The following is a 57671-nucleotide window of genomic DNA, read 5'->3' as shown; positions in this document are numbered from 1 at the left end:
TATTTCATAAACTGTAATTCTCAAATACTAATCGGTTAGTAACAACGATACGTTAAGTTTCCTTATAATATTAGTTAAATTGGAAGATGATAACTTATTTTTTTTAGAAGCTTCTATTTCTCTGTTAATACATAATAAATCTATATTATTTTTTAACACATAATTAGATAGACTATCAATGGCATTATCATTTGATTGAAAAATATATTCAACTGTATCATTTAAAGCAGTATCACTTTTATCTTGATTGGTGACTTCTGGATTTTTTTGAATTTTAAATGATTTTATAGGCTTTTGAGTATAAGCCATTAAACTTTTTGCTAAATTTTCATTGGTTGAATGTTCAAAATCATTAAAAACTCCTAAGGATAAATTTTTGCTAGGCTCTAAAACACTGTCATTGGAAGCAATAAGAACAATACCCTTGTATTTTTTAAGAACAAACTTTGTAATTCTATCACCAGTAAGTTTTAAGGCATTAAATCGCTTTTTACCTAAAACTATAATGTCTGGATTCGTATTATGTATATGCTCTTTTATTTCTTGCTTCACATTACCATAAATCAAACTGTATTTTATATTTAATGCTTTGTCAATAGATTTTATAATACTTTCAATATGATCTTTACTAGCAATATAATCTCTATTAATGGTACGCATAGAAGATAACTGGTTGTCACTTTCAACAATGTCAACAGGTTTTCTTACATGTAAAAGGTCAATATCACCACCAATCATTTTAGCTAGATTGGCAGTAGTTTTTATAATATTATCAGAGCTGTCTTTTAAATCTGAAAGCACTAATAGCTTATATTTATTGCTTTTCATAAGGCCTTTATTTTAACTTAAACTTAATTTAGACTTTGGTCTTGTTTTAAAGAATTCTACAAAACTATTGGGGTTTTCAACAGTTCCTCTTTTAGAAACCAGTTTTATATCGATATTTCGTTCTTTTGCTTTAAATGCAAAGTCGTCTAATATCTCAATAATATCATTATCTAAGTACCTAGTTTTAATAAGGTCTAACTCTAAATAAGTATCTTTTGGTAAGCTGTCAAGTTCTTTTAAAATAGCTCCTTTATTAAAGAACGTAACTTCTTCTGCTAAAGACATTTTAATTTTGTGCTTACCATTACTTTTGTCTTCAATATGAAGGAAGTGCGAGTTTTGATAGCTTTTTAATAATATTACTATAATACCAACACCTAGCCCTAATCCGATACCGTATAACAAATCTATAAATACAATACCCAAAACAGTTACTGTAAAGGGAATAAACTGTTTCCAGCCTAAATCATACATCTTTTTAAACAAAGCTGGTTTTGCTAATTTGTAACCCACTATTAATAAAACAGCTGCTAGTACAGATAATGGAATAAGGTTTAATAATTTTGGTATAGCGATTACTGAAATAATTAAAAGGAATCCATGAATAATAGCCGAAAGTTTTGATTTACCTCCAGATTGAATATTTGCAGAACTTCTAACAATTACTTGTGTAATTGGTAGCCCTCCTATTAAACCAGAAAGAATATTACCTGTTCCTTGAGCTAATAATTCCCTGTTAGTTGGAGTTACTCTTTTAAGAGGGTCTATTTTATCTGTAGCTTCAACACACAACAATGTTTCTAAACTTGCTACTAGTGCAATTGTAAATGCCGTAATCCATACATCCCCTTGAGTAATCACGCCAAAATTAGGAAATGTGAATTGCCCTAAAAAAGAAGATACATCTGATGGAATAGGCACTTTTACTAAACTTTCTTTTTGAATAGCTAAAGTGTCTGAAGTTCCAAAAATTGAGTAAAAAACAATACCAACAATAACTGCAACTAACGGGCCTTGTATTAGCTGAAAAATCTTCCCTTTTTTGCTTAACACGTTATTCCAGAGAATTAGGATTCCTAATCCGATAGCAGCAATGATAGTACTTCCCAAGTTAATACTGGTAAATGAATTAAAAATCTGTTCAAAAGTACCCTCACCTTTTTCTGAAACATATCCCAAAAAGTAGGGTATTTGTTTAAGAATGATTATGATACCAATACCTGTTAACATGCCTTTAATTACAGAGGATGGAAAGTAATAACCAATAACACCAGCCTTGAGTATTCCGAATAATATTTGAATGACACCACCTAGTACAACTGCTACTAAAAAGTTTTCAAAGCCACCAAGTGCTCCAATAGATGTTAATACTATGGCTGCCAACCCTGCTGCTGGTCCGCTTACCCCAATTTGGGAACCACTTAAAATACCCACAACAACACCTCCTATAATTCCTGCTATTAATCCTGAAAAAAGAGGAGCCCCACTTGCTAATGCAATACCTAAACAAAGCGGTAATGCTACGAAAAAAACGACAATACTTGCCGGTAAATCATTTTTAATTGTTTTAAACATAAAAAATAAGTTTTTTACTCCTTAAATAAAGATTAAAGAGCGGTTAAGTTGAAAATAATGGCTAAAAAGCCTATATATAAATAAAATATTTAGAATTACTATAAATGTAATTCTGGAGGGGGGGAGATAAGGTTTAGATGAGGCTTAGGGTAGTTGTTTTTAAAGTAATACTCTAAGTCATCTTCTGTTTCATTTGAAGCGAAATCTATTTCATTGACGTTGAGGTTAAAAAATAGAAGTTCGACATCTTTATCTTTTTTACTGCCTTTTTCTTCTTCTTCAGATGAAGCGAAAAAGAAAGAGATATCAACAGAATCATCTGCAAAAGCAATAATTGTGGGAGCCGTTAAAAACGCCACAAAAATTATTGAAAAACAAATAGAAATTATGTTTTTAGACATTCTATTGAAAATTTTGAAAAACAAATATATACTATTTTTTGTTAAAGAAAGATTAAATATTGTTCAACAATTTAATATCTTCTGAATTTATCCAGCCCATTTTGCCATCAGAGAGCTTAATTTTTTTCCAATCATTATATGATTCTAAAACTTGTATCTTAGTGCCTTCATGTAATCTAAAGGATTCTTCACTCTTGGAATTTGGGTCACTTCTCACCTTGCTTTCTTGTACAAAAACAATAGCTGGATTGTCTTTTTTATCTATATTATATTTATGAAATGCGAAAGCAAGCGATATACATAATAAAATTAATGACAAGATGCTTCCCATAAATGTTAAACGTTTGTATAAGGTTGAAAAAGCGAAATAATAAACGAGAAATAAAATAACAAAACAAAATACTAAACCAATTGCTGTTTTTGCCCAATTATCAAAACTCATCGTATTAGTCATATTTTTTATGAGTTTAGAGAAACCTGCCTCGGGAATAACATCAATAGCATCAATGGTCATGTTTTGAGCAAATGACAAATTGTTCTTAATGTCAGCATCATTAGGAGCTAATTGTAACGCCTTTTCATAAAAGTAAATACTGGGAGCTATATTGTTCAATTTATAATGCGCATTTGCTAGATTAAAGTACAGATCGGCAGAATGGTTCTTAGTGTCTAAAATGACATTATAAGTATCTATGGCTTCAGCATATTTCCCTTCGTTATATAATGTATTGGCTTTTTCGAATAATGCTTGGTTTTGAGAAAAAACGGTAAAGCTTAACAAAAACGATAATACGTAAAAAACTTTTTTCATCTTAACGTGCCTGTTTATCTATTAAAGAAATTGTTTTTGCTGCTTTATCGTAATCTTCCTGCATGGTAACAATATCTATTGGTGTATATCTCGCTAATTCACAATTTTCTACAATGGCAATAAAATCTTTTATTGTTCCTTCATCAACTTGTTTTTCTTTTAGCAAGTTATTAATTCTATCTTTACTTAAATCGTTCGTTTCAATATGCAATCTCGCTTTTAAATAATTATGTAATGCCTTTTCTAGAGCAATATAAAAAGCTTCTTTTTTGCCGAGTGATTTTTTGGCGTTGCTTAAATATTTTTTTGCCAATTTATCTGCTTTCCTAATTCTATTGCCGTATACATCGGCATCTCTACTTGCTTTTTTCTTACGAATAACAATAGCCAAGGGGATTGCTAAAAACGGTAATAATAGTAAGCTCCAAAATAAATTTGTTTTAAAGAAATAAGTAGCCTTGGTACTAATAAAATTTGTCTTGGTTTTAATAAAAGCAAATTGATCGTTATTTAAAACAACACGCTGCTTGGCATTGTTTACAATATTTCCATTAGAAGTTTCGTTGGCATTGTTTGTAGGTCCACTTAAAACATCAATAACGATTTCCTCTGATGATAATCGTTTATAAGTTTCTGTTTTTAAATCGAAATACGAAAAGGAAATGCTTGGTATTGGATATTTACCTTTGTATTGAGGCACCACGGTATAGCTATCTGAAATACTACCCCTCATTCCCGATAGGTTTGTTTTTACCTGCTCTTTATGTTCGGGCTCATAAACTTCTAAAGAACTTGGCAATGATATTTTGGGTAATTTAAAAAGTTTTAGGTTTCCATTACCTTTAACACCCACTTTTATTTGAAATGATTCTGAAGCATCTAATACTGTTTTAGAAGCTATCACATCTAGTTTAAAATCGCCAACAGCACCAGCAAAATCTACTGGTTTCCCCACCTCTGGTAAAGGTTTTACATTAATGGTTTTGTTTCCTGCAGAAACCGTTTTGTTAACACGTGTCATTAAAAGGCTTCCAAAAATATCTCGTCTATTAGAGGGCACTCGTAAAGCAATATCTAGACTTAAAGGTTCTATATTTAGTTTGCCTGTTTTTTGGGGGTACAATACGGCTTTTCGTAAAATTAAAAAACGATAATCTTTACCATTGTATGTGCCATTTTGTACTTTTTGTCCTTGCGTATTTATATTTTGGCTCCAAAAGTCGTTATATCTCGGAGTATCAATCTCATTCCAATTATCAACGGCTATAGTAGGTGATACGTATAGTTTATAAACAACTGTAATGGCTTCATTTAAATAGGGATTGGTTTTTGAAACCTCTGCAACTAAATGAATATTCTCCGAAGCTATATAATTGGCATCATTCGGGTCTTTAGGCTTATCGACTGCTGCCGTGACCTGAATTTTTAAGGGCAATGTTTTATAAGTTTCGCCATCAATGGTAATGCTTGCTTGTTTTATAGTGAAATTACCGCGTTTTTTCGGTGCTAAAAAATAACTATAGGTCTTCTTGTAAGTTCTTACCCCATTAATCCATGAGTTGCTTACAGATTGATTTGGCCCACCTACTACCGTGAAATTTGAAAAACTTGGAGGATTAAAATTATCTCCATCTTTATTCATTTCGAAATCTATACGTAAGCGCTCATTAATACCCAGTTTTTGTTTACTTGCTTTGGCTACAAATTTTACCTGAGCAGTGACCATACTTGTTGTAAGTACAAATAATAATATTGATATGTTTTTAATAAATCTCATAACAATTAACGATCAACGATTGGCGGTTTTTTGAAGTTTGAACTCCCATTAATCGCTAATCATATTTCTTTTGCTTACCAATCTTTTTCTGTTTTTATTTTTACACCTTTCTCTTTAACGGCATTCATTTTTTCCTGAACTTTTTGTTCCTGATTGTTCATGGCTTCTAATAAGTTCTTTATTTGCTGAGGAGACATTTGTCCAGGCTGAGGTTTAGGCTTTTGTTGTTCTTTCTTCTTGTCGTCTTCCCCTTTGCCTTTATCCTCCTTTTCGTCTTTCGGTTTTCCTTCATCGTCCTTTTCATCGTCTCCCTCTTTTTTATCCTCGTCTCCTTTATCCTTTTTATCTTCTTTATCGTCGCCTTCTTTGTCTTTTTTGTCTTCGTTCTCTTTCTTGTCCTGGTCTTCTTTATTGTCGTCCTTGTTCTTGTCGTCTTTATTTTCGTCCTGTTGATCTTTTTGTTCTTCCGCACAAATCTTTGCCAAGCCTAAATTATAACGTGTTTCATCATCCGTAGGATTATTTCTCAAAGCATTTTTAAAGGCTTCAACTGCTTCTTTGCATTTTTTATTCTGCATTAAGATATTGCCAATATTATGATATGCTTTATGTTTTTCCGATTTTGAAGTAGTTGCTTTTGCTGCTTGTTCATGACGGTATAATGCTTCTTCGTAATTACCTTTTTTATAGTAGGCATTTCCTAAATTGTAAATTCCGGCCACCGTATTAGGCTGCTTAGAAATAGCTTGTCTATATGCCATTTCGCCAGAAATAAAATCATCTTCGTTTATTAAACTATTTCCTTCATAAACATAGCCATTAGCTTTTTTTAGAGCTAACCGTTGTTCCTTATCTTCTTGAGCAAAAGATATGGAAATCATACACGTTAATAGAATTAATATTATATGTTTCATTTTTTATTTCTAAGATATAAAACCTTAAATTTTTGTTCGTTAAAAAATTTATAAAAGTTTTAATTCAAATTATTTTAAAACTCTCGTTAAAGATTTTCATTAAATAAATTTAATTTCTTTAACCAAGCTGTTTTTCGTTCCAATAAGAAAACATCTAAAAGCAAAAAGAAAATCCCAAAGCCTAAAAACCATTGAAATTGGTCCTTAAAATCGGCAAATTGTTTGGCCTCAAACTCTGTTTTGTCCATGCTATTTAAAATGCTGCGAATATTTTCTACAACATCGTTTGTGTTTTTTCCATTTATATAAGCACCATTGGCTTCTTCTGCAATCGCTTTTAGGGTTTCTTCGTTTAAACGTGTAATTACGGTTTCACCTTGGTTATCTTTTTTGTAATTCAGGACAATCCCATTCCGTTTTTCTGGAATAGGCCCACCTTTTATATCACCTACACCTATAGTGAATATACGGATACCTTCTTCATTGGCTTCTTCTGCTATGGCTGCTGCTTCTTCACTATGATCCTCGCCGTCCGATATAATAACGAGCACGCGGTTGGTTTGCTCCTCATCATCAAAATATGTTTTTGCCAGTTTAATAGCTTCGTTTATAGCGGTTCCCTGTGAAGACAACATATCGGTATTCATACTTTGCAAAAACATTTTTGCCGATGCGTAATCTGTTGTTATTGGCAATTGCGGAAATGCTTTTCCTGCATAGGCGATGATGCCAATACGATCACTTGCCAAATTATTAATAATTTGTGTAACAAGTTGTTTCGATTTTTCCAATCTGTTGGGAGCAATATCTTCAGCCAACATACTTTTTGAAACATCAACGGCAAAAACAATATCGACACCTTCCCGTTTAACAGTTTCTAGTTTTGTTCCTATTTTGGGGTTTACCAAGGCAATTGCTAAACAAGCAAAAGCGAGGCTTAAAACACTTATTTTTAAAATTGATTTAAAAAGGGACGTGTTGGGGCTTAATTTTTTGAGTAATTTTTTATCGGCAAATTTGCTTTGTGCTTTATATTTCCAAAACTGAAGCACCAAAAAGAATAGGATTATTACTGGAATAATACCCAATGCCCAAAACCATATTTTCTCTTCTAATTGATACATTTTTTTCTAAACTCAGATATTGAACTAAACAAAACTTCTAAAAACTGTAAAGCGCAAAAGTAATTCTATTAGGAGTAATAACCCTGCAAATAATACTAACGAGCGATACTTCTCCTCGTAATTGTAAAATTTAAATTCCTCTATTTCTGTTTTTTCCAGTTTATTAATTTCGTCGTAAATTTCTTCTAATTTTCTATTGTTGGTTGCTCTAAAATATTTACCCCCGGTAACATCAGCAATTTCTTTCAATAATTCTTCGTCAATCTCTACCTGAATACGTCCATATTGAAATGCACCATTAGATAAAATGCCAACTGGAGACAATGCCATGCCGTTGGTTCCTAAACCGATAGTGTAGGTCTTTATATCATATTCAACTGCCAATTCGCTGGCAATTTTGGGGTCTATAAATCCTGAGTTATTAACCCCATCTGTTAGTAAAATAATGACTTTGCTTTTTGCTTTACTATCCTTTAAACGGTTTACCGCTGTAGCCAAGCCCATCCCTATCGCTGTTCCTCCCTCAATAATATTATTGTATTTTATACTTTTTAAAGAGCGGATTACAATGGCTTTGTCGCTGGTTATGGGTGTTTTTGTGTAACTTTCTCCAGCGTATTCAACCAAGCCGATTCTATCATTTGGTCTGCCTTTAATAAACTCAGCTGCTACCTTTTTTAAGGCTTCTAGTCTATTAGGAGATAAATCTTTTGCTAACATACTTGCCGAGACATCTATGGCCATGACGATGTCTATACCTCTAGTGGTTTTTGTTTTTGTAGAGACATCTACCGTTTGAGGTCTTGCTAAGGCCGTAATTAGTAACCCCAATGCTATTAGGCGTAAAGCAAATAAAAAGTGCTTTAACTTGGGTAACCAGGAGTTAGTAAGTTTAAAACCTTTTAAACTTGATATTTTAAGTTCGGCTGTTTGTTTTTTGTGCTTAAAAATATACCATAATATGGCTAATGGAAGTGCTAATAACAACCAGAAAAAACCTTTATTTAAAAATTCGATTCCCTCAAACATTATTCCTCTGCTTTTTTAAGTTCTACTGAATTTAAAATTCGCTCAACAATTTGATCGGCATAAATATCACTTTCTTTCCAGAAAAGGAGCACCTGTTGTACTACATTTTCTGATGTAAACGCTAAAATAACGTACTTCCCTTTTTCAAATTTTTCAGAATTTGCTACTGGCATATCTAAAGTGCCATGAACTTTTAGTCCTTGGGCACCATTAGGTGTAACAAATTCTTCATTTTTTGTGACAATATTTTTAGCACCAGCAGCTTCAAGTGTTTTAAAATTACCTTCTATAGATTGCTTTATGTCTATTTTATTTTCTCCTAAGTTTTTATATCTGGAAGTGGCAACTACAATATTAAACTTGTCAATTAAACTGCCATAACCAAACATAGTCATATCGACCTGCTGTGCCAATTCTTCTGGCATACCAGCATCCATTCTTTTTAGGACTTTTGGTGTTGAAATGGTTATTGGAGGAAAGCCATATTCACTTGACACCCAATCGCCCTCTAAAAGCTCGATGCTATCGTGGCCTATAATAGTATCCTTTACATAATTAAAACCATATTTTATTGAAAAGCCCACAATGGTGGCTATTAGCAAAAACAAACTAATTGCTATTGTTAGAATAATTTTCTTTCGTGTCTTTTTACGTTCTAATTCTTCCCTATATTTTTCATCTAAAAGCTTCTCTTCCTCTGTTGGTTCTGGTAACACTTCTTTGACATGATCAATTTCGCTGTCAATTGTATTTCGATCCAATTCAGCCAATGCTACATCTGGTGCAGACTTTGCAAACTTCACTAAATCGGCACGTTTTAAAATACTTTCAATATTTTTAATGGTCTCTGGGCTCAAATCAATTTGGTTACCTTCTTTAAGCAACCGGAGCCTGCTAACAAGCTCATCGGTCGTACTTTCTAGAGAATGGTCATATACTTTCTCATCTAAATATTTTCTGATAATGCCTGTTAATTCTGAATAGTATTCTTTTATTTCGGAGTGTTCTAAATAGTGGCTTTCGTCTAATTTTTTAAGTGCTAATTTGGCTCTGTCATATGGAGGAAGCAATGCAATTTCTTCTTCCTCGGTTAGTGGCTTTTTTCTCCAAATAAACCAAAACAATAAAAATGCTATAATACCAATGATTAAAAGCGTAAGCAAAACATATTTCCACCAGTTGCTAGAAGGCTTTTTTACTTCAATTATAGGTTTGATACCGTAAAGTCCTTGTTTTGTAGTGTCTACAACGATATTGTTAACTTCAACTTTTAGAGAATCGGTAAAGAATGTTTTATCTCCAATAATTATTTTTTGCCTTGGAATGGTATAGGCTCCCGAATCAAATTGTGTTAAGCCATATTTTTTGACAAGGTTGTATTTATCGTTCTTTTTTAAGGTATCGACTTCATAAGATTCGATCATTTCTAAAGGCGAAAATGTTTGCCCTTCAGGAAAAACGACCAAACTGGTTGTATCTGTTTCAACTTGAATACGATAGGTTATTTGCTCGCCTATTTTTATAGATGTAGAATCGATGGCTGAAGTAACTTGACCAAAAGAGAAGAGAGAGATGAGAACAAAAACGCAAAACAAGATATGCTTACCAAAAAGATAAGATCGCCTTGATTCTTGACCCTTGATTCCTAATTCCTTAATATTTAAATAAATTTTCTTCATTTTAAAGTAGGTTTCGACTGCACACAATCCAAACATTACATAATTATCCTCTTCTTTTAAAATATCCTAGAAGCTTTTTTACGTAGCTTTCATCAACACGACAATCAATGGCCCCTGCTCCAGATTTTGTAAAGCTCTCTTTATAATAGGCTACTTTTTCATGATAGAATTTACTATAGTTAAGCCTCACTTTTTTTGATGAGGTATTCACTAACATGAGTTCTCTGGTTTCTTCATCTTCCATTTGTACCATGCCCAAGTCGGGTATATTTTCCTCGTGTTTATCATAAACGCGTATGCCCGTAACGTCATGTTTGCCAGAAACAATTTTCATGGTTTGATCATAATCGTCTGCAATAAAATCAGACAATACAAACACAATAGCTTTTTTCTTCATCACGTTTTGCATAAACTTCAAAGCTTCAGCCAAATTTGTTTGTTTACTTTCGGGTTTAAACTCTATAAGCTCACGAATAATGCGAAGTACGTGTGAACGTCCTTTTTTAGGTGGAATATAAAGTTCTACATTATCAGAAAATAGGATAAGCCCAATTTTATCATTGTTTTGGGTTGCCGAAAACGCTAATGTTGCTGCTATTTCTGTAACTACTTCGTTTTTAAACTGTTGTTCTGTTCCAAACAGTTCAGAACCAGAAATATCGACCATGAGCATCATGGTAAGCTCGCGCTCTTCTTCAAAAACTTTTACAAAAGGCTCATTATAGCGTGCCGTTACATTCCAGTCTATATTTCGAACATCGTCTCCAAATTGGTATTGGCGTACTTCACTAAAAGTCATACCACGCCCTTTAAAGGTCGAATGGTATTCGCCTCCAAATATATGATCAGACAAACGACGTGTCTTAATCTCTATTTTTCGTACTTTTTTTAGTAATTCTTTAGTATCCATTTTTTCAGTATGCAGTATGCAGTAACCAGTATTCAGCCGCAATTAATTTAATTGCAAACCGTAGACTGAACACGGAGTTCTGATTAAGGTACTTCTATCTCGTTTACAATTTTGTTGATAATGTCTACCGAAGTTACATTTTCAGCTTCAGCTTCGTAGGTAATGCCTATTCTATGTCTTAATACATCGTAAACAACAGCACGAACGTCTTCTGGAATAACATAACCTCGACGTTTAATAAAGGCATAACATTTAGCAGCTGTTGCTAAATTGATACTTCCACGTGGGGATGCCCCAAAAGAAATGAGAGGCTTTAAATCTGCAAGTTTATATTTTTCTGGATATCGTGTGGCGAATATGATGTCCAGAATGTATTTTTCTATTTTTTCATCCATGTATACTTCACGAACAACCTCTTGAGCTTTTATTATTTGGGAAACAGGAACTACAGGATTTACCTTATCCCAAGCGCCTTTAAGGTTTGCTCTCATAATCATTTGTTCCTCATCAATCTTTGGATAGTCAATAACTGTTTTTAACATAAAACGGTCAACCTGAGCTTCTGGTAACGGATAGGTTCCTTCTTGCTCTACGGGATTTTGTGTGGCCATAACTAAAAATGGCTTGTCTAATACAAAGGTTTCATCACCAATGGTAACTTGCTTTTCCTGCATGGCTTCAAGTAAGGCCGATTGTACTTTAGCCGGGGCCCTATTAATCTCATCTGCTAAAACAAAATTAGCAAATATAGGTCCTTTCTTTATTGAGAAATCATTAACCTTCATATTATATATTAAGGTTCCTGTGACATCTGCGGGGAGTAAATCTGGAGTGAATTGTATTCTACTAAAACTTCCGTCTACCGCTTGTGCTAAAGTGTTTATTGCTAAAGTTTTTGCTAACCCTGGAACACCTTCAAGTAGAATATGCCCACGACCTAATAGTCCGATAAGTAAGCGTTCGACCATATGCTTTTGACCTACGATTACTTTATTCATTTCTAACATCAGTAAATCAACAAAAGCACTTTCCTTTTCAATTTTCTCATTAATTGTCTTAATATCAATTGTACCTGTTTCTTGCATCTTCATTTAATTTTTTAAAGCCCGAATATAATAAGCTTATTTGAGCATTGCAAATTGTTAAAATTTTTCTTCTAAACCTGTTAAGAATAGGTTAAAATATTCTGTCAGCCCAGTTAATAATTGGTTAAAGTAAAAGAGCAGCTCCAAAAGAAACTGCTCTTAAATATTTAAAAATAAAATGTATTTTATGCATCGGGTAAAGTAATAGCTCCTAAATCGTTAGTTTCATCTTCTCTTACTTCTTCATTATTTAATTCTATTATGGCAAGCCCAGACCCTTTAGCAGGTGTTAATGTGATTTTATAAACGCCTATCGGCACATTGTCGAGAAGAAAAACCCCTTCGGTATTGGTATCTGCTCTCATCACGTTACTATCTATTATTGTTGAGGCGGTTACCACCACATTTTTATTAAGTATTTTGCCAGTGATTGTCCCTGTTTTTAAAGCCAATTCTATAGCAGGCTCGATAACTGTAATTTCGCCATTGGTTACTTCTACATCTGCAATAGTTGTTACTTTGTATTTAGAATTTGAATCTATGGGTGTCAATATAACTTCGTATGTTCTGGTAGGAACTCCCCAAAGCGCAAAATCACCTGTATAATTTGTATAAGCTGATATAACCTCGTCATCTTCAGTTCCTGGTGTTTCTTTTGTATTTATAACAGATGCCACAACTGGTTCGTCTGATGGTAATACAGTTCCTTCTATAATTCCAGAACTTACTGCGGTGGTTACCCTCATAACAGGCTTTAGGTTAATATTTCCAGATTTTCCCGCAATGATAACAGATTTATCAACATCGAAATCTATAACAAAATCATAAGTAAAGCCTTCTTCTATTACCGTATCTACTTTTAATTTCAAACCAGACTGTTGGGCACTTGGGGTTTTTAAATCATGAGTTTCTCCAACATCCAAATTATTTTTAACAACAATGGTGTTATGGTCTCCTAACACGAGTCTTATTTGTTTTAAGGTCCCAGTTGGGATAGGAAATTTATCTACTAAAACCTCGTGAACACCACCCGTAAGATCCAGTAAGTTTATAATTTTTTGATTTGAATTAAGCGAGATCCATTCATTTTCGCTATCATGGTTGTTATCCATTTTAATCATAACATCAACAACCTCAATATTTACTTCTTCAAAGTCTCCAGATTCATCCACCAGTTTGATGGTAATTGTTGGGGCTTGTAAATTTGTGTTGTTTGACTCTGAATTATGGCATCCAAAAAAACATAGAAACACCAGAGAAAGGAGGAAGATTTTTATTTTATTTATGACTCTCATGGCAATATCTAATGTGTTAAGTTACTGTTACCGCTTATAAACTTGAACCCAACTAAAAATGGCTATTCTCAGTGATTAGTAACAAACTTATGGTTAGGGATTCACGATAATTTAAAAACAATAATACAATATTAAACCTGTTTTAAGTATTTTTATACGTGAATTGCTAAAAAAGGCATATAACCTGTATAATATATGAAAAAAACTGTCCTAATAACAGGAGCTACAAGTGGTATTGGTGAAGCAACTGCTTACGAATTTGCAAAACAAGGAATCAATTTAATTTTGTGTGGAAGGCGTTTAAGGCGTCTAGATACGATCCAAAAAGCATTAGAACGTTTAACCAATGTTCATACTTTAAATTTTGATGTGCGCGACAAAGCAAAAACGTTAGAGGCTATTGAATCACTACCAGACGCATTTAAAACCATTGATATTTTAATAAATAATGCAGGTAATGCACATGGTTTAGACCCTATCAACGAAGGAAACCTTGATGATTGGGATGCGATGATGGATATTAATGTAAAAGGGTTACTTTATGTAAGTAAAGCGGTTATTCCACAAATGACAGCCCGCCAATCTGGACATATTATTAATATTGGCTCGTCTGCAGGTAAGGAGGTTTACCCCAAAGGAAATGTGTACTGTGCCAGTAAACATGCCGTTTTGGCTATTACAGAAGGGATGCGTATAGACTTAAACCCATTTGGAATTAAGGTAGGGTCTGTAAATCCAGGCTTAGTAGAAACCGAATTTTCACAAGTACGTTTTAAGGGCGATAAAATTGCCGATTCTGTTTATAGGGGATTTAAAGCTTTACAAGCCAAAGACATTGCGGAGATTATTTATTTTGCCATTTCGAGACCTCCTCATGTAAACATTGCAGATTTATTGGTGTTTCCAACTGCTCAGGCCAATAGCGTGACTGTAAAAAAAGAGTTTTAGATGAAGAAGATATTCCTGCTCCTGTGCTACTTGGTAATCTTTAGGTTTTGTGTTGAATCGTTATATGGTCAAGTTTCTAATGACTCAAAGTTTGTTGTCCACACTGTCGATTTAAAACAACAAACCCTTAAGTTTTATTGGAAAAATGATCATGGTATTAATATTGGGAATCATAAAAACTTAAAAACATTTCTTAAAAGTAAAAATCAAGAATTAATTTTTGCTACTAATGGAGGGATGTATATGAAAGATGGTTCGCCCCAAGGATTGTTTATAGAAGATGGGATTACCAAAATTCCGTTGGATACTTCAAAAAAGGATTATGGCAATTTTTATTTACAACCTAATGGTGTTTTTTACATAACAAAAGATAACAAAGGGATTGTATGTAAAACTGAAAACTTTAGACCTGACAAAAAAATAGTTTATGCAACACAGTCGGGGCCCATGTTGGTTATCGATAACAAAATTCACCCTGTATTTAAAAAGGACTCAAAGCATTTACATATAAGAAACGGTGTTGGTGTACTCCCAAACGGTAACCTCTTATTTGCCATGTCTAAAGGTTTAATCACGCTATATGATTTTGCGGAATTTTTCAAAAATAAAGGTTGTAAAAATGCTTTGTATCTCGACGGATTTGTATCAAGAACCTATTTACCTTCTAAAAGATGGGGGCAATTAGATGGTAGTTTTGGAGTAATTATTGCTGAAATTAAAGAAATAAACTAAGACCCTTGTCTTACTTGGAATGATACTATGATTAATAAACGCCTCCTTATAAAACATCTATTAGCTCATAATGATGAGAACAGTTTTTATGATAAAAAGCGAAAAATAGACATTAGTCATAAAGAAGGGAAGGCTAAATTTTTAAAACATATTTGTGCCCTGTCTAATAGCAACCCTAAAAACAATTCTTATATCGTTATTGGTGTTGAAGATGAAGATAACCATGTTATTGGTGTTGATTTTTTTGATGATAGTAAAATACAGAACCTTATCAATGCCTATTTGAGCAATCCACCTATAGTACAATATGAAAACATTCCGTTTCCGCATCTTCCCGATCATAAAGTGGTTGGTTTGGTAACCATTAGGCCTACTGGAAAAATAACATCCCTTCGAAAAAATATCTGGAAATACTACGGAGGCTCTGTGTTTTTTAGAGATGGTAGTATGAGTATGCCCAAGGTATTCGATATTGAAATAAAAGATGTCAATTCTAAAATTGTCGAAGCCATTGAGAACAATGCACAAAACAATATAGAGCATACGCTCGATGGGGTTTTCGACTTTATGAATACCCGTAAAGATTTTAATGCGCAGTACAAAGTTTTTAAAGAGTATTTTGTAGTATGCTGGGCGGGTCAAAAAAAAGCTATAAAGGATGAGGTTTTCTTTTCTAGGGTTGATATTGAGTTGATTAATGAGCAGGTACGTCTATTTTTCTCTGCCTTGGATGAGGTCTCCATCTCATTCAATGATGAAAGCTTTAAGATTATTGAATATGTAAATCTTGGACTCCAAAACTCCAGTAAATATTATCAATTAGAAGAAACAATTATTCGTTTTGAAAATAATGCAAGCTACAGTATTGAAACAAAGTTATTATTTCAACCACCTCAGTTTGACAAAAAGGTATTACACCATATTTATAATGCCAATAATGCTATTTTAGAAAAACTCAAAAAAGGGCTTACGCTTACAAAAAGGGAGGAAGTGGATTTGAAAAATTTACCTGGAACATATCTTATTTGTTTTCTTAATTCTTTTCAGGAAGCAAGAAACAAGCTTAATGAAGCAAGGCCTCATTTAAAAACACATAGTAAAGAGTTATATAGTCTTTACAAGGAATCTTTGCGTATTTTAAGAAAGGTAAAATATAGTTGATTAACATTTGTTAATTATTTAACTATAAATTAACGTACAAATTTTGATAGGCGATAAAAATCACTAATTTTGCAGCGCTATTAATCTTTTTAGATATAACCTTGTTTCTTTCGAGTATTCGGTATGGGGCAAGGTTTTTTTGTGCTTTTTTAAGGCAAAATAATTATCTTTTATATACGTCTATGTCTATCGTATACACTTTAACTAACGTTATTTAAAGAACAATACCCTCCAAAATTGAAAGATATAGACATGTATTCAATGTGTAAAATCCTTGTTTTTTTAAGTGTTTAATCATCTTACTATAACTGAAAATTACGGATTACCCATAACAAAACACCAGTTTTCTCTCAGTTAGGATTGTATAAAATAAACTACATTTATTACTCCTATTAGCACCCCAACCAAATAAATTTGAGCTTATTTATAACAGTAAGCAGTAAAGGATTTCCATAAATCTTTTACAAAGAAGGATTTTATTGTCAAATTTTAAAAACTTACATTAGTATTATAAAGGAAAACTCACATATAACCCAAAATGCTTTGGACACTAAAAAATTAAATTAGAAAAATATTGTTTGGACAATAATTGAGGTGTTAATTTCAACTTCTAATTATTATCTAATACAGTGGGCGTTGAAAAGCACAAAATTTCCTTTTATTGACGATATGATTTTAGGTGTTTTCTTTTTGCTTCTTTCTTTAGGCATAATTTATGGTTTAACCATTAACGGATTTATTAAAGTTGATGAATTTATTACTAAAGAAAAATTAAATAAAAAAAGGTGTTATATATTCCATATTAGGAGTGATTTGTTCTTTAGTTGTTATGAATTTACTTTCTGTATTAAACGTAATTGATTCAGATTTTCCACTGTTATTATTTATTTTGATAGTAATGACCTTGCCTGTAATTTGTTTAAATTATGGGTTGCGCTTAAAATAATGTAACCTTTAATTATTAACCTAAATTGATGGCAGCCGAGCTTTTAAAATGGACTGAATTATTCGTGTGTGACCGTTAACGAAAGGTAATTTATTATTAAATTTGATAAGTCAAAAAAGGAATGTAGATGTGACAGTAGAGATTCTTGAAAAAGTGAATCTAGATAAAAGATTAATAGCTGATATTTTAAAAGTATTATATGAAATAAAAAACAATTTATACCACCTATTTAAATCTCATTTTTTGTTTATAGATATATACATGCAAAACCAATAAACTTAAACCAATTCAAATGACATATTATTTCCGTAATTTTTTTTACTATTACTATTTTTATAATATTTATTTCTAACATTGCAAACGCTCAGCCACAAAAGGGGGAGTTTATTCATGCCTCTATAGGCTTTGGAGCAAGTGCGCCTTATGATGATTTAGAGATATACGGTTCTGGTTTTTATGCTCAAGCAGAATATGTTATTAGTCCAAAAAAATGGTTTGGTGTTAGACCTTATGCTGGATTTATTTTAACGTCTCCTAGTAGTTCGACACATGAAGACTTAACTGAATACGAAGTAACTACCGATGCATTTTTTTTAGGTAGTAAAATCCGAGTTGCTGCCCCAATTCCGTGGTTTGCACCTTATTTTGAAATAGGTGTAGGTGCTTCTGTTGGTTCTTTTGTAACATATACACCTAATGTCGATTTAAAGAAAAAAGGATTCTTGATACATATTCCCTTTTCTTTAGGAGTAGCAGTAGGCCGTAATCATAATATTGAATTAGCCTTAGCTTATCATGCATACCCTTCTGTTGAACAGTTTAATGGAGCTTTTGCTTTTGGATTATCTTTCCCTTTAAATTAAAGATGATTTAAAAAGAATCTATTTTGATATAACTATTGAAATTCAGTGTTATGTCATTTGCTGAATACACATTAAATAAAATCCAACTGCTTAAACGATCTGTTCAAGATTTTTTCATCATTCACCTCCAGCCATTTGTTTAAAACGGTCGCATAGATGGTTCTAAAATCGATTTCAAATTTTAAGTCCCCATTATCATCCAAATCACTTAAACTAGCCATATTATTGTAAAGCCCTTGTTTCTTTAAATGCTCTCCAATAATAAATACATTATTTGCTGTACCGTGATCTGTGCCTAAACTGGCGTTTTGTTTAACACGACGCCCAAATTCCGAAAAAGTTAAAATTAAAGTGTCTTTAAATGTATTATTTTCCTTTAAATCCTGAACAAAGGTTGCGATACCATCTGCATAATTTTTTAATAGACGTTTTTGAGTATTTAACTGGTTTACATGCGTATCGAAACCACTTAATGATCCATAGAATACTTTGGTGCCCATACCCGAGTTGATAAATTGAGCGGTTATTTTTAACTGTTTTCCAAACGCATTATTTGGATATTCTTTATGGGGTGAAACTGTTTTGCTGGTTTCATAAATATATTTAGCAGAAGACTCGGCAGCAATCATAGATTTATATAAGTAGCCTAAATTATGTTCGCTTAAGTGTGCGTCATCCAGGTGGTTATAGATATTCTTAAAATAAGGATCTTTAGATAGGTTATAAAAAACTTTCGGGTTTTGAGTTGCAATGGCGTTTGTGGTTTCCCCTTTCATGGCCAGTGACAAGCTTTCATCGATTTCAATAGCACTGTAAGGATGTTTTCCATAGTTATCCAAATAGCGCCCAAGCCACCCGCTTTGTAGATATTTATCTGAGTCTGTAGCCGTTTGCCAAATATCCATGGATCTGAAATGAGACCTAACAGGGTTTGGATATCCTACATTGTTAATAATTGATAAATGTCCATCATCGTACAAACGTTTTAAAGGAGCTAGATTGGTATGTAATCCAACGTCATCATTGAGTTTGATAATATCACTTTTTGGAATTGCCAAAGTGGGGCGTTCTTTGTAATATAAATCGTTTCTAAACGGAATGACAGTATTTAAACCATCATTTCCGCCAGATAATTGAATAATGACTAACCTTTTATAACCCAAGCTCATACTGGTTACTTGTTCAAAGGCTTTTACAAAGCTTGGAACAAAAAATAAACTGCTTGCCAAAGATGATTTTTTTAAAAATTTTCTTCTGTCCATAATTAACACATTTGATATTCTGGTAACGACATGAGCTGCACACAATGTTCCTGTTTGGATACTTTGCTTAACGATTTTAAATACTCGTTTGCAGTTTTGTTTATACTGCAAGCAAGAATATGATCTTTTAAATCGTTTATATCTACATTTTTAAACGCATTGTTGAAATAGTTCCAATCACTTTCTGTTTTAAAGTGCTTTCCATAATGTTTTTTAAAGAACTGTTTTTTTGTTTCCATAGCAGAGCTAGATGTTCCTTCTTTAACCTTGGAGATATAGGCGTTATTCAAAATAAGCGATGGCAGTTTTAAACGCATAATTATGGTATTGCTGTCAATCCAGTTTCTGCCACCTTTCCAGCCAGCTACATTTGGTGGATTCAACAATGTTTGACCTAATAATTTTTGAATATATAGTAGTTGCTTCTGTTTTTTAAAATTTACAGGAACGACATTTTTTATGCCTACTAAAAATTCAATAGGGGATTTTATTTTGTTACCCATGTTTTTTTCATCATAAAACCAACTTGAAAACATCATATAACGTATGATGTTCGCTATATCATAATCGGCGTAAAATACGTCTGTCATATCATTGACATGGTTTTTGTCTATAATGTCATTAACAAAATACCGATATATTTTTTCACAGATGAATCTTGCGCATTGCCTGTTTTTTAGAATTATGTTAATAATATCATCCCCATTAAAATTTCCCGATTGACCAAAAAAAGTTTTGATGCCTTCGTCATGCTGGCGTTTTCTAAAAACAAATCGTCCTTGTAAATTATGACTATAACCTGTAAAAGCCCTGGCACTTTCTTTGATATCGTTTTCGGTATAATTTCCAACACCCAATGTGAATAATTCCATGAGTTCTCGTGCAAAATTCTCGTTAGGCTTACGTTTGCGGTTTTGCTTGGTATTTAGGTACTTTGTCATGGCTGCTTCTTTAGAGATAGCTATCACAAAATCTCTAAAGTTTCCTAAAGCATGGGTGCGTAACGTATTGTGAAACTGCTGACTATACACATAATTATTGTCTTTGCATACAAAATGATTCGCCCAGAACAAAGTCATTTTTTCTCGTAGCAATTCTTTAGGGTTTGTAAGCCTCTCTACCCAAGCCACATTCAATTCCTTGGTTTTTTGTCGGCTCATGGTTCGAACTTTCCTGATATTCTCTTTGGTTTTTTCATACGAACCACTTAACAGGTCATCAAGTTCGGAAGTGTCTAATTTCAGGGGCGTTACTTTTTTTGAGTCATTAAGAAGGTTGTCAACTATAACTTTTTTACTTTGTTTAGAAAGCTTTTTGAGTTCGGGTGGTGAGATTCCAAAACCAATACGCCAATACAAATGCTGAATATGTTTCGTTTTCATCTAACTTAATTTAAAGTATAAGGAGCGGTTTGTAGTTACTTTGACTCGAATTGGTTAGAAAGGTTTAATCTTCAAGATACAAAAAAACATTTCAAGTTAAAACGGTTATTTAAGACTATCCTTATATTGAACAAATTAACGGAACTTTTGCTTTTGGTTGTCTTTTCCAAAAACTTGCTAGATACTAAAACAGGCATTCATTAAATACCAGATATAACATCAGCATTACCGAAATACAATTTAACACCCAACCCGATAGAATGAAATCTTGCATTATCAAATATATTTTGAATATCGGGAGACGTTCTGATATTCATTTTATCATTCCGATAATTGTAGTTTAAGCATACTGCAAATTCATCTGAAAGCATGTAATCAAAATATATATTATAATTCCTAACGCGTCCACTATCCCTTTGATAAGCTTTTCTATTATTTGTAAAATGAGTGTTTCTATAAAATGACTCACCATAAACAGAAACGCTTAAACCTAATCTCATTTTTGGAAGTGCTAACACCTCATAGCCAATGCTTAGGTATTGATGTTGAGCTTCTGTTTTATTATAGTTTCCAATTATTGACTGGTCAATTACTTTAAAATAGTTGGTGCCTACACTACCAGAAACAAAAAATTGTTTATGAATAAAAAACAGTGCCTTGATATCGAAACCTATTTTGCTTTTTGTCCCAAGGCCAATAAAATTATCTCCAGAAGGTATGGGTACATTAAAATTTATAGAACCAAAACCTAATTTCTGCTTTGTCTCTTTAAAATCTTGTTTCGAATTATTTTTACTTTCTGAAGTCTCGGTAACTTGAGCAAAAGAAAAAAGACTTACAAATAAAAGCGCACAAAAAAAGGAAGTTTTAATATGAGAAATTGAAATCATAGTTTTCACGGTCAATAATAAAAGTTTCTATCACTTCTGGTTCATCATCTATAACATATTTAAACTCAACTGTCGTTCCTAAGAGAGTGGAAAATGAATTGTCAGTATTAGGTGTTGCATCATTAAGAAACCTATTAATACTAATCTTTTCGAAACAGTCCGTTTTGTTTGCATCTTGGGTTCCTTTGTCAAAAAACTCATAACAATTTGTATTGTTAAATTTAAATGAAAACCTAAATTCAGTTGCAGAAGGGCTCGTTTTTGTAATATTGTAATTAACCTTTGAAACTGTTCTAAGTTCAAGGGTTTTCAGGTTAAATGTTAAATCTTCTGGAAAAAAACTTTTTGTATTCGTGGCATATATATAAGTTGAAAACTTATTCTGTCCATCTACTTCAATTGCAAAATCGTCATCTTGATCATAAAGTGCTATTATTGAAAATGCCCCATTTTGCTTGCTATAACCTGTACCCAATAGAAATGTATTACCATCACCTGAAAATAACCCATCTGGTTTTCTTGTATATATACTTATCTTAGTATCTGGTATTGGATCATTATTTTCATCTACAAGATTTCCTTTTACTAATAGTCTTATATTTCCTTCAAATTCTGGAGGCCGACAACTTATAAAAAAACTCAAAAGCAATAAATAGATCCATTTATGTTTCATAAATCTGTTTTTAAATTAAGGATGCTAAATACTGAAAATAGTTGCGTAAAATTAACAACAAAAATTACTATTATTACAAATCAAACTTAATGCCTTGTGCTAAAGGTAGTTCTGTTGTGTAGTTTATAGTATTGGTTTGACGTCTCATGTATACTTTCCAGGCATCGGAACCAGATTCACGGCCGCCTCCGGTTTCTTTTTCACCGCCAAAAGCACCACCAATTTCGGCACCTGAAGTTCCTATGTTCACATTGGCAATACCACAGTCGGAGCCAGAAACAGACAAAAAGCGCTCGGCTTCCCTTAGATTATTGGTCATAATAGCAGAGCTTAAGCCTTGAGCCACTTGATTTTGAATATCAATAGCATTTTCTACAGTTCCTGAATATTTTAGTAAATATAAAACAGGTGCAAAAGTCTCATGCTGCACAATTTCAAAGTGAGGTTGTGCTTCAGCAATGGCTGGTTTTACATAACAACCACTTTCGTAACCTTTGCCAGAAAGTACACCGCCTTCAACAATAATGTTTCCGCCTTCTTCCTTAACTTTAGCCAATGCGTTTTCATACATTTTTACGGCGTCTGTATCGATTAAAGGACCTACATGATTGTTTTCATCCAGCGGATTTCCAATACGCAACTGTTTGTACGCATCTACAATGGCATTTTTTACCTGTTCGTAAACACTGTCGTGAATAATTAAGCGACGTGTCGAGGTGCAACGTTGTCCAGCGGTACCAACAGCTCCAAAAACAGCCCCAATAACGGTCATTTTAATATCAGCATCTGGTGTTACAATAATGGCGTTGTTACCACCAAGTTCTAATAAACTTTTGCCTAAACGTGCAGCCACTTCTTGGGCTACAATTTTACCCATTCTGGTAGAACCCGTTGCAGAAATTAATGGAATACGAGCATCCTTGGTCATAAATTCACCTACTTTATAATCGCCATTAATTAAATTGCAAATACCTTCGGGCAGATTATTCTCTTTAAAAACCTCGGCTGCAATGTTCTGGCAAGCCACACCACACATAGGTGTTTTTTCAGAAGGTTTCCAAACGCAAACATCGCCACATACCCAAGCCAGAGCTGTGTTCCACGCCCAAACAGCAACAGGAAAATTAAACGCCGAAATAATACCTACTACGCCCAGTGGGTGATATTGCTCATACATTCTGTGCCCAGGACGTTCCGAATGCATGGTTAAACCATGAAGCTGACGCGACAAGCCCACTGCAAAATCACATATGTCGATCATTTCCTGGACTTCGCCCAGTCCTTCCTGATAAGATTTGCCCATTTCATAAGAGACGAGCTTTCCTAAAGCCTCTTTTTTTGCTCTTAATTTTTCACCAAATTGACGTACAATCTCACCACGCTGCGGTGCAGGCATGGTTCTCCAGGTTTTGAATGCTTTAGTTGCTGCATTCATTACCTTGTCGTAATCTTCTTTTGTAGTTGTTTTTACTTTACCAATTAATTGTCCATCAACAGGCGAATGACTTTCAATAATATCTCCATGAGAGAAATTATTGGAGCCTGTTGAACTTCCTTCATTTAAATCTTTAACACCTAACTGTGTTAAAGCCTCATTTATTCCGAAATCAGCAGAAACTGTGCTCATATATATCAATTTTTTGCGAATTATTTAATTTTTTGCAAGATACTTATAAAGTTTATTTTAAATCTTAATTTTTATTACAAAAAATAATCAAGAATGGTTTCAAGGTATTTAGACTAAACCTAAAAAGTATGGATGCTATAAAACCATACCAGTTATTGAACTACACAGAAGCCTTTTAGATAGAAGTGGGAATGAGCTCATTATTTGGATTTATAGCAGAAGAGAAAAGTGCATTTTAATAAAGCTAACCTTTCTGGTAAGTAAATATATAGGAGAAAAGAGGTGTGAAAATAAATTTATATGGATACTTATTTTATTTCTTAAAGAAAAGCTGAGTGAAATAATAAGTTCCAGATTTACTTTTAACAACACTAACGCCAATATGTGAAAAGTTTCCTTCTATATTTTTACGATGGTCATCACTATTTAGCCAAGCAGTCATAACTTGTTGGGCAGAAACCTGTTTGAATGCTACATTTTCACCCACACTTTTAGCATTCTCTTCATCAAACAGCTGCTTTGCTCGAGAATCAAAATTCTCATGGCCAATATTTCCTTGACTAATCATGAAAATATTGTGCTCTTCGGCTAAGTCTTCGGCTAAAACATTAGTTTCTAAAATTTGTTTTCCTATGCTAAGTCTGTGTTCATTAACTAATTTTAGTATATCATTGGCTATATCAGTGGTCATTTCCTTTTCAGTATCGACAGCCGAATCATCTTTTGAACACCCTATGTTACAGGTTAATATGGTTAAAAATGTTAAGGTAAGTCCAGTTTTTAATAAAAAGTTTTTCATGAATGATTTGATTTGGAGTATTCAAATATACGTTTCATTTGGCTTTATGGTTTATTTGCTTTTTTAAACCAATCCAAATCCATAACAAAAAATCTAACCCTAATTATATTTTTTTGACTTATAATAAAAGAGAAGCTATATCTTCCCCTAGAGTCCTATTTATATTCATTATTTAGAGCATTTCACGGAATACAGGGGTGCAAAAACGACGTGATGTATTTATTTTTGTTTACTAAAATTAAAAACGATACAGGTATATAGTATAGATTAACAAATTCGTTTTAATAGAAACTTGACTTAGAAATATTTATGAATAGCAAAAAGAGAATTATTGAAGAGGTCAAAAGGTATGAATGGGATAACGTGGAAGACGTGATAAAATCGATTATCCCTAACATCCTTTTTTCAGTAAACGAAAGCGAATCCAAACCGAATCTTTTGAGTTCAAGGTTTGGAGGGCGTCCAGCAGTACCTGATAACTTTAGTTGGCCTTTGCAATCCAAATCGGAAAATGCCCCTCTGGCGTTTTTCTTTCAGCTAAATTTTGAGGAGATAAAACCCTTTGACGTTGATAATGTGTTGCCAGATCATGGTATACTTTTATGTTTTGCCTCGGTAACTAATGACATCATGTGGGAACATGAGATACCAGATGCTTTTAAGGTGTATTATTTTCCTGGCATAGATAGCCTCTCTTTCGCAGACATTCCTGAGGATATCCCTTCAGAACAACAATTGGCACCAAGAACCATAACTTATAGGGGTAGTTTTCAGCTTCCGAGTTACCCATTTAATTATATATCGAACGGACTATCGGAAGATGATGCAGATGGTATCGATGAGGTTGCAAATACTATGTTCGACGAAGCCTATAATACTACAATGCGAATAGAAATGGCTAAAAGTATTGGCCTTGCTCCCCCAGTTCCTAAGGATGATTTTCACACTTTGTTCAGTCACAATTTAATACTGGGCGTCCCGATTTCTGTACAGCATACTGTCGCGGAAGTGTGGAGCGAAATGTATTGTGGAGAAGATTATAAGGAATCGGAAAACTACGTTAACCTAATCTCATTTGAAATGAAAAACCGTGAAGGATATGGTTTTAGTGACAACGGAGCGCATCTCTACTTGTGCATACATAAAAAAGATTTAAAAAATAAAGAGTTTGAAAAGACTATCTTTATTGTTCAAAATACTTAGGGCTTCATATGATAAATCAATAAAGGGTAATCGCAACTAATAAAAATATGAGAATAAAATAATGACTTTCAACAAATCATAAAAGTTAAGATTAAGTTCATAATAAAACCATTAACTTTATTGTTCTTAAAACCGCTAAATCTGATCATGAAAAAAATTACTTATTTGCTTGTCATCACATGGGTCTTTCTTTCTTGCGAAAAGGAACAAAAATTGTCTACTGAGCATGAGAAGCAAAACGAAGTAAAACAAGAATTTTCGATAATCATTCACGGAGGAGCGGGTACTATTTTAAGAGAAAACATGTCTCCAGATAAAGAGGCAGCTTATAAAGTTAAATTAGAGGAGGCTATTAAAGTTGGTTACAATATATTGAAAAATGGAGGATCTAGTCTTGATGCCGTACAGAAAACCATTAATGTCATGGAAGATTCGCCATTATTTAATGCAGGCAAAGGCGCTGTTTTTACCAATGCTGGAACCAATGAACATGATGCTTCTATCATGGACGGGAAAACTTTAAACGCAGGAGCCTCGGCGGGCACAACTATTGTAAAAAACCCTATAAATTTGGCTCGAGCAATTATGAATAATTCTCCTCATGTTATGTTATCTGGGAATGGCGCCAACACTTTTGCTAAAGAGCAAGGGTTGCAAATTGTGGAACCTGAATATTTTTACACAGAAAAACGCCATAAGTCACTCGAAAAAATAAAAGCATCTGAAAAGCTTGAATTAGATCACGACGATAAAACGGCCTACTTCTATGATGAAGACATTAAAAATTCCAAATTTGGAACGGTTGGTTGTGCTGCACTCGATAAAAACGGAAATTTAGCAGCTGGTACTTCAACGGGAGGTATGAGCAATAAACGCTGGGGGCGCATTGGAGATTCTCCTATTATAGGTGCTGGTACCTATGCTAATAATAATACTTGTGCCATATCCAGCACAGGCTGGGGCGAGTATTTTATTCGTGCGATGGTGGCTCACGACATTTCTGCGCTTATGGCATACAAAAGTTTATCGCTTCAGGAAGCTGCTAAAGAAGTCATACAAAATAAGCTAACAAATTTAGGAGGAACTGGAGGTGTTGTTGCCGTTGATAAAAATGGGAATATGGTCGCAGAATTTAATACTGCGGGGATGTATAGAGCGGCTATGAATGATAAAGGTGAACTATCAATCGGTATTTATAAAGATTAAGCTTTTAAGAACAATTTAACTATAACTCAAAATCTAAAGAACAAAATTTGGACGTAATTAGTTTAACGAGAAACTGCCTACATTTCTTTTTTAAACTCATTTTCATTTAAAACCATCATTTTATGCTATCAAAAAAACTATTTGCTTTTGTGATTCTAATTGCATTGGCAACATCTTGTAAAAAGAAAGTTACTGAAACGGATAACCTATTTAAATTCAAAGATTATATTAGTTACACTTCTTCAGGCTTAACCTCTGTGATGAGTCCTATCGAAATAAATTTAGCAGAAGATGTTGAAGGTTGGGAAATGGGTCAGGAAATTACAGAACCTATTGTTTTGGTAAGTCCGCATGTACAAGGGAAATTAATGGTAGCCAATAAACATGCCTTATTGTTTACTCCAGATGAACCGCTTCAACCAGCTACAGAATACTCTGTTACGGTTAAACTTGATGATATTTATAAAGATATTCCTAAAGATTTTAAAACATATACGTTTCAATTTAAAACCATTACGCCGAGTTTTAATATAGTCACTAACAATCTTCAATCATATAGTAAAAAATGGCAGTATTTAGAAGGGGTTATAAAATCGGCAGATATTATTTCTCTAGATCATGCGAAGCAATTAGTCAAGGCTTCACAAAATGGAAAGGACCTAAGTATTGTATTTGACGAGGCCAATGAAAAAAATAAGATTTTCGATTTTAAAATAGATAGTATTAATCGTTTGACAGACGATAGTAATATTCTTGTTTCCTGGAATGGAAAGCCCATTGGCGCCGATAATGAAGGAGAGAATGACGTTGTGATTCCAGGGATAAATAATTTTACAATTACAAAAACGGATGTTATTCAATCCCCAGAGCAGCATTTATTAATCAATTTTTCAGACCCATTAAAAAAACAGCAGAATTTTGACGGTTTAGTGATGCTTCAAAACGTGAAAAACCCAAAATATGTGGTTGATGGCAATGTATTAAAAGTATATCCAGGTACTAAATTGGTAGGCAATATTCAAGTTGAAGTTTTTCAGGGTATTAAAAACACTGATGGTATAAAACTCAAAAAACCTTTTTCTGAAACTATTGCTTTTGAAGCGTTAAAACCACAGGTGCGTTTAATTAGTAATGGTACTATTTTACCAAATTCGGAGCAATTAAAATTTAATTTCGAAGCTGTAAATCTAAGCGCAGTAGATGTTAGGGTCATTAAAATTTTTGAAGATAATATTCTTCAGTTTTTACAAGATAATAACATGAGCAGTAATAATAGTTATGAAATTAAAAAAGTAGGGCGCCGTATTGCAAAACAAACCATTCCCTTAGTATCTGAGGCTGAAAATACGGGAAAATGGAAGGCATATAGTATAGATCTGTCCAAGTTCTTTAAAGCCGATCCAGGCGCTATTTACCGTATAGAAGTCAGCTTTGATAAAAGCTATTCGTTGTATGATTGCGATGCAGTTGTTAATGTGAATAATGTTGAAAATGGTGATGACTACTATGAAGAAGAATATTATGAAGAAGATTATAGTAATGAAGAAACCACAGAAGATGAAGAATTAAGAGAAGAAGCCTATTGGAATAACCTGAACTACAGATACCGAAATTATTCGTATAATTGGCGTGAGCAAGAAAATCCTTGTCATGATGCTTACTACAATGAAAGCCGCATTGTATCTCAAAATTTAATAGCTTCAAACTTGGGAGTGATTGCAAAAAGAGGTGCCAATAACTCATATTACTTTGCAGTTACTAATATCTTAAACACCAACCCTGAAGCTAATGCTAATGTGGCACTTTATAATTTTCAGCAACAAAAATTAGAAGAAGCCATTACAGACAAAGAAGGTTTAGTACTTATTGATGCAGAAAAGCATGCGTCTTTTGCTATTGTTTCAAAGGGCAACAATGTAAGTTATGTAAAGCTTCATGATGGTAATTCGCTATCCTTGAGTAAGTTTGATGTTTCTGGGAATAGATTACAACGCGGACTTAAAGGGTATATTTATGGTGAACGAGGCGTTTGGAGACCAGGGGATACACTACACTTAACATTTATGTTAAATGACGTGGCCAATAGTCTTCCAAAGCAGCACCCTGTTAAACTGGAAATAACCGACCCTAACGGCAAATTAGTTTTTAAAGAAGTTAGCACAGATAACGTTAATAACTTTTTCAAGTTTACAGTTCCTACATCTTCAGAGGATAAAACAGGAAATTACAATGCAAAAATCTCTGTTGGTGGTGCTAAATTTCACAAAGGTTTAAAAATAGAAACGGTAAAGCCTAACCGATTAAAAATTAAAGTTGATTTTGAAAATGACGTTCTAACTAGTACAGAACCTTTAAAAGGCATCCTTGATGTTAAATGGCTTCATGGTGCGCCAGGAAAAAATTTAAAAGCAGAAATAAAAGCAAAATTCAGTAGCTCATATTCTGGTTTTAAAAATTATAAAGGTTATGTTTTTAAAGACCCTACACGACAATTTAATACTGAAGAGATTAATGTTTTTGAAGGGAAAGTAAATGAGGAAGGTCTGGCCAATATCACGAATAAAATAGCCGTTGGTAAGAATGCTCCAGGCATGTTAAACGTTCAGTTTTTAGTACGTGCATTCGAAAATGGAGGTGATTTCTCATTAGACGCTTTCACAAAGAAATATGCGCCTTATGAGTCTTTTGTCGGTTTACGTTCGCCAAAAGGCAACGCTTACGGCTCTTATTATACAGACGAAAATCAAAGTTTTGATCTGGTGGTAGTTGATGCCAAAGGAAAGCCTATAAAACGAAATAATCTGGAAGTTAAAGTTTATAAAATTGAATGGCGCTGGTGGTGGAACTCGTCTTACGATAACTTATCAAGTTATGTTTCCAGTAGCTATCACAGACCGTATTTAAGTTCTAAAATAAATACCGATGCTAAAGGGAAAGCAACATTGAACATAAACATTCCAGACAATGAGCGCGGTCGTTACCTTATAAGAATAAAAGACCCTGTAAGCGGTCATGCTACAGGAAGAACCGCCTATTTTTATAAAAACTGGTGGCAAAACTCATCTTCTGGTGATAAAAGTGCTGCAAAAATGCTTGTTTTTTCGGCAGATAAAGAAAAGTACAATGTTGGAGAAACAGCGAAGGTTACTTTTCAGTCGGGGAGTGAAGGTCGTGCCTTGGTAAGCATAGAAAACGGGACTGAAGTGTTGGATTATAAATGGATAAAAACGAAGCCAGGAGAAACGATTGTTGATATTCCAGTAACGTCAGAAATGGCTCCTAATGTGTTCATTAATATTTCATTGTTACAACCGCATGCTATTTCGGCCAACGATTTACCAATTCGTTTATTTGGGGTAATTCCTATTTTGGTTGAAGACCCGAATACGAAATTAGAGCCTGTATTAAAAATGCCTGAAACCTTGCGGCCAGAGCAAGAGTTTGAGGTGACTGTTTCAGAAAAAAATAAAAAAGCAATGACCTATACCATTGCTATGGTTGAAGAAGGCCTTTTGGATTTAACACGATTTAAAACACCAAATGCATGGAGTTCCTTTTATGCTCGTGAAGCTCTGGGCGTGAAAACCTGGGATGTTTTTGATGATGTTATTGGTGCCTATTCTGGTAGCATCGACCAGGTATTTGCAATTGGGGGTGATGGAAGTGCCGCAGGAGGAAAAAATAAAAAAGCAAACCGTTTTAAACCTGTGGTTACTTATTTAGGGCCATTTACTTTGGAAGCAGGCAGTCGTAAAACCCATAAAATAAAAATGCCAAACTATATTGGGGCTGTAAGAATTATGGTGGTTGCCGGAAATAATAAAACCGAAGCTTATGGTAGTACAGACAAATCGGTTCAAGTTAAAAAGCCATTGATGGTACTGGCATCGCTTCCGCGAAAATTAAGCCCGGGCGAAAAAGTAACCCTTCCTATAACTGTTTTTGCCATGGAACCTAAGGTTAAAAACGTAAACATTAGTTTGAAACTTAGCAACGGGATTTCTATAGTTGGAGATAAATCGAAATCACTCACTTTTGCCAAACCAGACGAGCAAATGGCATATTTCGAATTGGATGTTAGTAAAGCTAAAGGGGTTAATACTGTTGAGGTCATTGCCTCTGGAAATGGCGAAAAATCAACTTATAAAGTAGAATTGGATGTTATGAATCCAAATCCTATAACATCAAAACCTATAGACCAAACTTTAGAAGCCAAAGCGGCGGAGTCGATAGCATTTTCAACATTCGGAGTTTACGGTACTAATTCGGTCACTCTGGAATTTTCTACCATGCCTCCAATGGATTTTTCACGCAGATTACAATACTTGATTCGATATCCACATGGTTGTGTAGAGCAAACAACATCGAGCGTATTTCCGCAGTTGTTTTTAAATGATATTTTCGATTTAACACATGATAAAAAGCAAAAAATCAAAGATAATATTGAAAAAGGTATTAAACGTTTAGGTCATTTTCAAAGACCAAATGGTGGTTTAAGTTACTGGATGGGAGAGAACGATACTAACGATTGGGGTACCAGTTATGCAGGTCATTTTATGCTTGAAGCCGAAAAGAAAGGTTTTGTTTTACCGCTCACTTTTAAGAGTAATTGGATTAAATATCAGCAAGAGACTGCCAGAAGTTGGAGACCTAGTTATCGATCCTATAATTCCGATTTAGCTCAGGCTTATAGGCTTTACACACTGGCTCTAGCGGGGCAAGCAGACTTAGCAGCCATGAACAGATTACGTGAGTTTAGCGAAATATCGAATGAAGCCAAATGGCGATTGGCCGCAGCCTATGCGCTAGCTGGGCAAAAAGAAGCTAGCGAGTCTATTTCGAAATCGGCTAATATTAATTTTAAACCTGTTCGCTATAATTATTATACATATGGTTCTGTTGATAGAAACCGTGCTATGGCCTTAGAAACCATGGTGCTTACTAAAGATTCGAAAACACGTGAGCTGGCTCAATATATTGCCAAAGATTTATCAAGCAACCGTTGGATGAGTACACAAACCACCGCTTATAGTTTATTAGCTATTGCGAAAATGGTAAATGCTAACGGAGGTAAAGCACTTCATGTCACTTATACCATAAACGGAAAAACAGAAACCATAGATACAAAAAGTGCGATTGCACAACGTGAATTAAAAGTTATCGATGGAGAAAACGCTTTATCTTTTACTAATAATAAAGACAATATTGTTTATGTACGTGTTTTAAATTCTGGGAAATTACCTTTGGGGCAAGAGTTAGCTGAACAACGCGGATTGAGCGTTTCGGTTCAATACAAAGATTTAAGAGGAAATTTAATTAATATCTCCGAACTGCAACAAGGCCAGGATTTTGTAGCCACTGTAAAAGTTAGTAATCTTAAAAATGAAGCTGTTAATGATGTGGCCTTAACGCAGATCTTTCCATCGGGTTGGGAAATTGTAAATACTCGTTTTACAGATTTTGGAAATACCACAATAAGCCAAGCGAGGTTTACAGATATTAGAGACGATCGTGTTAATTTCTATTTCGATTTACAACGGAAAGGCAGGCAGAACACCAAAACCTTTAATGTGATGCTAAATGCGTCATATTTGGGTACTTACTATCTACCAGGCATTCAGGCAGAAGCCATGTACGATAATGAGTATTTGGTAAGAACCAAAGGGAAATGGGTGACTGTTAGGAAATAATTTTTTTGAAAAGATGAGGTATGGAAAGTCATTGTAATTTGATTTGTCAGGTTGAGCTTGTCGAAACCGATATTGACTATCAGTAAGTTAAAAATATTTCGACAGGCTCAATATGACTTACGTTTTACTTTCCATACCTCATCTTTTCAAAGTAAAATGCCCTGTGAATTTTTGGTTATCTACAATAATAACATACCAATAGTCTCCTGTAGGAAGCAATTCGTTATTAAATGTACCATCCCATGAGAAAGGTGTATTTACAGCATTTTTCAATAATTTACCATATCGGTCAAAAATAGATACTTGAGAGCTGTTAAAGTATTCTATGCCCCCTAAATGAAATCTATCATGATAGCCATCATTATTAGGTGTGAAAAATTTAGGAATATAAAAATGTAAGTGAGAAGTAAACACGATATCATTACAATTCCTTCCTCTTATTGCTATTGTATATCGGCCTCCAGGAATATCCTTAAAAATGTTACTTGATTGAAATATGTTTCCATCTAAGGAATATAGAAAATCACCAGTGTTAGCTGTGGTAATTATAATATCATTTCCATCAGACTGAACACTTTCTAGAATGGGTACTTCAATTTCCACAACATTAAAGTTCCTTGTTTCAAAAATACAATTGGTCGAGCTACTTATTTCAACAGAATATACCCCAGAGGAAGGTATTGTTATAGCACTTAATGTTTGCCCAGTACTCCATAAATATATAGGGTTTGGGATAGTTGTGCTAGTTTCTAACGGTGGTGGACTATCTCCATTACAAAAAGTAACATCTTCATTAAAGACTTGTCCAGATCTAGTTCCTGTAATATCCCAGGAACAAGTGGCATTGTTAAATGTTGCAGTTTCCCAACATTCCAATCCAGTTGGTAAAGGGTCTTGAGTTCCTGTAACATCCCAAGAGCAAGTGGTGTTATTAAACACTGCGGCTTCCCAACATTCCAACCCAGTTGGTATGGGGTCTTGAATTCCCGTAATATCCCATGTGCAAGTCGCTGCGTTAAATGTTGCGGTTTGCCAGCATTCAGTAAAAGGTTGCGAAGGATCTGGAGTAATATTAATTTCAAAAATATCAGAAACCGTGTTACATGATGTATTATTGACATTAACGGCCGATTCGGCAACTTTCGATCGATAATAGGTTGTGGTGTTAATTCCTGTTACAGATATCATTGGACTTGTTTCTCCTAGGAGGTCGTTCCAAACAATTCCATCTGTGCTCTCCTGCCATTGATAAAAATGCGAGTTAAAAACAGTATGGTCTGGAACAGCAGTTAAGGTGGTGCTATAAGGTGTTTGACTACTGCATAGGTTGATACTATTATTGTTTGAAGAATCTTCAACAATAATACTGTCTCCGCAACTTTGAAAAACAATATCATCTATAGCTAAGTCGTTACCGTAACCGCCTATACCATTATTTACCATTTTTAATATGACGGAATTCTCCCCGGCATTAGTTAGAAAAGAAAAAGCAAATTCAAGCCATTCACCATTTTCAGAACTTAAAGCCCCAAAGAAATCACCTGTGTCTGCAGAGCTAAGTAAAGTGGTATCTGTACTATCCCAAATTTCAAATGTCACATTACATGGGTTTGGGGTACTGCCTCCAACTAATAAATCTCTAGGGGTTAAATTTTTAACCCAAGACGAAAAGGTGTAGGTTGTATTTTCGCAAAGTCCAGTAACGGGCAATCTGTAAAATTCCCCACGAGTAAAACTCGCATTTACGACTAACATTCTACCATTGGAATCTCCTGGGGTATGATCGTCTTCATTAAACCAATTCCACTGTTGATAGTTCATGTTAGATACCGTATATAAACCATCTGCAAATATGGCTGGTGGATTGCCTAAAAAACCGTATGTAGTAGACCCAGGTGCTGGTAAGGATACATGTTGGGTTACTGCACTTGGTGCAGTGCCAAAATCTTCGGTAAATATTGGATCTCCAGAATTCCCGGAACAGGCTCCTAATTGCGCATAAGATCCTTTTGTAACTATAAAGGCTATTAATGCCAAAAATATTTTATACTTAAATGTCGAGTTCAAACAAAATATAGTTTTCAAATAGCTATATTAGTATTTTTATCTAAAAAATGATTATTAACTAACTGTATAATAACTTAACAAAAGAGATTTATACTAAATTCCTATGCACGCGCGAGACATTTTAAAACACGAAAAACATAGGTCTTTTAAATATCCAAATCGAAAATGGACCTATTACCAAGAGTGGAATAAAGCTATTTTTTTGCACTGGGAAGTAAACCCTGAATTGATAGAGCCTTATCTACCAAAGGGTATTAAATTAGATATTATTAACGGGAAAACATGGCTGAGTTTAGTAGCATTTGATATGAATAATATTGGAATAAAAAACGTGCCCAAAATTCCATACATTTCAGATTTCCAAGAAATCAATATTCGTGTTTATGTTATTTACAATAACAAACCGAGTGTTTATTTTTTAAGTATGGAAGGCAGTAAAAAAGCTTCTTGTGTTCTTTTAAAAATGTTATCTAAGTTCCCTTATCGTTTTTCGAGAATGAATAGAAATGAAACTGATTATTCGTCTCAAAACTCAGTTTTTAATGATTGTTTTCATGTTTCTTATAAGTTAGATAATAAGCCAGTACAAAAAGATGAAATAGATTTGTGGCTTACCGAACGCTATGCGGTTTTTCAGGACTATAAAAGGCATATTATTGAATATGATGTGCATCATATCGAGTGGCCCATGCAAAACATTGTTACCAATAAATTGGAGATTAATTATCCTCGGTTTAAACACCTTATAAATAATAGGCCTCATAAAATTCATTTTTCAAGCGGTGTTCAAGTATTGACTTGGAACAAGGTTAAACATCCTATATAATTTCTTCTTAATAAAAAAACTTACATTTTTAGTGGGGTTTGAAAAGTAAATCCAAAGCCATATTGAGCACTTCGGCTACGTTCGGCACTGGCTCTGTCGAAATATTTTAAATTACAGATAGTGAGTGTCGATTTCGGCAAGGGTCTGGGTGAAGCCTAAGGACCCAAGCAGACAAATCAAATCATAAAGACTTCTTCTTTTCTTAAGAAACATAGTCTATTCCCATTTTAACCATACGTTATATTAATTGATACAAAAAGTATTGATTATCACAAAAAACAAATCTTGTCAATATTTTGTCTAGGAAGTTATTATAACAAGATATTGTCTCACTATTAAATTTGCGAATATTAAGTATAACTTTATTTATTAAAACTAATGCCATATTAAAATGAGTAAGACATTAATATATATTTATATCATTATTTTTTTTATTTCTTGCGGTGGAAATTCTGAAGAAATACCACCTGTAACCGAAACTCCAAAGGAAGAAATACCTAAAGAAGAAGAGAAAGAAGAAACACCAACAGAAGAAACAGACTTTAGTAAAATAGAAGTTCCCGCAAATCCCGGAGATGGAATGAAATGGGAATTTCAAGCAGACATTTCTGATGCTTTTGATTATGAATACCCAGGCGAATCCAAATTGACTGAATTTGGTGAAAACAAATGGACTAACTTTTATCACAATACTTGGGAAGGACCAGGGCCAACTATTTGGAAGCATGAAAACACGTCTGTTTCTGGGGGTAATTTACGATTAAAGACCACTAGGGAGCCCGGTGAAATGAAAACTTATGATACTGGTAATGGAGACAAAACAGATAAAGCAACTCGTCTTGGATGTATAACATCAACTAAAAGAGTAAAGTACCCTGTTTTTGTTGAAGCTAGAGTAAAAGTTGCCAATGCCTTTTTTGCTTCAGATATTTGGATGTTGAGTCCTGATGATACTCAAGAAATAGATATTTTAGAAGCTTATGGTGCACAAAACCCCAGAAATGAACAATCTTGGTTTAGCGAAAGACTACATATAAGCCACCACGTATTTATTAGAACACCATTTCAAGATTATCAACCAAAAGACAGTAGTACATGGTATAAAGATCCAACGGGGGAGTATCCTTTTTGGTCTAATGACTGGATTCGTATTGGAGTGTACTGGAAAAGTCCAACCTATCTGGAGTATTATTTAAATGGTACACTTATTAAAGTTATGGATAATTTAGATACTGTAGGAGGTAAAGATGGTATAGACCCATTAAATTATACATCACCAACAGGAAATCCTGCTGATAGGACAGGTTTAAATAAAGAAATGGATATCATTATTAATGCCGAGGTACAAAATTGGAATGCTGATAAAGGAAGAATGCCAACAGATGAAGAAATTAGTAATTCGCCAGAAGAACATACATTAAAAGTAGATTGGATACGAATATTTAAACCTGTACAGGAATAATAACTCTTAACTTTTAATGGAAAGAGCGTTCCGAATTTTAAATTCGGAACGCTCTTTTTTTTCTTTACAGAAAAGATGGGCTAATAAAGTCAAAATAAAAACGTCGTTTACCAATTATTAATTAAATTTATCTTAAAATACATCTAAACCAAATGCGCATTGAGTATATATTTTAAGTGATACGATTAATAACCTACATAAAACGTCATAAAATTAAATCGGCGATACTTGCTGTGTTATTGATTGTATATTATTTCTGTTTACCAGGGCAACTTTTTAAGGATTCAACGGCCACTGTTATTACCAGTGCAGATCATGAATTGTTGGGAGCTCAAATTGCTAAAGATGGTCAATGGCGATTTCCGAAAAATGACAGTATTCCAGAAAAATTTAAAACCTGTATTATTCAATTTGAAGATGAATATTTTTATAAGCACCCTGGATTTAATCCCATATCAATTTTTAAAGCATTAAGAGATAACTTTAAATCAGGTACTGTGAAGCGGGGTGGAAGTACCATTACGCAACAAGTTATTAGGCTATCTCGAAAGGGACGGCCGAGAACATATTTCGAAAAGTTAAAAGAGATTATTTTGGCAACCCGATTAGAACTTCGGGAATCAAAAGATAAAATATTAGCCTATTATAGCAGCTATGCTCCTTTTGGAGGAAATGTGGTGGGGTTAGATGCTGCCTCGTGGCGTTATTTTAATAGAAACTCAAGTCAATTATCTTGGGCAGAAAGTGCCACATTGGCTGTTTTACCCAATGCGCCTAGTTTGATTTATCCAGGCAAAAATCAAGAACGACTATTAAAAAAACGGGACCGTCTTTTAAAAAAACTCTTAGAAAACACTATTATTGATTCTTTAACCTATCAATTATCAATTGCTGAAAGGCTACCGCAGAAGCCATATCCTTTACCGCAAATAGCACCTCATTTATTGCAAAAAATATCCAAGACCAACCACGGAAAACGAATACAAACAACTATTGATGCTAAACTTCAGCAACGTGTAAACTATATTGTAAAAAGCCATTACAATCAATTAAGACAGAATGAAATTCATAATGCAGCGGTATTGGTTTTAGAAGTAAAAACCAGAAAAGTTTTGACTTATGTAGGTAATACACCAACAGATAAAGACCATCAAAAAGATGTTGACATTATCGACAAACCTAGAAGTACAGGCAGTATTTTAAAGCCTTTTTTATATGCTGCTATGCTAGATGCTGGGGATTTGTTACCTAATACACTTGTGGCTGATGTACCTACGCAATTTGGAAGCTATAACCCCGAAAATTATGACAAAACATACGATGGTGCCGTTCCTGCAAGTAGAGCCTTGTCACGTTCATTAAATGTTCCATCGGTAAGAATGCTTAAAGAATTTGGTTTAGATCGGTTTTATCATTACCTAAAAGAGTTGCAATTAAAAGATTTAAAGTATAATGCTAACCATTACGGCTTGTCGCTTATTTTAGGAGGTGCAGAAAGCAACCTCTGGGATTTATGCAAAAGCTATGCAGCGCTCTCTTCAACATTAAATCATTTTTCTGAGACCTCAAGTGAGTATTTTACAAATGAGTTTTGCGAACCAACATTTTTAGCTTCCAATAACATCGATTTTGGGGACAAAATGGGTGACAAGACACTTTTTGATGCAGCATCTGTTTATTTGACTTATGAAAGTTTAAAAGAAGTCAACAGACCAGAAAGTGATGAAAGCTGGGAGTTTTTTGATGATTCCAAACAAATTGCATGGAAAACAGGTACTAGTTTTGGATTTCGGGATGCCTGGGCTATTGGTACGACTAAAGATTATGTTGTTGGGGTTTGGGTTGGTAATGCTGATGGGGAAGGAAGGCCAGGGCTGGTCGGTGTACAAACAGCAGCACCTATTTTGTTTGATGTGTTTGATCTACTACCAAATAGTGATTGGTTTTCTGAACCTTTTGACGAAATGAAGGAGGTATCTATTTGCAAACAAAGTGGGCATAGAGCCTCTATAAATTGTAATTCCGTCGAGCAAAAGTTGGTGCAAATAAGTGGTTTAAAAACAAAGCCATGTCCTTACCACATATTAATTCATGTTGATCGCAATGAATCGTTTCAAGTAAATACCTCTTGTGAAGATTTAAGCAATATCACACATAAATCCTGGTTTGTTTTACCACCTTTAATGGCATATTATTATAAAACCAAAAACCCATTTTACAAACCACTGCCAAGGTTTAGAAGTGATTGCTTAGGCGCACAGACCGTTTCTATGGAATTTATTTATCCAAAAGAAAATAATACTATTTTTTTACCAAAAGATTTTGATGGAAAGACAAATGATCTTGTTTTAAAAATGGCACATTCTAAGCCAGAAAGCATTTTGTTTTGGTATATAGATGACACTTTTATAGGAAGCACGAAAGATATTCATGATATGGCCATTAAACCGAAGCAAGGAATACATATAATTACTGTTGTGGATGAGTTTGGGAATGAGGCAAAACGAAAAATTACAATTTCAGACTAATTATTTCTTACAAACGTTTTCACCATACTATGATCCGATTTAAAGGTCCCCACCTTTACTGTTTTAAGAATTTCTAAATCTTTAGAAACCCAGATATGGTCTAAGGACAATAGGGGCATATTCCAAAACCAGGTTTCTCTAAAGCCATTTCCTTTTTCTGAAAAAGCATGATTGAAATTCGTTTTAATAGTATCTAAGTACATCGATTCATAAGGAACATTAAAGTCTCCAAGAATCACGGTATTATCGGTTTTTTGAATCAAAGCATTTACAAAACCTAATTCCCATTCACGGGGCACATCGATACTTGCAGATACATCAAACACATAAAAATTAATACCTTGGGTTTCGAAATTTATAAAGTTGGATTTGTATTTTGATGTCGTTTCATTTATAATTTTTAATGGTGTTTTTGAAAAGATACTAATCCCTCTAATCGATCTATAAAAATTATAATTGGGGTATTTTTGTTGAAACGTGCTTACCTGAAATTTACCATGTTCTACTAGAGCAAGGACATCTGGGATACTTCCGTTAACCTCAAAGGCTTCTTCAAAATCCCTTTCGTGGGTTGCGTTCCAAAAAACCACTTCAATGTCTGTTTCTTCAATGGTATCTGCAATATGAATTCTAAAACTTCGCCATAGCCAAATAATTAGTAAAACACCTGCTAATATGAGCTGATACTTCCTCTTTTTTAGAAAAATGGAAAGCACTAAAACAATAAAGATAATTATAGGTAAAGGAAAGGTGTAAAAATATAAAGAAGCCTCGTAACTACTTTCCTTTAAAACAAAATGAATGGTCAACAATGCTATGATTATTATAACATTAATAACCTTAAATAGGTACTTTAAGAATCTTACCATTCTATCGTAAAGGAAATCCTTTACCTGCCCACCATGGGTGTATTTCAATTTCTAGACGCCCTGCTTTTACCATGGGGTCGGCGTTTGCCAAGCTATCAGCCATTTTTAATGTTGGGACATTGTAAATAGTAATTCCGCGAATGTCTCCATCATCTCCAAAAGGTCCCGAAATATCTGCATAGCCCAACTCGTACATTTCATATAAATGTGCTAAATGTTCTTTTTGTAACAAAGCAGTTTCTTCTTCATTTTGCCCTCTAATAGGTCCTTTTTTTAAAAACGCTATAAAATATTGTTGCATTAAAATAGTGTCCTGTGTTTTTTCATCAACAAAGTCAAAAACCTTAAAACCTTTTAAGGTAAGTTCTTCTTTAATTTGCTTTGTTGTTTTTTTTATAGGCTCCTGTATAGCTTCTACTATAGAATCTGCCTTTTCTTCGGTAACTTCCGTAGTGTTTTCTTTAATATCTGAGACAGATGCTTTAACGCTTTCTTTACATGAAAAAAGAAGGCATGTAAAAAAGATGAGTACGATTAAATTTTTCATGATTATGTTTTTTTTAATTATGACCAGGATTTATAAGGCTGTTTACTTAATTGTGAATTGTAATATTTTATATGTCCAGTAACTTCTTCTCCTAACCAAGAGGGCTTTTCAAAAGCTTCATCTTCATTACCTAATTCAACTTCTGCAATGACTAAACCTTCATTGATACCAAAAAACTCATCGATTTCAAAAATATGATTTTTAACCTTTACTTCATAACGAATTTTATCAATAACTCCTGATTCACAAATATTTAAAAGTGATTCGGCTTCGGTTTTAGAAATTTCTTTTTCCCATTCAAATCGTGAGAGCCCATCTTGAGATGATTGCCCTTTAACGGTTAAATACCCAAAATCATCTTTCAGCCTAACACGCACCGTACGCGCTTTGTGCGTATTTAAAAAACCCTGAATAATTCTGGTACTCTTAAAAGCTTCGTTTTTATAAACGTTAGATGTTACTAAAAATTTACGTTCTATTTCTACCATAACAATGCCTACGAAAGGAGGTATCTTATTAATTTTATTCAAATCTCATCAATTGAGATTCCTGCCTCCTTAGGAATTCATAAATTTACAGTATGTTTGGCGATTTACCAATACGAAAAATAATACACGTCGATATGGATGCATTTTATGCCTCTGTAGAGCAAATGGATAATCCTGAGCTTGAAGGAAAGGCTATTGCTGTTGGTGGTGGGGGAAAACGAGGGGTGATTAGTGCTGCTAGCTATGAAGCCAGAAAATTTGGTGTAAAAAGTGCTATGGCTGGTAATTTAGCTTCTAAATTATGTCCAGATTTAATTTTTGTAAGGCCACGTTTTGAAAGGTATAGTGAAATTTCTAAAAAAATTAAACGGATCTTTTATGACTATACCGATTTGGTAGAACCCCTTTCACTAGATGAAGCTTATTTAGATGTTACCGAAAACAAAAAAGGAAACCCGAGTGCCTCTTTAATTGCTGAAGAAATTCGTGAACGCATTTTTAAAGAGATAGGGTTAACAGCTTCGGCAGGTATTTCCATTAACAAGTTTATTGCTAAGGTAGCGAGCGATTATAATAAGCCTAACGGACAAAAAACGATAAACCCTGAGGAAGTCATAGCGTTTTTAGAACAATTGGATATTAGAAAATTTTATGGTGTAGGTAAGGTCACTGCCGAAAAAATGTATCAAAAAGGGATTTTTACGGGATTGGATTTAAAAAGTAAATCGTTAGAGTACTTAGACAAGCATTTTGGAAAATCTGGATGTTATTATTACTATGTCGTCAGAGGTATTCATAATAGTGAAGTGAGACCTAACAGAATAAGAAAATCGTTGGCTGCCGAACGTACGTTTAGAGAAAACTTATCTAGTGAAGTATTTATGCTTGAAAAACTGGACCATATTGCCGAGGAGGTTTCACGACGTTTGACTAAAAGTAATGTAGCAGGCAAAACAGTTACGCTGAAGATAAAGTATAGTGATTTTACATTGCAAACAAGAAGTAAAACATTACCATACTTTATGAGTGACAAGAGTATCATTTTAGAAACTGCCAAGGATTTGCTATATCAGGAAAAATTAAATAATTCGGTTCGTTTATTGGGTATTTCAATGTCGAATTTAAATACCGAAATCAAAAAAAAACCTGAAAAAAAAAGCGTCAGTGTTCAGTTAAAATTTGAGTTTTAGGTTAAACTTCATAAAACATTTGTCTCATAATATTTTAAAGAGAAATAAACTATTTAGGTTTTTAAAGGTCTAAATGAAAACAGTGTTGTTTTTTAATTGACAGATCTTTATTAACAAACCTTGACGAACGAAGCTAATTTTGTAAAAGAACTAACCAGTGCAAAGGGTAAAGAAAAAGCATTTGCAAAACTGCTAGACCTTTATCAGGAACGGTTGTATTGGCATATCCGTAAATTAGTAATTACTCACGAAAATGCCGATGATGTTCTTCAAAATACATTTTTAAGAATTTACAAAAGCTTACCTAATTTTAAACAACAAAGTTCGCTTCATACTTGGATGTATAGAATTGCCTATAATGAATCTCTTAGGTTTTTAGAAAAAAATAATAAACAAAACAACGTATCTATTAATGATGTTAACAATGCCTATCTAAATACCCTTGTAGGTGATGTTTTTTTTGATAGTAATGAGGCTCAACTAAAACTACAACGTATTTTATCTGGACTACCAGTGAGGGAAAGAGAAATATTTCAAATGAAATATTTTGACGATTTAACTTTTAGGGAAATAGAGGAGGTTATAAGTGTAAAGGTGAGTACTATAAAATCGTCTTACTACAATACAGTAAGTCATATTGAAAAAAATATGCTCTCTGTTCAACTTTTAACAAAAACACAGGTCTAAGTAAATAACATGGATTCAAAAAGTGATAAAATAGCATCTAAAGAGCAAATAAATAATCAAAAATTGCTTGATAAGGATATACATAAACTGCATACCGAGACATTAGGGTTAGATGTTCCAGAAAACTATTTTTCTAGATCTAAAGCGAACATTTTAACCAAGGTTTCTGATGAGGCAAAACAAGAAAAACCAGTTTTCTTCTTAAAAAGACGTTTTGCTTGGTATGCAGCAGCATCTGTTATATTACTGCTTGCTATAACGTTCACTAAATCTAATGGCAATTTACAATTGGATGAAAATCATCCAGTTGCACTAGATACTATAAAAGAATTGGACGGCAATAAATTTGCCCCCAGTATTATAGAACCAATAGAAAATGATATTCTAATCACATCACTTTTTATAGAAGAAGATGAGGTAGATGAATTTATAGATAATTATGTTTTAGAAGAGGCATTAACATATGAAGCCTTGTAATATTAACTTAAAAACCTTTATTATGAAAAAGAACAAATTTATGGCAGCTATAGCAATAGCAACACTTACTTTATTTTTTATATCTTGTAATGATAACGAATCTGTAAGTGATAATTTAGAAACCAGTAGTGCGTCTGAAATAGTAGCTCTTGAGGCATCTGTTGAAGAGGTAGAAAGTGTGGCAGACGCTTACAGTTTATATGCCATAAGTGCTTTGGAATTTGAATCTAATGTTACAGGTAAATCAGATTCAGAAAAAACCGTTCCAGGAAAACGTTGTAAAGACCGTTCTGGATTTTTTCCTGAATGTACAGAGTTTGAAGAAGAAATTGTAGGGGAAACGGTTACCATTACGGTATCATTTCCAGATGATTGCGTAGATAGAAATGGTGATGTTATTTCTGGTACAATAACCGTAGTAAAATCCATTTCGGATACTGATAAAACCCGAACAGTTACTTTTAGTGATTTTACTATAAACGGGCATGTCATAAACGGAACAAAAACACACGAATACACTACAGAAAATGGTGATGGTAATCCGCAAATGAGTGGTTCTGTAGATATCTCGGTAGAAACGGAAGAAGGTACTATTACCAAAGTAGGTACACGTGTAGTGGTAATTACCAGTGGAGGAGATACAGACATACATATTGACGATGAAAAAACCATTACTGGATCGTACACGTTCACAGATGCTGAAGGGAATACAAAAGCCGTTGAAATCACTACAGCTCTAGTTAAACCAGCAGCTTGTAAGTATATTGCCCAAGGTGTTAAAACCTATACGAAAAATGGGGAGGTCTCAACCCTGGATTATGGAGATGGAACCTGCGATAATTTGGCTACCTTAACAGATGCTGATGGTGCGGTAACAGAAATAGAACTGAAAAGAAAAAGAAGAAAGCACTAATTTTTTCTAATTAGTGGCTAAGCTTTGTTTCTTTAGAAACAAATACAAAGACATGAAATTTGTAACAAAAATTAAATTATTAATGCTTGCCATGTTTATATGTACAACAAGTTTAGGGGCTCAGGAAGGTTTTGATAAAAACGACCTAACGAAAGAGCAGCAAAAGCTTATGCAGGAGCAACGTATTTTAATTAAAGCAAATCGAGAGGCCTTTAAAGCCAGTCTTACAGTTGAACAATTGGCCATTTTAGAAAACTCTGACCTTTCAAAAGCAGAAAGGCGGCATGCTCTGATGTTAACATTTACCCAGGCTCAAAAAAACCTGATAAAAGATAATAAAGCCAAAGTGAATAGGCTTAAAGAACGATTTAGAGCAACATTTACGCATGATCAACGACGACAATTGCGAACACGATCACGAACCAGAAGTGGTGAAGACAGAAATGAATTGAGGGAATCTATAAGGCGCGATAGAAAGAGAAAGAAAAAACCTTATGGTGGCGGTTAATAAATAACTCTATTAACTTGGATTAAGAGTAAAAAGTGGTTGGATATTCATTCAACCACTTTTCCATATTTATATTTTTAAGTTCGAGCGCATATTTTGGTAGATAAAAGCATCTAAATATTTAAGCTTAGATAAAGCAAAAGAGAGAAACGAAACGATTCGTAAAAGCCAAAACATAACATAAACGTATGAAAAAAGTCTTCTTGACATTTATAGTATTATCAAGTGGACTATTCACATATTCACAAGAAAAATCTACTGTTGACAAAGAAAAAGAGGTCGATGAGATTATTGATAGCTTATTAGAAGAAGGTGTTTTAAACGAATTAATACAGGATATTAATAATTTTAAGTTTTTATATGTCTCGGTTGATTATAGTAGCGATACGTATTTCTCTGGAAGAGACATAGACGTTGATCAGTATAATATAAGACCACAAGTAACTTACATGCACTCCAAAGGGTTTATGTTTGGTTTGTCTGGAGTGTATTATAACGGATTTGTCCCCAAATGGGATTATACCGCTGCGACCATAGGATATACGAAGAGCCTGGGTAAAAATAAGCTGTTCAGGCTCTATACCTCAGGGTCAAGATATTTTTATTCTAATGGGGTAAACAACCCTTTTCTTTATGCTTTAACTTTTGGTGCAGGTATAAAAAACAAACAGCGTAATATAGGTACGCAATTTTCTGGAACTTATCTGTTCGGAAATGATCAATCGTTTCAAATTACGTCCTCGAGTTATGCGTCTATTAAATTATTTAAAACTAAAAAAAGTACTTTAGCATTAAGACCCGAACTCAATATTATTGCTGCAAAACAAACCTTCGAGTTGGCGCAAATAAATATTGAAAACGGTGTGCGTATTATAGATTATTTGGAAAACGAAGTTTTCGATTTAATCAACACACAAATTAGTATTCCGTTAGAATTTAGTACACATGCCTTTGATTTCGAACTTGGGTACAATGTAAACTTCCCTTCTGCCATTGGTAACGAGCCCAATCTCCACACAACAGGATTCTTTAATTTTTCTATAGCTTATTTATTCGACTTATAGCATCTTAGTGGATAAACTAAAAATTGGTATAGGGCAAATTTTAAAAATTACATGTCTCTATTTCAGTGACACGTAATGTATTTACCATCCCTCTATCTTTAATAGGCATGGCAGCTAAACTAATAAGCATATCACCTTCTTCTAAATAGCCCATTTTACAGGCAATAGTATTTACATCTTCAATAGTTTCATCTGTACTTACAAACTTATCATAGTAAAAAGCACGAACACCCCAAAGCAAGCTAAGACGTGTTAAAATACGCTTGTTAGATGTAAAGACTAAAATATGGCATGAAGGTCTCCATGCTGAAATTTGAAATGCTGTATACCCACTATTTGTTAATGTTGAAATGGCCTTGGCATTAATTTCATTCGCCATATTAGCGGCATGATAACAAATAGATTTTGTTATATAGCGGTTCGTACGAATATGAGGTGGTAATTGTGGTACTTTAATTAAATTTGAGTTTTCTACACTTTTAAGTATGTCAGACATTTGCTTAATAACCTGTACAGGGTAACTACCAACAGATGTTTCACCAGATAGCATAACGGCATCTGCTCCATCCATAACCGAATTTGCAACGTCGTTTACTTCAGCTCGTGTAGGTGTTAAACTAGAAATCATAGTCTCCATCATTTGTGTGGCTATAATTACTGGAATTCTCGCTTTTTTAGCACGTAATACCAATTGCTTTTGGATAAGAGGGACTTCCTCAGCAGGAACTTCTACTCCTAAATCTCCACGGGCTACCATTAGGCCATCACAGTGTGCTACAATTTTATCAATATTTTCTACAGCTTCTGGCTTTTCAATTTTAGCTATAATTGGTATTTTATAATCACTGTGTTTATTTATTAAATCACGTAACTGCATTAAATCTTCTGCATGACGCACAAATGATAAAGCAATCCAATCTACATTTTGGCTAATGGCAAAAATGGCATCTTCAATATCCTTTTCGGTTAATGCAGGTTGTGAAATATTTGTATTAGGAAGATTTACTCCTTTTTTAGATTTAAGTGGACCTCCTTGAATAACGCGAGCAACAACTTCGTCTTTTTTGTTGGTTGAGACCACTTCAAAAATTAATTTTCCATCATCTAAAAGAATGCGTTCCCCTGGTTTCGCATCTTGTGGAAACCTTTCATAGGTCATGTAAACACGTTCTTTTGTTCCTTCAAATCGTTCGCCAGTTGCAAATACGATTTCATCATCAGGGTGTACTACGACTTCTTCTTTCATAACACCAACACGAAGCTTAGGACCTTGTAAATCTGCTAAAATAGCCGCTGTGAAACCAAACTCTTCATTTAGTTCTCGAATCATCTTAATACGCTGTTCAACGTCGCTGTAATCAGCATGAGAAAAGTTTATTCTAAATACATTAACGCCTTCTTCAAGCATTCCTTTTAAAACTTCTTTGGTACTTGTAGCAGGTCCTAATGTTGCTACTATTTTGGTTTTTTTCGTTGTTGACATTAGTTAAAAATTAAATTGTCTTTAGATTTTAATTGATCGATATCGATACTGTAAGCTGTGGCAATTTGAGGTACTTTTAATACGTTGTTTAGAATATATTTCTCTTTACTAAAATTAATTCCATTATCAATTTTTAAAAAATAATTCACCGTTTTATATTCTGGTATTAAATAGGTTGTTCTCGTTATTTTTTCTTCAGAATCAAATAATGATTCGTTGTTCCTTTGTCTATAGGTTTCTGTTTTACATATATTAGATACTAAATTCCAAATGGTTTGCTGTTTGCCGTCTTCCCATTCAAAAATTGAGTAGGTCGATTTTCCATTTTGATAATCTAAATCTAATGACTTTCTAATAAGACTTATTCCTAAATATTTATTCAAAAGATACGTTAAACGATAGTCTTCAAGTGTACAATGAATCGCTATTAAAGTATATAAATCTTCTTCAAAAACATTCTCCAGAATAAGTTTGTGTACAGCCATAACTTATATTAATCGCGGTAAATATAATATTAAAAACAGTCAATTGGAATACGTTTAAGCTATATCTTATCAAGAAAGTAAACGAAAACGTTATAGTTGGGAGCCTTTTATCTAAAATGATTTAAATCATTTTGGACATCTTGCTTTGAAATGCAAAAAAAGCGCGTTTTGAAGCTTTTTCTTCTGCTTTTTTCTTTGATGTAGCACGTGCTTTTGCAACAATTTTTTTATCTATAGATAATTTTACCGAAAAATGGCGGACATCATCGTTACCCGTATCTTCATAAACATTATAGCCAAACGTTTTCTTCTCTTTTTGACACCATTCAATGAGCAAGCTTTTATAACTAATAACTTTCCCTTCTAAGGTTTCAATATCTACATAGGGAATGATAACACGTTTATATATAAACTTTTCACAAAACTTGTATCCTCTGTCAAGAAAAATAGCACCAATAAGGGCTTCAAAAATATTACCATGAATATTGTCTCCAAACTGTCCAGGTGGAATTTTACTTTCTACGAGGTCTATTAAATTTAAATCTTTTCCCAGTTCGTTTAAATGTTCCCTACTTACAATTTTAGAGCGCATTTTAGTTAAATACCCTTCGTCACCACTTGGTACTTCTAAATATAAGTGGGATGCAATTACGGCACTTAACGTAGCATCTCCCAAAAATTCTAAGCGCTCGTAATTAATAGCGTTTCCTTTGCTATCTTTTAAATTCATGGATCGGTGAGTGAACGCCGTTTTATAGAATTTAATATGTTTAGGTTTAAATCCGAGAATTTTAGTTAATTGCATAAAAAAATTCCCGTTGCGTTTAGAACGGGAATTTAATATGTTGCGAATGCTTTTCATCTGATAATTAATAATTTATTTTAATGTCAGATATAATAAACCATGTTTCATTTTACTGTAAAATTTAATTTATCGTTATGGTTTATTCCATTCAGGATTTAATCTATTTTTTTGAATACTACACAAGCGTTGTGTCCACCAAATCCAAATGTATTGCTCATTGCTACTTTTACATCACGTTTTTGGGCTTTGTTTAAGGTTAAATTTAATTCAGGATCAATTTTCTCATCTACTGTAGTATGGTTAATTGTTGGAGGCACAATACCATGCTCCATTGCCAATATAACCGAAATAGCTTCAATAGCTCCAGCAGCACCTAATAAATGCCCTGTCATTGATTTTGTTGAATTAATGTTTATATGCTTTGCATGATCTCCAAAAACCTTAGAAATAGCTTTAAGCTCTGCCACATCACCTAAAGGGGTAGAAGTACCATGCGTATTTATATGGTCTATATCTTCTGGTTTTAGGTTGGCATTTTCTAAACAATTTTTCATGACCTCAACAACACCTATACCTTCTGGGTGTGGAGCTGTCATATGATGTGCATCAGAAGACAATCCTCCTCCTGCAACTTCAGCATATATTTTTGCTCCTCTTGCTTTTGCATGCTCATATTCTTCTAATATTAAAGCCCCAGCTCCTTCACCTAAAACAAAACCATCTCTGGTTCCATCAAATGGCCTTGAGGCTGTTTCTGGACTTTCGTTTCTAGTAGATAATGCATGCATGGCATTAAAACCACCCATTCCAGCAATAGTAACTGCAGCTTCACTTCCTCCTGTAACAACTACGTCACAATACCCTAAACGTATTGAGTTTAAAGCATCAAACATAGCGTTTGCAGAAGAAGCACATGCAGAAACAGTTGTGTAATTTGGCCCCATAAATCCATGTTTTATGGATATATTTGCGGGGGCAATATCTGCGATCATTTTCGGAATAAAGAAAGGATTAAATCTTGGGGTTCCGTCACCATCAGCAAAACCTAAAACTTCTTGCTGAAAAGTTTCTAAACCTCCAATTCCTGCCCCCCATATAACACCCACGCGCAACTTATTTACCTCGTCTAGATTTAATTTAGCATCAGCAATAGCTTCATCTGAAGCTACCATTGCGTACTGCGCAAATTTATCCATCTTACGAGCTTCTTTTCTATCTAGAAAATCGGTGGCGTTAAAGTTTTTAACCTCGCAAGCGAATTTGGTCTTAAACTTTTCGGTGTCATAATATGTTATAGGCGCAGCACCGCTTTTACCACTAACAAGTCCTTCCCAAAATTCATCTTTGGTATTACCTATAGGTGTTAAAGCCCCTAATCCTGTGACTACAACTCGCTTTAGCTCCATAAAGTGTAATGCTTATTTTGCTTCTTCTATATAAGAAATAGCTTGACCAACTGTCGCAATGTTTTCAGCTTGATCGTCTGGTATTTGAATATCAAATTCTTTTTCGAATTCCATTATTAATTCAACAGTATCTAATGAGTCCGCTCCTAAATCGTTTGTGAAGCTTGCTTCTGTTACAACTTCGTTCTCATCAACTCCCAATTTGTCTACGATAATCGCTTTTACTCTTGATGCAATGTCTGACATAATATTTTAATTTTAAATTTTAATTAGTTGGCAAAAATAAAAAACTTTATTTTTAAAACACATCTTTAGTATAAAAATGTGTTTGTAATTTACTAAAATTAGTTTTAAGTATTTATGTTTTACCTTCAAATTGTTAATAATTATTCTTTTTTTTGTCCGAATAATTTTAACATTATAATCTGTAAAATGAAATGAGCTTGAGAATTTTGCTGAACATTGTTGTAAATTCGATTTACAAATTACATCAGACATTAATTTTAAAATAAAATCAACAGATGAAACGTATCGTAATTTTTGCGTCCGGAAGTGGTACTAATGCTGAAAATTTAATTAAGTTTTTTCACAACAGCGATAATGCGTCTGTTATTCAAATACTCACTAACAATCCTCATGCCAAAGTTTTAGACCGCGCTAAAAATTTAAAGGTGAGCGCACTATCTTTTAATAGAATGGCGTTTACAAAAACAGATGATGTATTAAATATCTTAAAGGCATCCCAACCAGATTTAATTGTTCTAGCTGGGTTTTTATGGAAATTCCCAGAATCTATTCTGGAAGCCTTTCCTAATAAAGTGATTAATGTACATCCAGCCTTGTTGCCAAAGTATGGAGGTAAAGGGATGTATGGTATGCATGTGCATGAAGCAGTTGTTACTAATAATGAAGTTGAAACAGGTATTACCATTCATTATGTAAATGAGCACTATGACGAAGGGGCGATTATTTTCCAAGCGAAGTGTCATATTAAGATGTCTGATACAGCTGAAGATGTTGCTGCGAAAATTCATGAATTAGAAATGGAACATTTTCCCAAGGTAGTTGAGGAGTTATTGATTGAAAATAATTAGCACTTAAATTAATGAGGTTCCTGGTTTCTCTGGAATGATAAAAATGGCATCTAAAAAGAAGAAATACTACACTGTTTGGAAAGGACATCACACTGGTGTTTTTGAATCTTGGAATGACTGCAAAGCCCAAATAAAAGATTTTCAAGGTGCACAGTATAAATCGTTTACAACATTTAAAGCTGCAAAGGAAGCTTTAAAAGGAAACTATAAAGATTATATAGGAAAAGCTTCAAAGTTTAAAAGTGAACTCTCAACAGAGCAACTAAAAAAAATTGGACAACCTAATTATAACTCTATTTCGGTTGATGCTGCTTCGAGTGGAAACCCAGGGAAAATGGAATATCGTGGGGTGGATACTAAAACAAAGAAACAACTCTTTATTCAAGGCCCTTTTGAGGAAGGTACTAATAATATAGGTGAGTTTTTGGCTATTGTACATGGTTTGGCTTTACTAAAAAATAATCATAGTGACCGTATTTTATATACAGATTCTAGAACAGCTATAAGCTGGGTGAAAAAGAAAAACTGTAACACTAAATTAGAAAGAAATAATAAAAACAAAGCACTTTTCGAATTGATTGATAGAGCTGTTGATTGGTTAAAAAAGAACACCTACAAAACTGTTATCGTTAAATGGGAAACTAAAGCTTGGGGGGAAATTCCTGCGGATTTTGGTAGAAAATGACGTTTTTTTTAAACATTACCTTACAATAAAACGGTCTTATACTTATTCAAAAAATATTCTTGAATAAGTATTTAAAAGACTTATCTTTGCAGAAAATTATCAGGTCTCTTTTATGAGTAAATTAGTAATAGTTGGCACAGTAGCATTTGATGCTATTGAAACGCCTTTCGGTAAAACCGATAAAATTCTAGGCGGTGCCGCAACTTACATTGGTTTATCTGCTTCACAATTTAATGTAGAATCGGCAATTGTATCTATTGCTGGGGGTGACTTTTCGCAAGAATATTTAGACTTATTGTCAAATAACAATATCGATATTTCAGGGATTGAAATTGTTGAAGAAGGAAAAACATTTTTTTGGAGCGGACGTTACCATAATGACATGAATTCGCGAGATACTTTAGTTACAGAATTAAATACGCTTGCAGATTTTAATCCTGTAGTTCCAGAGAATTATCGTGATGCTGAAATTGTGATGCTAGGAAATTTACATCCTTTGGTACAACAAAGTGTTTTAGACCAAATGACGGCAAAACCTAAGTTGGTAGTTTTAGATACCATGAATTTTTGGATGGATTGTGCTTTGGAAGATTTGCTGAATGTGATTAAAAACGTAGATGTCATTACCATTAATGATGAAGAAGCCAGGCAATTAACAGGGGAATATTCTTTGGTTGTTGCTGCTCGAAAGATTCATAACATGGGGCCGAAATATGTGGTTATTAAAAAAGGAGAGCATGGCGCTTTATTATTTCATAATGATAGCGTATTTTATGCTCCTGCTTTGCCTTTAGAGGAAGTTTTCGATCCAACAGGTGCTGGAGATACTTTTGCTGGAGGATTTGTAGGGTACCTTGCAAAAATAGGGGACACCTCTTTTGAGAGTATGAAAAATGCTGTTATTTATGGCTCAACCTTGGCGTCGTTTTGTGTAGAGAAATTTGGAACCGAGCGTATGGAGGATTTATCAAGCGAGGAGGTGCATCAGCGCTTATTGCAGTTCAAGGAACTAACGCAGTTTGAAATAGAATTAACATAGTAAAAACGCGCTCTAAAAATAGAGCGCGTTTTTACTTAAAAATAAAATTGTCTTTCCTGTGAAAACAGGAATCTATTAATAGTTATGATTTCCGCATGCCATACTGAGCATGTTCGAAGTGAAAGCGAAAAAAATTGTATATGAGTGATGTCTTAAAACATGAATGTGGAATAGCAGTTATTAGACTTTTAAAACCACTGGAATATTATAAAGAAAAATACGGAAGTGCATTTTATGGTGTAAACAAGATGTATCTTATGATGGAAAAACAGCACAATCGTGGACAAGATGGTGCGGGTTTTGCAAGTATTAAGTTAGATACAAAACCAGGTGAACGTTATATTAGTAGAGTGCGTTCTGTGGCACAACAGCCTATTCAGGATATTTTTGGTCAGATAAACGAAAGAATAAATAATGAATTAACGGCCCATCCTGAATATGCTAACAACGTTGCTTTGCAAAAACGCAACATTCCTTATATAGGGGAGTTATTATTAGGACATGTTCGCTATGGGACTTTTGGAAAAAATAGCGTAGAAAGTGTGCACCCATTTTTAAGACAAAATAATTGGATGCATAGAAATCTAATTATGGCAGGGAACTTTAATATGACAAATGTTAAAGAACTTTTTGCAAACCTTATTCAGTTGGGACAGCATCCAAAAGAATATACCGATACCATAACTATAATGGAGAAAATCGGTCACTTTTTAGATGATGCAGTAAGCAAAATTTATAAAGACCTCAAAAAGGAAGGTTATAATAAAAGGGAGGCGTCTCCTCTTATCGCAGAGCGACTCAAGGTAGGTAAAATATTAAAACGTGCTGCAAAAAACTGGGATGGCGGTTATGCTATGGCAGGACTTATAGGCCATGGAGATTCTTTTGTTTTAAGAGATCCTGCAGGTATTCGTCCAGCGTATTATTATAAAGATGATGAAATAGTTGTGGTAGCATCAGAGCGTCCCGTTATTCAAACGGTTTTTAATGTAAGCTTTGATAGTGTAAAAGAGTTAGACCCAGGACAAGCTATCATTATTAAAAAATCTGGTGAAGTTCGTTTTAAACAAATATTAGAGCCCTTAGAAAGAAAATCTTGTTCATTTGAACGTATTTATTTCTCTAGAGGAAGTGATGCAGAGATTTATCAGGAACGTAAAATGCTTGGTAAGCTCTTAATGCCAAAAGTTCTTGATGCTATTGATAATGATACTAAGAATACGGTCTTCTCGTACATACCTAATACAGCAGAAACTTCGTTTTTTGGAATGATAGAAACTGCCGAAGCATATATAAATAAAAAGAAGACCCGTACTATTTTAAATGGGCAACGTTCGCTGTCTGCCGAAAAAGTAACGGAGATCTTATCAGAGCGTGCACGAATTGAAAAGATTGCTATCAAGGATGTTAAGCTTAGAACATTTATCACAGAAGATAGTAGCCGTGACGATTTAGTAGCTCACGTTTACGATGTTACTTATGGCGTTATAAAACCAGAGGATAACTTAGTTATTATTGACGATAGTATTGTTCGGGGCACAACATTAAAAATGAGTATTTTAAAAATGCTTGACCGCCTAAATCCTAAAAAAATTATTGTGGTCTCTTCTGCGCCACAAATTCGATATCCAGATTGTTACGGTATAGATATGGCAAACCTTGAAAGTTTAGTTGCATTTAGAGCGGCTTTAGATTTATTAAAGGATGCAAATAAATATCATATCGTAGAAGAGGTATATAACAAGTGTATTAGTCAAACGGATTTAGATGATAAACATGTACAGAATTTTGTAAAAGAGATTTATGATCCTTTTACTGATGAAGAAATTTCGGATAAAATTTCAGAATTATTAAGTCATGAAAGTATTGATGCAGAAGTTAAGATTATCTTTCAGTCTGTAGAAAATTTACATAAAGCATGCCCAGACCATTTAGGTGATTGGTACTTTACAGGTAATTACCCAACCGTAGGAGGAAATAGAGTTGTAAATAGAGCGTTTATTAACTTTTATGAAGGCAATAATGAACGCGCTTATTAATTATTGAATTATCAAATTTTTCCACTTAATCTGTGATAAAATACACTTAATCCAAAAAATGTGCTTTTTGTCTAAAAAATAATCAGAATATATAAAATACACATACCTTGGTCTCACCATAACATAAGTAGGTTAAGTTCATGGTAGATTTGGGGCAAAAAAAGGTGAACAACTGTTCGCCTTTTTTTATGCAATTTAGTTTCTTTTTAAGCCTTTTTTTAAAAATCGTTTTTTCTTCTCTTTTTATTTTATAATAATTTTTAGAAGACCGTTTAAGCCAATATATAAGTAGTTTAACTAAAATATTTTACCAATCTTTACAAAGAACATATATTTGAACCACCATAACATAAGTAGGTTAAGTTCATGGTAGATTTGGGGCAAAAAGGTGGACACTCGTCCACCTTTTTCATTTTTTATTTTGATCTGTTTTTTTAATCTATTCTATAGCCATCTCCAAACTTATAATTTAAAACAAAACCATGAGTGTTGCCTAATGGAGAATTGTTATTTGTAGCATTATAGTTGTATATAAAACGTGCATTTTTAAATAGATAAATTCCCGCCAAAAAATTTAGTGAAGATTTTGTCCTATATCCAGTTCCTATTTCAAACTTGTTTTTAAAACTTATAGCTAAGTTTATATCGGCCTGCAATGGTGCTCCGCCTTCATGTTTTATAAGTAAATTGGGTTTTATCATCACTTCTTGGTAGCGGTTACTAAAAAAACGATATCCAATATAACCGTAATAGGGAGTCGCTAGATTTAAATTATCATCAGAAGCTAAAGATTCTCCCAAAATGTTTGGAGTTGAAAATCCAACATAAAATGATGCATGATTAAACAAGAAGCTAAAACCCAATGTAGGGATGGAAGCATTAATGTTTTCAGAAAAATTAGGATCATTTGTAATTCCCAGCTCTAATAGGTTATCTTGATATTGTTGTAAACCAGCGGTAATACCAAAGGAGAGTACGCCTGGATAATAATGTTGCCAATAAGGTCGATTATTTTCTAAATCGAAGAATATTTTATAAGAGTAAGCTCCAAAAAAATTAGTGGAGGTTGTTACACCAATTTCATCTCTAATAATGCCAGCGCCAACACCCATTTTCCCTCTATTTAAAGCGGTGTGGCCACTAAGAGAGAAGGTTTTTGGACTTCCTTCAAACTGATTAAAATGACCAGAATTACTAATAGACATTTCGGCACTCGGGCTCAGACCAGCATATGCCGAATTTATAATAAATGGATTATAATTGTATTCAGAAAACGTTGGTGTTTGCTGACCAGCACTAATGCTGGTTTTTAAAATAAAAAGTAGTATGATGATTCCCGCATAAGCGGAAAAGTTATTTTTTCTAGTCATTAGATTAGCGCTTTATTACTAAAAATCCTTTTAATTTTTTCAGGTTATGGGTTCCTGATATTTTGATATCAAAGAAATAGGTTCCGTTAGGTAATGTATTTGCTCCCATATTGTTAAGGTTGTTTGCCTCACCTCTAAATACATTAGAAGTATTATTGTAATTTGAGATTGAAAAAACTAAATCTCCCCACCTGTTATAGATGTCTACGGTATTCTGCGGACTATTTTCTATACCTCTTATCTCCCAAAAATCATTGATTCCGTCACCATTAGGTGAAAAACCATATTTTGATTCTACTAAAGGCTCTATTATTTCTTCGGTAGTAAATGATTCCTCGGTGCAGCCCGTAGCATCCCCTTCGGCGTTGTAAGGTGTTATGGTTACATATATTGTTGTATTTTCAGGTAGATCCGATAGCAGATCTATGGTCGTGGTATCACCGATATCCTCATTATTTAAAATATCTGAGATGCCAGAAGAGGTTCCCACATTGATTCTGTAGCCTGTGGCATTGGCGACAGAATTCCAACTAAGATCAGTGTCTACCGCTACATTATTAGACATATTTAAGGGACCAGCTAAGATAGTACACGCTGGCACTGTTGGGAGGGTCTCCGTGGTGAAGGATTCCTGTGCACATCCCGTGGCGTCGCCTACGGCATTGTACGGCGTGACGGTCACGTATACCGTTCTGTTTTCTGGCAGGTCTGAGGCGGGGTCTAGGGTCGTGTCATTGCCTACGTCCTGGTCGTTTATTATTTCGGTCCCTCCCGAAGATGTCCCGATGCTGATCCTGTATCCCGTGGCACCTGCGGCTGCGTTCCAGCT

The 57671-nt window shown here is 33.9% G+C and carries 49 protein-coding genes; 20 read left to right on the top strand and 29 right to left on the bottom strand.

Annotated features, from left to right (window positions below; translation table 11 throughout):
* Nucleotides 1-27: 27 nt before the first annotated feature.
* The 12 genes from HHX25_RS15320 to HHX25_RS15265 all read right to left on the bottom strand — a co-directional run bounded on the left by HHX25_RS15320 (nucleotide 28) and on the right by HHX25_RS15265 (nucleotide 13428).
* Nucleotides 28-828 (bottom strand): universal stress protein, encoded by an 801-nt coding sequence (locus tag HHX25_RS15320; protein WP_169675316.1) that lies wholly within the window; start codon nucleotides 826-828, stop codon nucleotides 28-30.
* A gap of 12 nt (nucleotides 829-840) precedes the next feature.
* Nucleotides 841-2403, bottom strand: a complete 1563-nt coding sequence (locus tag HHX25_RS15315) for a SulP family inorganic anion transporter (protein ID WP_169675314.1) — start codon at nucleotides 2401-2403, stop codon at nucleotides 841-843.
* 98 nt (nucleotides 2404-2501) lie between these two features.
* The gene (locus tag HHX25_RS15310; protein WP_169675312.1) at nucleotides 2502-2804 is read right to left on the bottom strand and encodes a hypothetical protein; all 303 of its coding nucleotides are present in this window, start codon (nucleotides 2802-2804) and stop codon (nucleotides 2502-2504) included.
* A 52-nt stretch (nucleotides 2805-2856) separates the two neighbouring features.
* Nucleotides 2857-3615, bottom strand: coding sequence for a tetratricopeptide repeat protein (locus HHX25_RS15305; RefSeq protein WP_169675311.1), 759 nt, complete (start codon nucleotides 3613-3615; stop codon nucleotides 2857-2859).
* Nucleotide 3616: 1 nt separating this feature from the next.
* On the bottom strand, nucleotides 3617-5392 hold the full coding sequence (locus tag HHX25_RS15300; protein ID WP_169675309.1) for a BatD family protein: 1776 nt from the start codon (nucleotides 5390-5392) through the stop codon (nucleotides 3617-3619).
* A 74-nt stretch (nucleotides 5393-5466) separates the two neighbouring features.
* Nucleotides 5467-6306, bottom strand: coding sequence for a tetratricopeptide repeat protein (locus HHX25_RS15295; RefSeq protein WP_169675306.1), 840 nt, complete (start codon nucleotides 6304-6306; stop codon nucleotides 5467-5469).
* An 86-nt stretch (nucleotides 6307-6392) separates the two neighbouring features.
* Nucleotides 6393-7430: a vWA domain-containing protein gene (locus HHX25_RS15290; RefSeq protein WP_169675304.1), complete on the bottom strand. Its 1038-nt coding sequence runs from the start codon at nucleotides 7428-7430 to the stop codon at nucleotides 6393-6395.
* Between the two features lie 24 nt (nucleotides 7431-7454).
* Entirely contained in the window at nucleotides 7455-8459 is a 1005-nt protein-coding gene (locus tag HHX25_RS15285) for a vWA domain-containing protein (RefSeq protein ID WP_169675302.1), read from the bottom strand.
* Nucleotides 8459-10138, bottom strand: a complete 1680-nt coding sequence (locus tag HHX25_RS15280; protein ID WP_240964551.1) for a hypothetical protein — start codon at nucleotides 10136-10138, stop codon at nucleotides 8459-8461. Before HHX25_RS15280 ends, HHX25_RS15285 begins: the two co-directional genes overlap by 1 nt.
* A 43-nt stretch (nucleotides 10139-10181) precedes the next feature.
* Nucleotides 10182-11048, bottom strand: a complete 867-nt coding sequence (locus HHX25_RS15275; RefSeq protein ID WP_169675300.1) for a DUF58 domain-containing protein — start codon at nucleotides 11046-11048, stop codon at nucleotides 10182-10184.
* An 83-nt stretch (nucleotides 11049-11131) separates the two neighbouring features.
* Nucleotides 11132-12133 (bottom strand): AAA family ATPase, encoded by a 1002-nt coding sequence (locus HHX25_RS15270; RefSeq protein WP_169675590.1) that lies wholly within the window; start codon nucleotides 12131-12133, stop codon nucleotides 11132-11134.
* Nucleotides 12134-12318: 185 nt separating this feature from the next.
* On the bottom strand, nucleotides 12319-13428 hold the full coding sequence (locus HHX25_RS15265) for a DUF4382 domain-containing protein (protein ID WP_240964550.1): 1110 nt from the start codon (nucleotides 13426-13428) through the stop codon (nucleotides 12319-12321).
* 195 nt (nucleotides 13429-13623) lie between these two features.
* Here HHX25_RS15265 and HHX25_RS15260 point away from each other — a divergent pair, with 195 nt between their 5' ends.
* From HHX25_RS15260 to HHX25_RS15245, 4 genes are all read left to right on the top strand, one after another.
* The gene (locus HHX25_RS15260) at nucleotides 13624-14376 is read left to right on the top strand and encodes an SDR family NAD(P)-dependent oxidoreductase (protein WP_169675298.1); all 753 of its coding nucleotides are present in this window, start codon (nucleotides 13624-13626) and stop codon (nucleotides 14374-14376) included.
* A complete protein-coding gene (locus HHX25_RS15255; protein ID WP_169675296.1) occupies nucleotides 14377-15108 on the top strand; it encodes a phosphodiester glycosidase family protein in 732 nt (243 codons plus the stop codon). It begins immediately after the preceding gene.
* 27 nt (nucleotides 15109-15135) lie between these two features.
* Nucleotides 15136-16269, top strand: coding sequence for an ATP-binding protein (locus HHX25_RS15250; RefSeq protein WP_169675294.1), 1134 nt, complete (start codon nucleotides 15136-15138; stop codon nucleotides 16267-16269).
* Between the two features lie 1668 nt (nucleotides 16270-17937).
* Entirely contained in the window at nucleotides 17938-18078 is a 141-nt protein-coding gene (locus tag HHX25_RS15245) for a hypothetical protein (RefSeq protein ID WP_169675292.1), read from the top strand.
* 71 nt (nucleotides 18079-18149) lie between these two features.
* Here the strand turns inward: HHX25_RS15245 and HHX25_RS15240 are convergent, their stop codons facing one another.
* The 6 genes from HHX25_RS15240 to HHX25_RS15215 form a co-directional block, all read right to left on the bottom strand.
* Nucleotides 18150-19340 carry a DUF1501 domain-containing protein gene (locus HHX25_RS15240; RefSeq protein ID WP_169675290.1) on the bottom strand — a complete coding sequence of 397 codons (1191 nt, stop codon included), beginning with the start codon at nucleotides 19338-19340 and terminating at the stop codon, nucleotides 18150-18152.
* A 2-nt stretch (nucleotides 19341-19342) separates the two neighbouring features.
* Entirely contained in the window at nucleotides 19343-20722 is a 1380-nt protein-coding gene (locus HHX25_RS15235) for a DUF1800 domain-containing protein (RefSeq protein WP_169675288.1), read from the bottom strand.
* Between the two features lie 200 nt (nucleotides 20723-20922).
* Complete coding sequence (locus tag HHX25_RS15230) at nucleotides 20923-21612, bottom strand: outer membrane beta-barrel protein (RefSeq protein WP_169675285.1); 690 nt, start codon at nucleotides 21610-21612, stop codon at nucleotides 20923-20925.
* The gene (locus HHX25_RS15225) at nucleotides 21590-22285 is read right to left on the bottom strand and encodes a hypothetical protein (protein WP_169675283.1); all 696 of its coding nucleotides are present in this window, start codon (nucleotides 22283-22285) and stop codon (nucleotides 21590-21592) included. Before HHX25_RS15225 ends, HHX25_RS15230 begins: the two co-directional genes overlap by 23 nt.
* A gap of 73 nt (nucleotides 22286-22358) precedes the next feature.
* Nucleotides 22359-23912 (bottom strand): L-piperidine-6-carboxylate dehydrogenase, encoded by a 1554-nt coding sequence (gene amaB / locus HHX25_RS15220; protein ID WP_169675281.1) that lies wholly within the window; start codon nucleotides 23910-23912, stop codon nucleotides 22359-22361.
* Nucleotides 23913-24225: 313 nt separating this feature from the next.
* Complete coding sequence (locus tag HHX25_RS15215) at nucleotides 24226-24711, bottom strand: CAP domain-containing protein (protein ID WP_169675279.1); 486 nt, start codon at nucleotides 24709-24711, stop codon at nucleotides 24226-24228.
* A 309-nt stretch (nucleotides 24712-25020) separates the two neighbouring features.
* On the opposite strand from HHX25_RS15215, the gene HHX25_RS15210 reads away from it, so the two are divergent.
* The 3 genes from HHX25_RS15210 (at nucleotide 25021) to HHX25_RS15200 (ending at nucleotide 32810) form a co-directional block, all read left to right on the top strand.
* Entirely contained in the window at nucleotides 25021-25914 is an 894-nt protein-coding gene (locus HHX25_RS15210; protein ID WP_169675277.1) for a DUF1963 domain-containing protein, read from the top strand.
* A gap of 147 nt (nucleotides 25915-26061) precedes the next feature.
* On the top strand, nucleotides 26062-27120 hold the full coding sequence (locus HHX25_RS15205; protein ID WP_169675275.1) for an isoaspartyl peptidase/L-asparaginase family protein: 1059 nt from the start codon (nucleotides 26062-26064) through the stop codon (nucleotides 27118-27120).
* Nucleotides 27121-27242: 122 nt separating this feature from the next.
* Nucleotides 27243-32810 carry an alpha-2-macroglobulin family protein gene (locus HHX25_RS15200; protein WP_169675273.1) on the top strand — a complete coding sequence of 1856 codons (5568 nt, stop codon included), beginning with the start codon at nucleotides 27243-27245 and terminating at the stop codon, nucleotides 32808-32810.
* A gap of 138 nt (nucleotides 32811-32948) precedes the next feature.
* Here HHX25_RS15200 and HHX25_RS15195 read toward each other — a convergent pair whose 3' ends face one another.
* Nucleotides 32949-34877 carry a T9SS type B sorting domain-containing protein gene (locus tag HHX25_RS15195; protein ID WP_169675271.1) on the bottom strand — a complete coding sequence of 643 codons (1929 nt, stop codon included), beginning with the start codon at nucleotides 34875-34877 and terminating at the stop codon, nucleotides 32949-32951.
* A gap of 103 nt (nucleotides 34878-34980) precedes the next feature.
* Between HHX25_RS15195 and HHX25_RS15190 the strand changes: the two genes are divergently transcribed.
* From HHX25_RS15190 to pbpC, 3 genes are all read left to right on the top strand, one after another.
* Nucleotides 34981-35703 (top strand): YqjF family protein, encoded by a 723-nt coding sequence (locus HHX25_RS15190; RefSeq protein WP_169675269.1) that lies wholly within the window; start codon nucleotides 34981-34983, stop codon nucleotides 35701-35703.
* 391 nt (nucleotides 35704-36094) lie between these two features.
* Entirely contained in the window at nucleotides 36095-37165 is a 1071-nt protein-coding gene (locus tag HHX25_RS15185; protein ID WP_169675267.1) for a LamG domain-containing protein, read from the top strand.
* Nucleotides 37166-37341: 176 nt separating this feature from the next.
* Nucleotides 37342-39693 (top strand): penicillin-binding protein 1C, encoded by a 2352-nt coding sequence (pbpC, locus tag HHX25_RS15180; RefSeq protein ID WP_169675265.1) that lies wholly within the window; start codon nucleotides 37342-37344, stop codon nucleotides 39691-39693.
* On the opposite strand, the gene HHX25_RS15175 is transcribed toward pbpC, so the two are convergent.
* From HHX25_RS15175 to HHX25_RS15165, 3 genes are read right to left on the bottom strand one after another with little or no spacing between them, the layout of a single operon-like run.
* Entirely contained in the window at nucleotides 39690-40610 is a 921-nt protein-coding gene (locus HHX25_RS15175; RefSeq protein WP_169675263.1) for an endonuclease/exonuclease/phosphatase family protein, read from the bottom strand. The genes pbpC and HHX25_RS15175 overlap by 4 nt on opposite strands.
* Complete coding sequence (locus tag HHX25_RS15170) at nucleotides 40564-41109, bottom strand: YciI family protein (protein ID WP_169675261.1); 546 nt, start codon at nucleotides 41107-41109, stop codon at nucleotides 40564-40566. The genes HHX25_RS15175 and HHX25_RS15170 overlap by 47 nt, the downstream gene beginning before the upstream one ends.
* Nucleotides 41110-41126: 17 nt before the next feature.
* Nucleotides 41127-41597, bottom strand: a complete 471-nt coding sequence (locus HHX25_RS15165) for a CYTH domain-containing protein (RefSeq protein ID WP_169675586.1) — start codon at nucleotides 41595-41597, stop codon at nucleotides 41127-41129.
* Nucleotides 41598-41689: 92 nt separating this feature from the next.
* Between HHX25_RS15165 and dinB the strand changes: the two genes are divergently transcribed.
* The 6 genes from dinB (at nucleotide 41690) to HHX25_RS15135 (ending at nucleotide 46436) form a co-directional block, all read left to right on the top strand.
* Nucleotides 41690-42787, top strand: coding sequence for a DNA polymerase IV (dinB, locus tag HHX25_RS15160; RefSeq protein WP_169675258.1), 1098 nt, complete (start codon nucleotides 41690-41692; stop codon nucleotides 42785-42787).
* Between the two features lie 120 nt (nucleotides 42788-42907).
* Complete coding sequence (locus HHX25_RS15155; protein WP_169675251.1) at nucleotides 42908-43474, top strand: RNA polymerase sigma factor; 567 nt, start codon at nucleotides 42908-42910, stop codon at nucleotides 43472-43474.
* 9 nt (nucleotides 43475-43483) lie between these two features.
* Nucleotides 43484-43951, top strand: a complete 468-nt coding sequence (locus HHX25_RS15150; protein WP_169675249.1) for a hypothetical protein — start codon at nucleotides 43484-43486, stop codon at nucleotides 43949-43951.
* A 22-nt stretch (nucleotides 43952-43973) separates the two neighbouring features.
* On the top strand, nucleotides 43974-44864 hold the full coding sequence (locus tag HHX25_RS15145; protein WP_169675247.1) for a hypothetical protein: 891 nt from the start codon (nucleotides 43974-43976) through the stop codon (nucleotides 44862-44864).
* A 52-nt stretch (nucleotides 44865-44916) separates the two neighbouring features.
* Complete coding sequence (locus tag HHX25_RS15140; protein WP_169675245.1) at nucleotides 44917-45372, top strand: hypothetical protein; 456 nt, start codon at nucleotides 44917-44919, stop codon at nucleotides 45370-45372.
* 188 nt (nucleotides 45373-45560) lie between these two features.
* A complete protein-coding gene (locus HHX25_RS15135) occupies nucleotides 45561-46436 on the top strand; it encodes a hypothetical protein (protein WP_169675243.1) in 876 nt (291 codons plus the stop codon).
* 40 nt (nucleotides 46437-46476) lie between these two features.
* On the opposite strand, the gene pyk is transcribed toward HHX25_RS15135, so the two are convergent.
* The 5 genes from pyk to HHX25_RS15110 all read right to left on the bottom strand — a co-directional run bounded on the left by pyk (nucleotide 46477) and on the right by HHX25_RS15110 (nucleotide 50861).
* The gene (pyk, locus tag HHX25_RS15130; protein ID WP_169675241.1) at nucleotides 46477-47919 is read right to left on the bottom strand and encodes a pyruvate kinase; all 1443 of its coding nucleotides are present in this window, start codon (nucleotides 47917-47919) and stop codon (nucleotides 46477-46479) included.
* Nucleotides 47919-48404, bottom strand: coding sequence for an IPExxxVDY family protein (locus HHX25_RS15125; RefSeq protein WP_169675239.1), 486 nt, complete (start codon nucleotides 48402-48404; stop codon nucleotides 47919-47921). The genes pyk and HHX25_RS15125 overlap by 1 nt, the downstream gene beginning before the upstream one ends.
* 121 nt (nucleotides 48405-48525) lie before the next feature.
* Nucleotides 48526-49266: a ribonuclease III gene (gene rnc / locus HHX25_RS15120; protein WP_169675237.1), complete on the bottom strand. Its 741-nt coding sequence runs from the start codon at nucleotides 49264-49266 to the stop codon at nucleotides 48526-48528.
* Between the two features lie 98 nt (nucleotides 49267-49364).
* The gene (gene fabF / locus HHX25_RS15115; protein WP_169675235.1) at nucleotides 49365-50615 is read right to left on the bottom strand and encodes a beta-ketoacyl-ACP synthase II; all 1251 of its coding nucleotides are present in this window, start codon (nucleotides 50613-50615) and stop codon (nucleotides 49365-49367) included.
* A gap of 12 nt (nucleotides 50616-50627) precedes the next feature.
* The gene (locus tag HHX25_RS15110; protein ID WP_008269813.1) at nucleotides 50628-50861 is read right to left on the bottom strand and encodes an acyl carrier protein; all 234 of its coding nucleotides are present in this window, start codon (nucleotides 50859-50861) and stop codon (nucleotides 50628-50630) included.
* 275 nt (nucleotides 50862-51136) lie between these two features.
* On the opposite strand from HHX25_RS15110, the gene purN reads away from it, so the two are divergent.
* From purN to HHX25_RS15090, 4 genes are all read left to right on the top strand, one after another.
* Nucleotides 51137-51709 (top strand): phosphoribosylglycinamide formyltransferase, encoded by a 573-nt coding sequence (gene purN, locus HHX25_RS15105; RefSeq protein ID WP_169675233.1) that lies wholly within the window; start codon nucleotides 51137-51139, stop codon nucleotides 51707-51709.
* Between the two features lie 43 nt (nucleotides 51710-51752).
* A complete protein-coding gene (locus HHX25_RS15100; protein WP_169675231.1) occupies nucleotides 51753-52394 on the top strand; it encodes a ribonuclease H1 domain-containing protein in 642 nt (213 codons plus the stop codon).
* A 112-nt stretch (nucleotides 52395-52506) separates the two neighbouring features.
* Complete coding sequence (locus tag HHX25_RS15095) at nucleotides 52507-53433, top strand: PfkB family carbohydrate kinase (RefSeq protein WP_169675230.1); 927 nt, start codon at nucleotides 52507-52509, stop codon at nucleotides 53431-53433.
* Between the two features lie 140 nt (nucleotides 53434-53573).
* A complete protein-coding gene (locus HHX25_RS15090) occupies nucleotides 53574-55472 on the top strand; it encodes an amidophosphoribosyltransferase (protein WP_169675228.1) in 1899 nt (632 codons plus the stop codon).
* Between the two features lie 434 nt (nucleotides 55473-55906).
* Here the strand turns inward: HHX25_RS15090 and HHX25_RS15085 are convergent, their stop codons facing one another.
* Complete coding sequence (locus HHX25_RS15085; protein ID WP_169675226.1) at nucleotides 55907-56842, bottom strand: PorP/SprF family type IX secretion system membrane protein; 936 nt, start codon at nucleotides 56840-56842, stop codon at nucleotides 55907-55909.
* A 4-nt stretch (nucleotides 56843-56846) separates the two neighbouring features.
* The gene (locus HHX25_RS15080) at nucleotides 56847-57524 is read right to left on the bottom strand and encodes a gliding motility-associated C-terminal domain-containing protein (RefSeq protein WP_317169099.1); all 678 of its coding nucleotides are present in this window, start codon (nucleotides 57522-57524) and stop codon (nucleotides 56847-56849) included.
* Nucleotides 57525-57671 lie beyond the last annotated feature (147 nt).

The organism is Flavivirga algicola, assembly GCF_012910715.1.
Lineage (GTDB): Bacteria > Bacteroidota > Bacteroidia > Flavobacteriales > Flavobacteriaceae > Flavivirga > Flavivirga algicola.
The sequence above is the reverse complement of the archived record's forward strand: the minus strand, read 5'-3'. Positions and strand labels throughout refer to the sequence as shown.

Coding starts and splice junctions, on each gene's coding strand:
- HHX25_RS15320 (WP_169675316.1), bottom strand. CDS start 828: ATGAAAAGCAATAAATATAAGCTATTAGTGCTTTCAGATTTAAAAGAC.
- HHX25_RS15315 (WP_169675314.1), bottom strand. CDS start 2,403: ATGTTTAAAACAATTAAAAATGATTTACCGGCAAGTATTGTCGTTTTT.
- HHX25_RS15310 (WP_169675312.1), bottom strand. CDS start 2,804: ATGTCTAAAAACATAATTTCTATTTGTTTTTCAATAATTTTTGTGGCG.
- HHX25_RS15305 (WP_169675311.1), bottom strand. CDS start 3,615: ATGAAAAAAGTTTTTTACGTATTATCGTTTTTGTTAAGCTTTACCGTT.
- HHX25_RS15300 (WP_169675309.1), bottom strand. CDS start 5,392: ATGAGATTTATTAAAAACATATCAATATTATTATTTGTACTTACAACA.
- HHX25_RS15295 (WP_169675306.1), bottom strand. CDS start 6,306: ATGAAACATATAATATTAATTCTATTAACGTGTATGATTTCCATATCT.
- HHX25_RS15290 (WP_169675304.1), bottom strand. CDS start 7,430: ATGTATCAATTAGAAGAGAAAATATGGTTTTGGGCATTGGGTATTATT.
- HHX25_RS15285 (WP_169675302.1), bottom strand. CDS start 8,459: ATGTTTGAGGGAATCGAATTTTTAAATAAAGGTTTTTTCTGGTTGTTA.
- HHX25_RS15280 (WP_240964551.1), bottom strand. CDS start 10,138: ATGAAGAAAATTTATTTAAATATTAAGGAATTAGGAATCAAGGGTCAA.
- HHX25_RS15275 (WP_169675300.1), bottom strand. CDS start 11,048: ATGGATACTAAAGAATTACTAAAAAAAGTACGAAAAATAGAGATTAAG.
- HHX25_RS15270 (WP_169675590.1), bottom strand. CDS start 12,133: ATGCAAGAAACAGGTACAATTGATATTAAGACAATTAATGAGAAAATT.
- HHX25_RS15265 (WP_240964550.1), bottom strand. CDS start 13,428: ATGAGAGTCATAAATAAAATAAAAATCTTCCTCCTTTCTCTGGTGTTT.
- HHX25_RS15260 (WP_169675298.1), top strand. CDS start 13,624: ATGAAAAAAACTGTCCTAATAACAGGAGCTACAAGTGGTATTGGTGAA.
- HHX25_RS15255 (WP_169675296.1), top strand. CDS start 14,377: ATGAAGAAGATATTCCTGCTCCTGTGCTACTTGGTAATCTTTAGGTTT.
- HHX25_RS15250 (WP_169675294.1), top strand. CDS start 15,136: ATGATTAATAAACGCCTCCTTATAAAACATCTATTAGCTCATAATGAT.
- HHX25_RS15240 (WP_169675290.1), bottom strand. CDS start 19,340: ATGGACAGAAGAAAATTTTTAAAAAAATCATCTTTGGCAAGCAGTTTA.
- HHX25_RS15235 (WP_169675288.1), bottom strand. CDS start 20,722: ATGAAAACGAAACATATTCAGCATTTGTATTGGCGTATTGGTTTTGGA.
- HHX25_RS15230 (WP_169675285.1), bottom strand. CDS start 21,612: ATGATTTCAATTTCTCATATTAAAACTTCCTTTTTTTGTGCGCTTTTA.
- HHX25_RS15225 (WP_169675283.1), bottom strand. CDS start 22,285: ATGAAACATAAATGGATCTATTTATTGCTTTTGAGTTTTTTTATAAGT.
- amaB (WP_169675281.1), bottom strand. CDS start 23,912: ATGAGCACAGTTTCTGCTGATTTCGGAATAAATGAGGCTTTAACACAG.
- HHX25_RS15215 (WP_169675279.1), bottom strand. CDS start 24,711: ATGAAAAACTTTTTATTAAAAACTGGACTTACCTTAACATTTTTAACC.
- HHX25_RS15210 (WP_169675277.1), top strand. CDS start 25,021: ATGAATAGCAAAAAGAGAATTATTGAAGAGGTCAAAAGGTATGAATGG.
- HHX25_RS15205 (WP_169675275.1), top strand. CDS start 26,062: ATGAAAAAAATTACTTATTTGCTTGTCATCACATGGGTCTTTCTTTCT.
- HHX25_RS15200 (WP_169675273.1), top strand. CDS start 27,243: ATGCTATCAAAAAAACTATTTGCTTTTGTGATTCTAATTGCATTGGCA.
- HHX25_RS15190 (WP_169675269.1), top strand. CDS start 34,981: ATGCACGCGCGAGACATTTTAAAACACGAAAAACATAGGTCTTTTAAA.
- HHX25_RS15185 (WP_169675267.1), top strand. CDS start 36,095: ATGAGTAAGACATTAATATATATTTATATCATTATTTTTTTTATTTCT.
- HHX25_RS15170 (WP_169675261.1), bottom strand. CDS start 41,109: ATGAAAAATTTAATCGTACTCATCTTTTTTACATGCCTTCTTTTTTCA.
- HHX25_RS15165 (WP_169675586.1), bottom strand. CDS start 41,597: ATGGTAGAAATAGAACGTAAATTTTTAGTAACATCTAACGTTTATAAA.
- dinB (WP_169675258.1), top strand. CDS start 41,690: ATGTTTGGCGATTTACCAATACGAAAAATAATACACGTCGATATGGAT.
- HHX25_RS15150 (WP_169675249.1), top strand. CDS start 43,484: ATGGATTCAAAAAGTGATAAAATAGCATCTAAAGAGCAAATAAATAAT.
- HHX25_RS15145 (WP_169675247.1), top strand. CDS start 43,974: ATGAAAAAGAACAAATTTATGGCAGCTATAGCAATAGCAACACTTACT.
- HHX25_RS15140 (WP_169675245.1), top strand. CDS start 44,917: ATGAAATTTGTAACAAAAATTAAATTATTAATGCTTGCCATGTTTATA.
- HHX25_RS15135 (WP_169675243.1), top strand. CDS start 45,561: ATGAAAAAAGTCTTCTTGACATTTATAGTATTATCAAGTGGACTATTC.
- pyk (WP_169675241.1), bottom strand. CDS start 47,919: ATGTCAACAACGAAAAAAACCAAAATAGTAGCAACATTAGGACCTGCT.
- HHX25_RS15125 (WP_169675239.1), bottom strand. CDS start 48,404: ATGGCTGTACACAAACTTATTCTGGAGAATGTTTTTGAAGAAGATTTA.
- rnc (WP_169675237.1), bottom strand. CDS start 49,266: ATGAAAAGCATTCGCAACATATTAAATTCCCGTTCTAAACGCAACGGG.
- fabF (WP_169675235.1), bottom strand. CDS start 50,615: ATGGAGCTAAAGCGAGTTGTAGTCACAGGATTAGGGGCTTTAACACCT.
- HHX25_RS15110 (WP_008269813.1), bottom strand. CDS start 50,861: ATGTCAGACATTGCATCAAGAGTAAAAGCGATTATCGTAGACAAATTG.
- purN (WP_169675233.1), top strand. CDS start 51,137: ATGAAACGTATCGTAATTTTTGCGTCCGGAAGTGGTACTAATGCTGAA.
- HHX25_RS15100 (WP_169675231.1), top strand. CDS start 51,753: ATGGCATCTAAAAAGAAGAAATACTACACTGTTTGGAAAGGACATCAC.
- HHX25_RS15095 (WP_169675230.1), top strand. CDS start 52,507: ATGAGTAAATTAGTAATAGTTGGCACAGTAGCATTTGATGCTATTGAA.
- HHX25_RS15090 (WP_169675228.1), top strand. CDS start 53,574: ATGAGTGATGTCTTAAAACATGAATGTGGAATAGCAGTTATTAGACTT.
- HHX25_RS15085 (WP_169675226.1), bottom strand. CDS start 56,842: ATGACTAGAAAAAATAACTTTTCCGCTTATGCGGGAATCATCATACTA.